The 45267-nt window shown below is 67.1% G+C and carries 40 protein-coding genes, 1 tRNA gene and 2 pseudogenes; 22 read left to right on the top strand and 21 right to left on the bottom strand.

Going from position 1 to position 45267, the window contains the following annotated elements:
* The 3 genes and pseudogenes from A5691_RS13235 to A5691_RS13225 form a co-directional block, all read right to left on the bottom strand.
* Positions 1 to 200 (bottom strand): phosphoribosylformylglycinamidine synthase subunit PurQ (locus tag A5691_RS13235; RefSeq protein WP_197499040.1); only part of this gene is annotated, 200 nt, incomplete at its 3' end.
* On the bottom strand, positions 197 to 436 hold the full coding sequence (gene purS / locus A5691_RS13230) for a phosphoribosylformylglycinamidine synthase subunit PurS (protein WP_067751830.1): 240 nt from the start codon (positions 434 to 436) through the stop codon (positions 197 to 199). The genes A5691_RS13235 and purS, both read right to left, overlap by 4 nt.
* 61 nt (positions 437 to 497) lie before the next feature.
* Positions 498 to 1234 (bottom strand): annotated as a pseudogene (locus A5691_RS13225) (ATPase).
* Between A5691_RS13225 and A5691_RS13220 the strand changes: the two are divergent.
* Positions 1211 to 1849, top strand: a complete 639-nt coding sequence (locus A5691_RS13220; protein WP_067751836.1) for an MBL fold metallo-hydrolase — start codon at positions 1211 to 1213, stop codon at positions 1847 to 1849. The pseudogene A5691_RS13225 and the gene A5691_RS13220 overlap by 24 nt on opposite strands.
* Positions 1850 to 1868: 19 nt before the next feature.
* On the opposite strand, the gene A5691_RS13215 is transcribed toward A5691_RS13220, so the two are convergent.
* Positions 1869 to 3536 (bottom strand): FAD-binding dehydrogenase, encoded by a 1668-nt coding sequence (locus A5691_RS13215; RefSeq protein WP_068015043.1) that lies wholly within the window; start codon positions 3534 to 3536, stop codon positions 1869 to 1871.
* A gap of 48 nt (positions 3537 to 3584) precedes the next feature.
* On the bottom strand, positions 3585 to 4289 hold the full coding sequence (locus tag A5691_RS13210) for a DUF2334 domain-containing protein (RefSeq protein ID WP_067751842.1): 705 nt from the start codon (positions 4287 to 4289) through the stop codon (positions 3585 to 3587).
* 147 nt (positions 4290 to 4436) lie between these two features.
* Here A5691_RS13210 and A5691_RS13205 point away from each other — a divergent pair, with 147 nt between their 5' ends.
* The gene (locus A5691_RS13205; protein WP_068015038.1) at positions 4437 to 6056 is read left to right on the top strand and encodes a DHA2 family efflux MFS transporter permease subunit; all 1620 of its coding nucleotides are present in this window, start codon (positions 4437 to 4439) and stop codon (positions 6054 to 6056) included.
* Positions 6057 to 6370: 314 nt separating this feature from the next.
* A complete protein-coding gene (locus A5691_RS13200; protein WP_369827026.1) occupies positions 6371 to 7996 on the top strand; it encodes a DHA2 family efflux MFS transporter permease subunit in 1626 nt (541 codons plus the stop codon).
* A 203-nt stretch (positions 7997 to 8199) separates the two neighbouring features.
* Here A5691_RS13200 and A5691_RS13195 read toward each other — a convergent pair whose 3' ends face one another.
* Positions 8200 to 10320 carry a S9 family peptidase gene (locus A5691_RS13195; protein ID WP_068015035.1) on the bottom strand — a complete coding sequence of 707 codons (2121 nt, stop codon included), beginning with the start codon at positions 10318 to 10320 and terminating at the stop codon, positions 8200 to 8202.
* On the bottom strand, positions 10317 to 11204 hold the full coding sequence (locus tag A5691_RS13190; protein ID WP_068015032.1) for a phosphoribosylaminoimidazolesuccinocarboxamide synthase: 888 nt from the start codon (positions 11202 to 11204) through the stop codon (positions 10317 to 10319). The genes A5691_RS13195 and A5691_RS13190 overlap by 4 nt, the downstream gene beginning before the upstream one ends.
* Before the next feature lie 64 nt (positions 11205 to 11268).
* Between A5691_RS13190 and A5691_RS13185 the strand changes: the two genes are divergently transcribed.
* A complete protein-coding gene (locus A5691_RS13185) occupies positions 11269 to 11889 on the top strand; it encodes a hypothetical protein (RefSeq protein ID WP_067751857.1) in 621 nt (206 codons plus the stop codon).
* Here the strand turns inward: A5691_RS13185 and A5691_RS13180 are convergent.
* Genes A5691_RS13180 through purB form a run of 3 tightly spaced genes read right to left on the bottom strand, consistent with a single transcriptional unit; the run spans position 11854 to position 15532 of the window.
* Entirely contained in the window at positions 11854 to 12873 is a 1020-nt protein-coding gene (locus tag A5691_RS13180) for a tellurite resistance/C4-dicarboxylate transporter family protein (protein ID WP_068015029.1), read from the bottom strand. The two genes, A5691_RS13185 and A5691_RS13180, sit on opposite strands and share 36 nt — an antisense overlap.
* Complete coding sequence (locus A5691_RS13175; protein ID WP_067751861.1) at positions 12870 to 14117, bottom strand: cytochrome P450; 1248 nt, start codon at positions 14115 to 14117, stop codon at positions 12870 to 12872. The genes A5691_RS13180 and A5691_RS13175 overlap by 4 nt, the downstream gene beginning before the upstream one ends.
* Positions 14114 to 15532: an adenylosuccinate lyase gene (purB, locus tag A5691_RS13170; RefSeq protein WP_068015026.1), complete on the bottom strand. Its 1419-nt coding sequence runs from the start codon at positions 15530 to 15532 to the stop codon at positions 14114 to 14116. Before purB ends, A5691_RS13175 begins: the two co-directional genes overlap by 4 nt.
* Before the next feature lie 229 nt (positions 15533 to 15761).
* Between purB and A5691_RS13165 the strand changes: the two genes are divergently transcribed.
* Positions 15762 to 16508 carry a DUF429 domain-containing protein gene (locus A5691_RS13165; protein WP_067888773.1) on the top strand — a complete coding sequence of 249 codons (747 nt, stop codon included), beginning with the start codon at positions 15762 to 15764 and terminating at the stop codon, positions 16506 to 16508.
* Here the strand turns inward: A5691_RS13165 and A5691_RS13160 are convergent.
* Positions 16442 to 17104, bottom strand: a complete 663-nt coding sequence (locus tag A5691_RS13160; RefSeq protein WP_068015023.1) for a TetR/AcrR family transcriptional regulator — start codon at positions 17102 to 17104, stop codon at positions 16442 to 16444. The two genes, A5691_RS13165 and A5691_RS13160, sit on opposite strands and share 67 nt — an antisense overlap.
* A gap of 73 nt (positions 17105 to 17177) precedes the next feature.
* Between A5691_RS13160 and A5691_RS13155 the strand changes: the two genes are divergently transcribed.
* Both A5691_RS13155 and ggt read left to right on the top strand, forming a co-directional pair.
* Entirely contained in the window at positions 17178 to 18095 is a 918-nt protein-coding gene (locus A5691_RS13155; protein WP_067751873.1) for an alpha/beta hydrolase-fold protein, read from the top strand.
* A 172-nt stretch (positions 18096 to 18267) separates the two neighbouring features.
* Entirely contained in the window at positions 18268 to 19851 is a 1584-nt protein-coding gene (ggt, locus tag A5691_RS13150; RefSeq protein WP_068015054.1) for a gamma-glutamyltransferase, read from the top strand.
* Here ggt and purD read toward each other — a convergent pair.
* Together purD and A5691_RS13140 are read right to left on the bottom strand one after the other, a co-directional pair.
* Positions 19845 to 21116: a phosphoribosylamine--glycine ligase gene (gene purD / locus A5691_RS13145; RefSeq protein WP_067779486.1), complete on the bottom strand. Its 1272-nt coding sequence runs from the start codon at positions 21114 to 21116 to the stop codon at positions 19845 to 19847. The two genes, ggt and purD, sit on opposite strands and share 7 nt — an antisense overlap.
* Before the next feature lie 50 nt (positions 21117 to 21166).
* A complete protein-coding gene (locus tag A5691_RS13140; RefSeq protein ID WP_067779483.1) occupies positions 21167 to 21598 on the bottom strand; it encodes a MarR family winged helix-turn-helix transcriptional regulator in 432 nt (143 codons plus the stop codon).
* Between the two features lie 49 nt (positions 21599 to 21647).
* Here A5691_RS13140 and A5691_RS13135 point away from each other — a divergent pair, with 49 nt between their 5' ends.
* Positions 21648 to 22742 carry an aldo/keto reductase gene (locus A5691_RS13135; protein WP_156675497.1) on the top strand — a complete coding sequence of 365 codons (1095 nt, stop codon included), beginning with the start codon at positions 21648 to 21650 and terminating at the stop codon, positions 22740 to 22742.
* A 7-nt stretch (positions 22743 to 22749) separates the two neighbouring features.
* Here A5691_RS13135 and A5691_RS13130 read toward each other — a convergent pair whose 3' ends face one another.
* A complete protein-coding gene (locus A5691_RS13130; protein ID WP_082950298.1) occupies positions 22750 to 23958 on the bottom strand; it encodes a serine hydrolase domain-containing protein in 1209 nt (402 codons plus the stop codon).
* A gap of 153 nt (positions 23959 to 24111) precedes the next feature.
* On the opposite strand from A5691_RS13130, the gene A5691_RS13125 reads away from it, so the two are divergent.
* A complete protein-coding gene (locus tag A5691_RS13125) occupies positions 24112 to 27423 on the top strand; it encodes a LuxR C-terminal-related transcriptional regulator (protein ID WP_068266632.1) in 3312 nt (1103 codons plus the stop codon).
* On the opposite strand, the gene A5691_RS13120 is transcribed toward A5691_RS13125, so the two are convergent.
* From A5691_RS13120 to A5691_RS13105, 4 genes are read right to left on the bottom strand one after another with little or no spacing between them, the layout of a single operon-like run.
* Positions 27424 to 27858, bottom strand: a complete 435-nt coding sequence (locus tag A5691_RS13120; RefSeq protein WP_068015017.1) for a carboxymuconolactone decarboxylase family protein — start codon at positions 27856 to 27858, stop codon at positions 27424 to 27426.
* The gene (locus A5691_RS13115) at positions 27858 to 28715 is read right to left on the bottom strand and encodes an NAD(P)-dependent oxidoreductase (protein WP_067761465.1); all 858 of its coding nucleotides are present in this window, start codon (positions 28713 to 28715) and stop codon (positions 27858 to 27860) included. The genes A5691_RS13120 and A5691_RS13115 overlap by 1 nt, the downstream gene beginning before the upstream one ends.
* Entirely contained in the window at positions 28712 to 29461 is a 750-nt protein-coding gene (locus A5691_RS13110; RefSeq protein ID WP_067761462.1) for an SDR family oxidoreductase, read from the bottom strand. The genes A5691_RS13115 and A5691_RS13110 overlap by 4 nt, the downstream gene beginning before the upstream one ends.
* Before the next feature lie 18 nt (positions 29462 to 29479).
* Complete coding sequence (locus A5691_RS13105; protein WP_068015013.1) at positions 29480 to 30946, bottom strand: aldehyde dehydrogenase; 1467 nt, start codon at positions 30944 to 30946, stop codon at positions 29480 to 29482.
* A gap of 207 nt (positions 30947 to 31153) precedes the next feature.
* Between A5691_RS13105 and A5691_RS13100 the strand changes: the two genes are divergently transcribed.
* The 9 genes from A5691_RS13100 (at position 31154) to A5691_RS13060 (ending at position 39761) form a co-directional block, all read left to right on the top strand.
* The gene (locus A5691_RS13100; protein ID WP_068015010.1) at positions 31154 to 31792 is read left to right on the top strand and encodes a TetR/AcrR family transcriptional regulator; all 639 of its coding nucleotides are present in this window, start codon (positions 31154 to 31156) and stop codon (positions 31790 to 31792) included.
* Positions 31789 to 33015, top strand: coding sequence for a cytochrome P450 (locus A5691_RS13095; protein ID WP_067761453.1), 1227 nt, complete (start codon positions 31789 to 31791; stop codon positions 33013 to 33015). Before A5691_RS13100 ends, A5691_RS13095 begins: the two co-directional genes overlap by 4 nt.
* Positions 33016 to 33846: an SDR family oxidoreductase gene (locus tag A5691_RS13090; RefSeq protein WP_067785793.1), complete on the top strand. Its 831-nt coding sequence runs from the start codon at positions 33016 to 33018 to the stop codon at positions 33844 to 33846. It begins immediately after the preceding gene.
* Complete coding sequence (locus A5691_RS13085; RefSeq protein ID WP_068015007.1) at positions 33839 to 35209, top strand: cytochrome P450; 1371 nt, start codon at positions 33839 to 33841, stop codon at positions 35207 to 35209. The genes A5691_RS13090 and A5691_RS13085 overlap by 8 nt, the downstream gene beginning before the upstream one ends.
* A gap of 6 nt (positions 35210 to 35215) precedes the next feature.
* A complete protein-coding gene (locus A5691_RS13080; RefSeq protein ID WP_067761444.1) occupies positions 35216 to 35425 on the top strand; it encodes a ferredoxin in 210 nt (69 codons plus the stop codon).
* Between the two features lie 2 nt (positions 35426 to 35427).
* Positions 35428 to 35967, top strand: a complete 540-nt coding sequence (locus tag A5691_RS13075) for a hypothetical protein (protein ID WP_067269381.1) — start codon at positions 35428 to 35430, stop codon at positions 35965 to 35967.
* A gap of 153 nt (positions 35968 to 36120) precedes the next feature.
* On the top strand, positions 36121 to 37248 hold the full coding sequence (locus A5691_RS13070) for an NDMA-dependent alcohol dehydrogenase (protein ID WP_067761441.1): 1128 nt from the start codon (positions 36121 to 36123) through the stop codon (positions 37246 to 37248).
* Between the two features lie 21 nt (positions 37249 to 37269).
* Positions 37270 to 39324 (top strand): FAD-dependent oxidoreductase, encoded by a 2055-nt coding sequence (locus A5691_RS13065; RefSeq protein ID WP_068015004.1) that lies wholly within the window; start codon positions 37270 to 37272, stop codon positions 39322 to 39324.
* Positions 39325 to 39341: 17 nt separating this feature from the next.
* The gene (locus tag A5691_RS13060) at positions 39342 to 39761 is read left to right on the top strand and encodes a ketosteroid isomerase family protein (protein WP_067761479.1); all 420 of its coding nucleotides are present in this window, start codon (positions 39342 to 39344) and stop codon (positions 39759 to 39761) included.
* A gap of 13 nt (positions 39762 to 39774) precedes the next feature.
* Here A5691_RS13060 and A5691_RS13055 read toward each other — a convergent pair whose 3' ends face one another.
* Complete coding sequence (locus A5691_RS13055; protein WP_067785783.1) at positions 39775 to 40431, bottom strand: dihydrofolate reductase family protein; 657 nt, start codon at positions 40429 to 40431, stop codon at positions 39775 to 39777.
* 151 nt (positions 40432 to 40582) lie between these two features.
* Between A5691_RS13055 and A5691_RS13050 the strand changes: the two genes are divergently transcribed.
* The gene (locus A5691_RS13050; RefSeq protein ID WP_067785780.1) at positions 40583 to 40987 is read left to right on the top strand and encodes an HIT family protein; all 405 of its coding nucleotides are present in this window, start codon (positions 40583 to 40585) and stop codon (positions 40985 to 40987) included.
* Here A5691_RS13050 and A5691_RS13045 read toward each other — a convergent pair.
* Positions 40959 to 42417, bottom strand: a pseudogene (locus tag A5691_RS13045) (sensor histidine kinase). The gene A5691_RS13050 and the pseudogene A5691_RS13045 sit on opposite strands and share 29 nt — an antisense overlap.
* A 40-nt stretch (positions 42418 to 42457) precedes the next feature.
* Positions 42458 to 43177: a two-component system response regulator PhoP gene (gene phoP / locus A5691_RS13040; protein ID WP_067761426.1), complete on the bottom strand. Its 720-nt coding sequence runs from the start codon at positions 43175 to 43177 to the stop codon at positions 42458 to 42460.
* Between the two features lie 156 nt (positions 43178 to 43333).
* Here phoP and A5691_RS13035 point away from each other — a divergent pair, with 156 nt between their 5' ends.
* The 3 genes from A5691_RS13035 (at position 43334) to A5691_RS13025 (ending at position 45129) form a co-directional block, all read left to right on the top strand.
* Positions 43334 to 44050 carry a hypothetical protein gene (locus A5691_RS13035; RefSeq protein WP_067891726.1) on the top strand — a complete coding sequence of 239 codons (717 nt, stop codon included), beginning with the start codon at positions 43334 to 43336 and terminating at the stop codon, positions 44048 to 44050.
* A 28-nt stretch (positions 44051 to 44078) separates the two neighbouring features.
* A tRNA-Thr gene (locus A5691_RS13030) sits at positions 44079 to 44150 on the top strand.
* 211 nt (positions 44151 to 44361) lie between these two features.
* Complete coding sequence (locus tag A5691_RS13025) at positions 44362 to 45129, top strand: DUF4383 domain-containing protein (protein WP_197508542.1); 768 nt, start codon at positions 44362 to 44364, stop codon at positions 45127 to 45129.
* The last annotated feature ends 138 nt before the right edge of the window (positions 45130 to 45267 follow it).

Raw genomic sequence — 45267 nt, 5'->3', positions numbered from 1 at the left:
GCGAACCTGGCGATCGCCCCCGCGCGCAGGTAGTCGCCGTAGGAGAAACCGCCGGGCACCACCACGGCGTCGACGCCCTTGAGGTCGGCGTCGGCGTGCCACAGGCTGACGGCCTCGGCACCGACACGCCGCGCCGCCCGGGCGGCGTCGACGTCATCCAGGGTTCCCGGGAACGTGATGATGCCGATCCGCGCGGTCACCGGGTCTCCCGGCTGATCGTCCAGTCCTCGATCACGGTGTTCGCCAAGAGCGTCTCTGCTATGTCGGCGAGGACCGAGTCGTCAACGGTTTCGTCGACTTCGAGTTCGAACCTCTTGCCTTGTCTGACTTCTGAGATCCCCGGATGACCGAGTCGGCCCAGCGCGCCGACGATCGCCTGACCCTGCGGGTCGAGAATCTCCGCTTTGGGCATCACATGAACGACTACCCGGGCCACCGGCGCTCCTCCTCAGATTTGTCCCCGCGCCAACTCTACCGGCGAAAGTGCAGCTCGGCCGTCACGGGCACGACGCAATGTAGGCCTCGCACAGGGGGGCGATCAACGCGTTCAGCACCGGGTCGTCGGCCATGGCGGGCCACGGAACCTGCGGCGGCGCCGACGACCAGAGCGTCAGCTCGGTGATCGTGCTGCTCGACGGGTGGGCGACCAGGTACGTGTGCATGACGATCGGACCGCTGATCACCGCGGCCATCCGGTTCGTTTCGTCGGTGGTGATCGACGGGGATTGCAGCGGCGTTCGCTGCTGGCAGGAGCGCAGCGCGGCGACGGCGGTGCTGAACGCCGAAGACGCGAGGGCACCGCCGCTGGCCGTATCGCCGCGCCAGTGCAGGATCTGCGCCTGCAGCTGCCACTGCCCGTCGGGATGGGCGACGGCGGCGCGCGCCACGACGGCCGAGTCGCGGGGGTCCCGCGGCACCGGGGCTGTGGCGCACAGCTCCTCGAATCGGAATCGAGGCCCGGGCGCCGCGCCGGTAACCTGCGCCGCGAGCCCGGCGAGCGGGGGCCAGCCGTAAACGGAGTCCAGCGGCACGGCCCGGCGCTGGATCCAGGCGGAATCAGGGATCTGGTCGCACACGGGCGGGCAGGCCTGCGGCTCGGCATGTGCGGGCACCGCGACGATGAACGCCACCGCGAGGCCGCCGACCACCGCCATGGCCGCCAGGATCACCCGCATCGGCATCACTCTCCCGTCAGGGCACAATCGTAAACATGCAACTGACGCATTTCGGCCACTCCTGTCTACTTGCAGAATTCGACCACACCCGAGTGCTCTTCGATCCTGGGACTTTCGCGCACGGTTTCGAGGGCATATCGGGTTTATCCGCGATCCTGATCACCCATCAGCACCCCGACCACGTCGACGGCGCCCGACTGCCGGCCCTGCTCGAGGGCAACCCGGGCGCGGCGCTTTATGCCGATCCGCAAACCACCGCCCAGCTCGGGGCGCCGTGCCAGGCGGTGCACGTCGGTGACGAACTGCGGATCGGTGAACTGACGGTGCGCGCCGTCGGCGGCAAACACGCCGTCATTCACCCGGAAATCCCGGTCATAGAGAACATTTCGTTCCTGGTGGGCGACGGCGATCATCGGGCCAGGCTGATGCATCCCGGTGATGCGCTGTTCGTGCCCGACGAGCCGGTGGACGTGTTGGCCACCCCGGCAGCCGCCCCGTGGATGAAGATCTCCGAGGCCGTCGACTACCTGCGCGCCGTCGCACCGGCGCGCGCCGTACCCATCCACCAAGGGATCATCGCCCCCGACGCGCGGGGCATCTATTACGGCCGGCTCACCGAGATGACCACCACAGACTTCCAAGTGCTCCCCGAAGAGGACGCGGTCACCTTCTAGCGCTACCCCGTCCGGCGAGCTAGGCGATATCGTCGCCCACGCCGCGTCCGGCGGCCCGCCCAGAGAAGATGCAGCCGCCCAGGAATGTGCCCTCCAGGGCGCGGTAGCCGTGCACGCCGCCCCCACCGAACCCGGCCACCTCACCCGCGGCGTAGAGGCCGGCCAGCGGCGTTCCGTCGGCCTTCAGCACGCGGCCGGCCAGGTCGGTCTCTATGCCGCCCAACGTCTTTCGGGTCAGGATGTGCAACTTGACCGCGATCATCGGGCCCGCCTTGGGGTCGGTCAGCCGGTGCGGTGCGACCACCCGGCCCAGCCGGTCGCCCAGATAGCCGCGGGCGGCACGGATCGCGGTGATTTGTCCGTCCTTGCTGAATTTGTTGGCCACCTCGCGGTCGCGGGCGGTCACCTCGGCCTCGACGGTAGCGTAGTCCAGCGGCGCGACATCGGGCAGCTTGTTCATCGCGGTTACCAACTCCCGCAACGAGTTCGCGCTGACGAAGTCCACTCCCCGGTCGACGAATGCCTGCACCGGGCCCGGGGGCCCGGAGCGCGCCCGGTTACGTAGCAGCTCACGCAGGCTCTGCCCGGTCAGGTCGGGGTTCTGCTCCTGCCCGGAGAGCGCGAACTCTTTCTCAATGATCTTGGCGTTCAACACGAACCACGTGTAGTCATACCCGGATCTGGTGATGTATTCCAGCGTGCCCAGGGTGTCGAAACCCGGGTACAGCGGTACCGGCAGCCGCTTTCCGGCCGCGTCGAGCCACAGTGACGACGGTCCGGGGATGATGCGAATGCCGTGCAGCGGCCAGATGGCGTCGTAATTGGTGATGCCTTCGGTGTAGTGCCACATGCGGTCCGGGTTGATCACCCGGGCGCCGGCCTGCTGGGAGATGCCGATCATCCTGCCGTCGACGTGGGCAGGCACCCCGCTGAGTAGCTGCTCGGGTATGCGGCCCATGCGCTTGGGCCAATTCTTGCGCACCAGCTCGTGATTGCCGCCGATGCCGCCGCTGGCGACGATCACAGCGAGCGCGCGAAACTCGAATTGCCCCACGGGTGTTCGTGATGACGCCACGCCCCTGGGTGCGGCTGCGGGCTCCAGCACCGTGCCGCGGACCCCGGTCACCGCGCCGCCCTCGACGATCAACTCATCAACCCGGTGGCGGTGCGCGAAGCGCACCGTCGAGCGGTCCCGCAGCTGACGGGCGAAGATTTCGACCAACGCGGGGCCCGTGCCCCAGGTGATGTGGAAGCGGGGCACCGAATTGCCGTGCCCCTGTGCGTCATAGCCGCCACGTTCGGCCCAGCCCACCAGGGGGAAGATCTTCAGTCCCCGGTCGCGCAGCCAACGGCGTTTTTCCCCCGCGGCGAAGTCGACGTAGGCGTGCGCCCATTGGCGTGGCCAGTAGTCCTCGGGCCGATCGAACGCCGCGGTACCGAGCCAGTCTTGTAGGGCGAGTTCGTGGCTGTCGCGAATCCCCAGACGGCGCTGCTCGGGGCTGTCGACGAAGAACAGGCCGCCGAACGACCAGAATGCTTGCCCACCCAGGTTGGCGCTGCTCTCCTGGTCGAGGATCAGCACCCGCAGCCCCCGGTCCACCAGCTCGCAGGCGGCCACCAAGCCCGCGAGTCCCGCCCCGACGATGATGGCGTCGGCGCCGAACCCCCCGGCCGAAGAATCGCTCATGTCCGCCCAGGGTAGTGCCCGCGCCGAGCGGTTTGAGGAAACGCTTCGTCAGGCCGCGTCGAGAATGGCCTTGTCGCGCTGCCAGCGGTACACCGCCGGTGCGCAGCCGTGCATCAGCGACAGGTCGACGGCGTCGACCATGGCCTGCAGGGGCCCGGGCTTGCGCAGGTGGCGGGCGGCCACGGCCACCCGCACGACTCCGCCCCGGCGGGCGATCCGCTCGGCGGACAGCACCACCATCCGGCACCACCACGGTTCGGTGAGAAAGCCTTCCCCGATGCCCAACACGCGGGAGCGCACGGTGGTGTGCCGCACCAGGTCGGTGATCCCGTGCAGATCCGCGAGAAGCCGAAAGCCGTTGTCCGGCAAGGCTTTGACAACGCCCGGGGACACCACCCAGCCGGGCGCCGCGAACAGCCGGGTGCGCAGTCCTAGGTGCTCGAGCACCCGGTCGGCGGCCATCAGCCGCAGGTTGGCCTCATGGGCCCGCAGGATGGCGAATTCACCGCGGCGCTTCTTGGTGGCGGCATCGTCATAGCCGTGCAGCACGATCGCGTCACCACCGGACCTCCGGCCGGTCAGCCATTCGACGGTGCGCGGGTCGCGGTCGAGTCGGTAGTCACCGCTGAGCCGAGGGGCCACCAACAACGACACCGGGACATTGCGGGCATCCATCTGAGCGCAGAACGCCTCAACGTCGTCGAGGGTGCGTTCGCCTATCCCCGAGACCGAGACGATCAATTTTCCAGCCACACCCGCAGTTTGACGATCTCAGGTGTCGGAATGGTGAAGGACACGCAGACGGCAGGCGTATATCGGAACCGCTGGGCCGCTGGTCGCGCGGGATGCGCGCCACCCGAACGGGGTCCCGCGGGCTGACGGCGCTGGAATCGGTTCGATATGCTAAGCAACGCCATGGATCAGGCCCCTTACGTAGCGGCCGACACGCCGCTGCCTTACGACCCCGCCCCGCAGCTGGGCGAGGGCGAGCGGGAGTATCCCGACAAGCTCGACGCCGGCCTGTTGCGGATTTCCGGCGTCTGCATCCTGGCCACGGTCATGGCGATCGTGGACGTCACCGTCGTCAGCGTCGCGCAACGCACCTTCATCGACCAATTCGGGTCTTCCCAGGCCGTCGTCGCGTGGACTATGACCGGCTACACGTTGGCGTTGGCGACGGTCATACCGATCACCGGGTGGGCAGCCGACCGGTTCGGCACCAAACGGCTTTTCCTGGGCTCCGTGCTGGCCTTCACGTTGGGCTCGCTACTATGTGCGTTGGCAGCAAACATGTTGCAGCTCATTGTTTTTCGGGTGGTCCAGGGGATCGGCGGCGGCATGCTGTTGCCCCTGAGTTTCATGATCTTGACCCGCGAAGCGGGCCCGCGGCGGCTGGGTCGGCTGATGTCGATCCTGAGCATCCCGATGCTGCTCGCGCCGATCGGTGGCCCGATCCTGGGCGGCTGGCTCATCGACACTTCGAGCTGGCGGTGGATCTTCTTGATCAACCTGCCGATCGGACTCGTCACCATCGCGCTCGGGGCGATCATTTTCCCCCGGGACCACCCGTCGCGTTCGGAAACCTTCGACGTCGTCGGGGTGCTGCTGCTGTCACCCGGCCTGGCCACGTTCCTGTTCGCGGTGTCGTCGATCCCGCGATGCGGCACCGTCGCCGACCGCCACGTGCTCATACCGGCCACCATCGGCCTGGCCTTGATCGCCGGGTTCGTCGCGCACGCGTGGCGCCGCGCCGATCATCCCCTCATCGATCTGCGGTTGTTTCGTAACCCGGTGCTCACCCACGCCAACGTGACGATGGTGGTATTCGCCGGCGCCTTCTTCGGGGCCGGCCTGCTGCTGCCGAGTTATTTCCAGCAGGTGCTGCATCAGACGCCGATGCAGGCGGGCCTGCGCATGATCCCCCAGGGACTCGGCGCCATGCTGACCATGCGTCTGACCGGGCCATTGGTGGACCGACGGGGGCCCGGCAAGATCGTGCTGGTCGGTATCGGGCTGATCACCGCCGGTCTGGGCACGTTCGCCGTTGGCGTGGCCAGGCAGGCGGACTACTGGCCCACGCTGCTGATCGGCCTCACAATCATGGGCCTCGGGATGGGCTGCACCATGATGCCGTTGTCTGTCGCCGCGGTGCAGGCGCTCACCCTGCACCAGATCGCCCGGGGCACGACGCTGATGAGCGTCAGCCATCAGGTGGGCGGATCGGTGGGCACGGCTTTGATGTCGATGATCCTGACCAATCAGTTCAATCGGAGCGAGAACATCGTCGCCGCGAACAAACTCGCGGCGTTGCAGCAGCAAGCCGCTGTCAGCGGGGTGCCAGTGAACCAGTCCGCGATACCGCCTCAGGCGCTGAATGCCGGCTTTTGGGACAACGTGGTGCACGACCTTTCCCGCGCCTATACGGCGGTATTTGTGATAGCCGTGGTGTTGGTGGCGTTCACGTTCATTCCGGCGTCTTTTCTGCCAAAAAAGCCGGCGAGCCAAACGGTCGCGGAATAACGCAATTCACCCCACTAAAGTCGGGCCAGCCATCGGCGTCCTGGAAGTGCCCCGCCGCCGAACGGCGTTCCCCAGCAAACGCGCATAAGCGACGATCGGCGACGGCTCAGGCACCGCACAACCAGAACGCCATACCGCTTACGCTGCGCGGTCACCCATCGAGTGGCGCCAGGCTCTTCGACCACTTGCCGAACCAGTCGACGAGCGGGCGGTCCATCACCGGCCCGACAGCCGAAACGGCCCCGGCCAGCGGGTTAGTGACCCGGGTGGAGGCAAACGCCTAAAAGCATCTGCTTGCGGGTATCGATATCGCTATGCTCGGCAACACGATGCAGAAGGCCTCTTCCGGCTTGTCCGACTCCCCGGTGTCCACCCCTGACACCGGGGATTTTGACGGCGACGCCGCCCGTACATACCCTGACAAGCTCGACATTCCCCTCCTCCGCATCGCCGGAGTTTGCGGATTGGCCTGCATCATGGCGATCCTCGACAACACCGTCGTCGCAGTCGCGCAACGCACTTTCATTGACCAATTCGGGTCTACCCAAGCCATCGTCTCGTGGACGATGGCGGGATACATGTTGGCGTTCGCCACCGTCATTCCGATAACTGGATGGGCAGCCGATCGGTTCGGCACCAAGCGGCTCTTCATGGGCTCGATAATGTCCTTCACGCTCGGCTCCCTGTTATGCGCGGTCGCGCCGAATATTCTCTTACTGATTATTTTCCGGGTCCTGCAAGGTATTGGCGGCGGCATGCTCTTGCCGCTGAGTTGGATGATCTTGACGCGCGAGGCCGGCCCGAAGCGGGTCGGTCGATTGATGGCGGTTGGGGGCATTCCGATTCTGCTCGGTCCAATCGGCGGACCGATATTGGGTGGCTGGCTAATCGACGCCTACGGCTGGAAGTGGATCTTCCTGATCAACCTGCCGATGGGCCTCGCCACCTTCGTCCTCGCGGCGATCCTGTTCACAAAAGACCGCCCGTCCCCGGCGGAAGCGCTCGACGTCACCGGCCTGCTGCTGTTGTCGCCGGGAGTCGCAATCTTCCTCTGCGGCGTTTCGTCCATTCCGGGACGTCACACGATCGCCGACCCCTATGTGTTGGTACCGGTGATCACGGGCGTCGCCTTGATAATCGCCTTCGTCCTGCACGCCTGGTACCGCTCGGATCACCCGCTCATCGACCTTCGGCTGTTCAAGAACCCGGTGGTCACCGAGGTCAACGTCACACTGCTTGTCTTTGCGGCCGCCTCGGTCGGCGCCACGCTGCTCATACCGAGTTATTTCCAGCTCGTACTGCATCAGACGCCCATGCAGGCGGGGCTCCACTTGGTCCCAGTCGGCCTCGGCGCCCTGGTAACCCTGCCGCTTGCGGGCGCTTACATGGACAGGTACGGACCGGGCAAGATAGTGCTGATCGGCCTCGTGGTGATGGTGGTGGGCCTCGGCCTCTTCACCTGGGGAGTGGCGAAGCAAGTTCACTATTCACCGACGCTGCTCGCCGGGCTGACCATCACAGGTTTGGGGGTGGGTTGCACCACGACACCGCTCTCGGCCGCGCTGATGCAGTCGCTCACCCCTCCACAGGTCGCCCGGGGGACCACACTGGTCAGTGTCAATCAGCAGCTGGGCGGTTCGATAGGAGCCGCCTTGATGGCGGTGGTGTTGACCAACCAGTTCGGCAACGACGAAACCCTGGTCGCCGCGAACAAGGTGGCCGCACTCCAGGATGAAGCCAAGAGTCGTGGGGTGCCGGTTGACCCGTCGGCCCTCCCCCGGCAGGCGTTGTCGCCCGATTTTGCCAGCCATGTGGCGCACAACCTGTCCCAGGTCTACACGTTGGTGTTTGTCCTGGCTGTCGGCTTGGTGGCGTTCACGATCATCCCCGCGGCGTTTCTGCCAAGGAAGCCGGCATTGCCGGACCGCGACGTTTCCTGACGGCCGGACCGTTTCTCGACCAGCCTCTTTGCTGCGCCGCGACTGCGTCCGCTAGGTGCTGCGGTGAGCTGATGGCTTCGCAAGCCACAACCATGCCACCACCTCGGCGTGAGCGCCGGCAAGTCCTGCAGCGTCGCGACCCGTGTCCAGCACACGGTACGCATCGACGGCTCAGCTACCCGTGGGGTTCCGGGACCGCACGACTAGCCTTGGTCGGCGTTGGCGGCGGCCAATAGCCAGGCGTATTGGAAAGCGGTCTCCTGCCACGCCTTGTAACGACCGCTGACTCCGCCGTGTCCGGCGTTCATCTGCGTCTTCAGCAGGATTGGACTGCCGTTGGCGTTGGCGTGCCGCAGTGCCGCCACCCACTTGGCGGGCTCCACGTAGTAGACCCTGGTGTCGTTCAGGGAAGTCATCGCCAGGATGGCGGGATACCGCTTGGCTTCGACGTTTTCATACGGCGAATAAGACTTCATGTATGAGTAGACGTCCTTGTCCTGCAACGGGTTTCCCCATTCGTCCCACTCGGTGACGGTGAGCGGCAAGGAAGGATCGAGGATGGTGGTGAGCGGGTCGACGAACGGGACCTGCGCGAGAATTCCGGCGAAGAGTTCCGGCGCCAGGTTGGCGACCGCCCCCATCACCAGGCCGCCCGCGCTGCCACCCAGGGCCACCAGCTGACGCGGCCGAGTGACACCCGTGTCGACCAAATGCCTTGCCGCCGCTACGAAGTCGGTAAAAGTGTTTTTCTTCTCCAGCAGCTTGCCATGCTCGTACCACGGGCGGCCCATTTCACCGCCCCCGCGGACGTGGGCGATGGCGAACACCATGCCCCGGTCCAGCAGCGACAGCCGAGCAATGGAAAAGCTGGGGTCGGTGCATATCTCGTAGGCACCGTAGCCGTACAGCAAAGCCGGTGCGGGAAATTCGATACCGGCGCGGTGCACGATGGACACGGGGATGCGGGTGCCGTCGTCGGCGATCGCCCAGTCGCGCCGCTCCACATAGTCGGCGGTGCGGTAACCGCCGAGCACGGGTTGTTCGCGCAGCAGCGTGCGTTCACCGGTGGCGAAGTCGATGTCGTATACCCGTGCCGGGACGACCAGCGACCCTGCCCTGATCCGCAGCTTGGGCGCACGCCAGTTAGGGTTGCCGGCAAGACCGGCCGACATCAGCTCGGAGTCGAACGAAATCTCCTCAGGTTCGCCGTATTCCCCGCCGGCGGCGATGTCCCACACCTGGAGCCGGGGCAACGCCTCCCGCCGGTAGCTGACCACCAGATGGCCGGCGAAGGCGTCGACGCCGTCGAGCCGCACGTCGTCGCGGTGCGGGATGAGCGTGCGCTGCTGGGCCGGGTCGCTGACCGGCGCCTCGGTCAGGGTGAAGTTGACCGCGTCCTCGTTGTGCAGAATCAGGAACCGGTCTTGGCCGCCGACCACCGCGTGTTCGACCGCGTACTCGATGCCTTCGCGCCGTGGCAGCACCACGGTGAACGGGGCATGCGGATCCGCGGCGTCCGCGTACCGGTACTCAGAGGTGATCGAGGACCCCGATGCGATGAAGACGTAGGCCTCGCTACGAGTCAGCCCGACGCCGAGCCAAAACCGTTCGTCGGCCTCGTGATACACCAGTTCCGACGGTTCGCCGGAGCCCACGCGGTAGCGCCACACCTTATCGGGGCGGTGGGCCGCATCCAGGGTCAGGTAGTACACCGTGTGGTTGTCTGCCGCCCAGGTCGCGCCCGCCCCGATGTCGGCGATCTCGTCCGGATACAGCTCGCCCGTGCGCAAGTCCTTGAAGCGCAGCGTATAACGTTCGTCGCCGACGGTGTCGACGGAGTACGCCAGGAGGTTCCCGTCCAGGCTGACGGTGGCTGCACCGAGCGCGAAGAATTCGTGGCCCTCCGCCTCGGTGTTCGAGTCGAGCAGGATCTGCTCGCCGGGCACTTCGGTGTTCTCTTCCAGGATCGGCGGATCCCAGTCATCGGGATTGCTTATCGGGCAACGACATTGAACCCGGTATTGCTTTCCCTCAAAGGTACGGGCGTAGTACCACCAGTCGCCCTGCCGAGTCGGGACCGACAGATCGGTCTCCTTGGTACGTGCCTTGATCTCGGCAAAGATCTTCTGCCGCAACGGTTCGAGACCTGCCGTCATCATGTCGACGTACTCGTTTTCCGACTCGAGGTAGGCGATGACTTCGGGGTCGGACTTGTCGCGCAGCCATTCATACGGATCGATGAAGACGTCCCCGTGATGCTCACGCCGGGTCTGCTGCCGCTTTGCGACAGGCGGCACGGGGGCTGCGGCCGAAGTCTCCGTCACGCGCCGATCCAGTCGCCAAAGCTCAAGCCGGAAATCCGTTCATAGGCGTCGATATAACGGCCGCGGGTGGCGTCGATGATTTCGTCGGGCAGCGGTGGTGGCGGTTGCGAGCCGTGGCGGTCCCAGCCCGACTCGGGGCTGGTGAGCCAGTTGCGGACGAACTGCTTGTCGAAGCTCGTCTGCACCACCCCAACCCGGTAGTCCTCGGCCGGCCAGTAGCGTGAAGAGTCCGGCGTGAAGATCTCGTCGGCCAGCAGCAGGTTACCGTCGTGGTCGGTGCCGAATTCAAACTTGGTGTCGGCGATGATGATTCCCTTCGTCAGGGCGTGATCGGCAGCCTGCACATAGGTTTGCAGCGTGCGGTCGCGCAACTGGTTGGCGCGGACCCCGCCCACCAAATCGATCACCCTGTCGAACGAGATGTTCTCGTCGTGGTCGCCCAGCGCGGCCTTTGTGGCCGGGGTGTACAGCGGCTCGGAGAACTTGCTGGCCTCGACCAGGCCGGGTGGCAGCGTGATGCCGCAGACCTTCCCGGTCGCCTGATAGTCCAGCAGTCCGGACCCGGTGAGGTAGCCACGCGCCACGCACTCCACCGGCAGCATCTCCAGCCGCCGCACCACCAGCGCGCGGCCCAGGACGTCCTCGGGGATGCGTGGGTCATCCGGTGGACCGGCCAGGTGGTTGGGCGCGTCGACCAGACCGAAGAAGAAGACGCTCATCGCGGTCAGGATCCGGCCTTTGTCCGGGATCGTGCTGTCGAGGACGTAGTCGTACGCCGAGATCCGGTCGGTCGCGACGAGCAACAGATGTTCCTCGTCGACGGAAAAGATCTCGCGGACCTTTCCGCTGGCCAGGTGCTGGTACTCGGACAGTGCGGGGCGCATCGGGTCAGCCTAACGGGCACCCGAAGGGGGGTCGCGTGTCGGGAGCTGTGCTGGGATCGAGAGTATGACCCCGCGGTTCTTGCCCTACTCCACCCGACCGGGCCGGCTGATGGCCCAACTGCTCAGCGACTTCGCCGTCGTTATGTGGACCGCTATCTGGCTGTTCGTCGGCCTGGCGGTTTACGACGCCGTATCCACCATCGCCGAGGCCGGCCGGCAGGTCGAGAGTGGCGCGCATGGCATCGCCGGAAACCTGGCGTCGGCCGGCCATGGTGCTCAGCACATCCCCTTGGTGGGTGACGCGGTCAGCCAGCCGCTGAACTCCGCCAGCCAGGCCGCGCTTGATCTGGCCGGCGCGGGCCATGACCTGGACTCGACGGCCAGCTGGCTTGCGGTCCTGCTGGCCATGGCCATCGCGGCTGTCCCGATCCTCGTCGCGGACGTGCCGTGGCTTCTCCTGCGGCTGCGGTTCTTTCGACGGAAATTGACGGTCACGGCCCTGGCCGCCACCCCGGCCGGCGAGCAACTCCTTGCCCTGCGGGCGTTGACGAACCGGCCGCCGGGCAAGCTCGCCGCTGTCAGCGCGGATCCGGTCGGTGGGTGGCGACGGGAGGATCCGCTCACCATCCGCGCCCTGGCCGCACTCGAATTACGGGCGGCCGGCATCTCGATTGGCGGCCGATAGCAGCGCGTGGCCGAGCAGCAGCAGCCCGGCCACGACCACAACGAGCCACGCCGCCAGGGCATCCCAGAAGAAGACCAGCGACACCGTCAGCAGCGATCGCTGCCCGATTTCGGCCGCCATGGCGTAGCTGGCCGCGGAATACATGCCCAGCGGGAACACGAATGCCCACCAGACGCCGGCGAACCGCAGCATGTTGGGCCGCCGGCTGATCCGGTGCAGACCGAAGTAGATCAGCGGCGGTATCCATAGGGTGGCCATCGCCCAGGTCACGACGGTCACGATACGCACGGGTGCGGCCAGCCAGGTGGGCGCCAGGGAGTGGATGTTGTCGCCGGCCAGGGTCGCAATCGCCATGCCGCCCATCAAGATCCAGGTGTCCGGCTCGAATCCGTCCCGGTCCTGTCGCTCATTGACGACCCGCCACAGGATCAGCCAGGTCATCAGTGCGTAGATGACGATGGCGGCCGCCCAGACAGCCACCGCCACCGCCAGCCACCAGCGCTCACCGGTCTGATAGGCCGCGCGGGCGATCACGATCGCCAACCCTGAGGTCCCCACGCTGCCCAGTTCCCACGCCCCATGGGCATCGTCTCGCAGCGCAACCCACCGGCGCGCGAACATGTTCCGCGCGCTCACGACGAGCAGCACCAGCCAGGAGCACAGCCCCACCGCGCCGAGCACCCGCAGCACCCACACGTTGGCCGACAAGCGGGTGTCGATCACCGCGCAAGCGGCGACGAAGGTGAAGAGCCGAAGGGTGACATCGGGGTCACTGAGGTCCCAGCGCAACGTCCGCCGCCTGCCGACAGCCGTTGTGCCCACCAGGGCGATCAGAAACACCAGCCCCAGCGAGGCAATGACGCCCAGTGCGTCGCTGATCCAGTTGTAGTTGTGGTTGCGCGCGGCGATCGACAGGATTCCGGTCGCCATCACCGCGGCGAAGACGTCCGGTGTCGGCTCGACACCGGCGCCTCGGACCCTCACCGCTCCTCGAGGAGTTCCACGATCAGGTGCCGGATGCCGGTGTGCCGATTGCTGCGAGCCCATTCGACCGGCCGGACGACCCGCACTGCGCCGAACCGGGAGAACAGCTCCTCGTAGAGCACGCGCAGTTCCAGCCGGGCCAGATTGGCGCCCAGGCAGTAGTGCACGCCTTGACCGAACCCCAAGTGCGGATTGGGCTTTCGGGTGATGTCGAATTCATCGGCGCGATCGAATGCGCCGGGGTCGCGGTTCGCCGAGCCCTCCCAGACCTGGACCTTTTGGCCGGCTTGGATCGACTGGCCGCCGAGCGTGACATCGCGCGTGGCGGTGCGTCGTTTGGACGGCGACGGCGACGTCCACCGCACGATCTCCTCGACGGCGGTCGGCAGCGCGTCGAGATCCGCACGCAGGGCGCGCAATTGCTCCGGGTGACTGGCCAGCGCCAGCAGGCCGCCGGCGACCGCGTTGCGCGTCGTCTCCGCCCCGGCGCTGAACAACAGGCTGAAGAACAGGTAGAGCTCGAGGTCCGAGAGCGACGGCGCGTCCAGGTCGTCGACCGTCGCGTTCGCGACGACCGACAGCATGTCGTCGGTCGGCTCCGCCCGCTTCGCGGCGATCAGCTGCTGACCGTAGTCGTACATCCGCGACCCGGCCTCCTCGACCGACAGCTGAGAAAGGGACGCCTTGCGCGAACCGCCGAAATCGAACTGCGGCTCGATGGCCTCGAACAGCCAATGCCGTTCGGACTCGGGCACTCCCAGCAGAATGCAGATCATCTGCATCGGCAATTCGGCGGCGATGTCGACCAGGAAGTCGAACGGTTCGCCGGGCACCACAGCATCGAGCAAGCGGCGCGCCCGCGCCCGCAGATCGTCCTCGACCAGCCGGATCATTCGCGGCGTCAGCCCGGAGCTGACGAGTCTCCGAATCTGTGAGTGGCGCGGGTCGTCCATCATGTTGAGCACCTGGCCGGCGATCGCCAGATCCTGCAGGAGCGTGCCGCCGTACGGGCGCCCGCCGCCGGTGACCGAGGAGTATGTCGTCGGTTCCTTCAGCACCTCAAGGGTTTCCGCGTACGTGGCGACGGACCAGAAGCCCTCGCCGTCGGGCGTGTTGTCGGTCGGCTCGTGCCAATACACCGGCGCCTCGCGGCGGTGGATGGCGAACAGGTCGTGCGGAAATCCGTCGGCGAAGTTGTCCAGATCGGTGAAGTCGATCCCCGCGAGCGCGCCGGCGAGGGTCACAGGATCGCGCCCGGAGCGTATTTGGCGGCGTCCGGGTAGCGGCTCACCAACGCGTCCACCAGCGCGGCGACCTCGTCCACCTGATCGCCGGCGGCGCCGATGAACGCCTTCTTGTCAGCCAGCGCGGCGTCCAGCGCGGCCCGGTCCAGCGGCAGCCGCTCGTCGGCGGCCAACCGATCCAGCAGATCGGGCTCCGCGCCGCGTTCCCGCATCGCCAGCGCCGTCGCGACCGCATGTTCGCGGATCACGTGATGCGCGGCCTCGCGGCCCATGCCGGCGCGGACCGCGGCGATGAGCACCTTGGTGGTGGCCAAGAACGGCAGGTAGCGGTCCAGCTCGCGGGCAATCACCGCCGGGTAGGCGCCGAACTCGTCGAGCACCGTCAGGAAGGTCTCGATCTGTCCGTCAATGGCAAAGAAGCTGTCCGGCAACGCAACCCGGCGCACCACCGAGCAGAACACGTCACCTTCGTTCCACTGGGCGCCCGCCAGCTCGGCGGCCATCGAGGCGTAGCCGCGCAACACGACCTGCAGCCCGTTGACCCGCTCACAACTTCGGGTGTTCATCTTGTGCGGCATCGCCGACGACCCCACCTGTCCCGGCGCGAACCCCTCGGTGACGAGCTCGTGCCCGGCCATCAGCCGGATGGTGTGGGCCATCGACGACGGCCCGGCGCCCAGCTGCACCAGACACGAGAGCACGTCGTGGTCCAGCGAACGCGGATAGACCTGGCCCACGCTGGTCAAAACGCTTGCGAAGCCGAGGAATTCGGCCACCCGTCGCTCCAGTTCGGCCAGCTTGGCAGCGTCGCCGTCCAGCAGGTCCAGCATGTCCTGGGCAGTGCCCATCGGACCCTTGATGCCGCGCAGCGGGTACCGGTCGATCAACTCGCGCAGTCGGGTCAGCGCGATCAGCGTCTCTTGCGCGGCAGAGGCGAACCGCTTGCCCAGCGTGGTGGCCTGCGCGGCGACGTTGTGGCTGCGTCCGGTCATCACCAGATCGCGGTAGGCCACCGCCCGCTCGGCGAGTCGCGCCGCCACCGCGACGCCGTGGGAGAACACCAGCTCCAGCGACCGCCGGATCTGGAGCTGCTCCACGTTCTCGGTCAGGTCGCGGCTGGTCATCCCCTTGTGCACGTGCTCGTGGCCGGCCAGCGCGTTGAATTCCTCGATCCGGGCCTTGACGTCGTGGCGCAGCGCCCGCTCGCGGTCGGCGATCGAGGCCAGATCGACGTCCTCGAGCACCCGCTCGTAGTCGGCGATCGCGTCCTGCGGGACGTCGACACCCAGCTCCGCCTGCGCCCGCAGCACCGCCAGCCACAGCCGGCGTTCCGCGACGACCTTGGCCTCCGGCGACCAGATCGCGACCATTTCCGCGCTGGCGTACCGGGTGGCCAGGACATTCGGAATGCTCACAGACATAGAGCTTACGATCGGCCCGACCCGCCAGCCGGGTTGCGGTCACATTGGCCACACCAGCCTCCGTCGCGGCCCGGCCCACCGAGTGCCCGCCTCCGAGCGACAACAAGCGGCGATCGCCCACCGCCGGCCGAATTGTCGCTGCGAGGCGGGCACCTCGACCGATCCTCCCGAGGCGGTGACCCCTGTGGCCCGTGTGACGGGCTGCGGCCCCATACTGGGCGGGATGTACTTCGCCGGTGTCGATCTGGCCTGGGCCGGGCGCAACCCGACGGGGGTGGCGGTCGTCGACGCCGGAGGCCACCTCGTGCACATCGGCGCCGCAGGCGACGACGTCACCGTGCTCGCCGCGTTGTCGCCATACGTGCGTGGACATTGCGTCGTCGCCTTCGACGCGCCGCTGGTGGTGACGAACCCGACCGGCCAGCGTCCCGCCGAAGCGGCGCTCAACCGCGACTTCCGCAGGTTCGAAGCCGGCGCCCATCCGGCCAACACCGCGAAACCGGAGTTCGCCGACGGACCGCGCGCGGCCCGATTGGCCAACGCACTCGGACTGGACATGGACCCGCGCTCGTCGGCGCCGCGCCGCGCCATCGAGGTCTATCCGCATCCGGCGACGGTGGTGCTGTTCCGGTTGGCGCGAACGCTCAAGTACAAGGCCAAGCCCGGCCGCGACGTCGACCAGCTCAGATCCGAGCTGCTCCTGCTGATGGACGGCATCGAGAGGCTTGCGCACGCCGCGGTGCCGTTAGAGGTGATGGGCCACGACGATTGGGGCCGGCTGCGCAGGGGCGTAACCACCGCCCGGCGCAAAGCCGAGCTGCGCCGGGCCGAGGATCCGATCGACGCCGTCGTGTGCGCCTACGTGGCCTTGTACGCACAACGCCGCCCGGCGGATGTGACGATCTACGGCGACTTCGCCACCGGGTACATCGTGACGCCATCGCTGCCCGCCGACCGCACGGGCCGCTGATCGATCGGCGCCAGCACGTCGATGAGGTCGACCACCGTAGCCAGCGCCGCCGCGCGAGGATCGCGACCTTCGACCAAGGCTGAGACCACGGAACCGTCGACCGCACAGATCAGCGTGCACACCAGCTCGATGTGCACCGTCCGGCCCGATCGCTCGATGGCCTCGGCCACGGCCTCGGCGCGCTGCCGCAGACTGCGACGCATGGTCTCGCGCAACGCGGGCAGGCGGGTGCAGGCGATGTGCCGCTCGTAGCGCGAGATCAATTGGTCGCTGAGTCCCGGGCTGGACACGTCGCCGACGAGCAGGTCGACCAACACCTCGGCGATGGTTTCGGGACCGCGACGCCGACGGGAAAGTGCGGTAACCCGCGACCGCAGCTGCGCCACCTCGATCATCGCGATGTGTTCGACGGCGCGCGCAATCAAATCGTCAAGGGACGAGAAGTAATACGTCGTCGACGCCAACGGGAGTCCGGCGCGCCGAGCGACAGCGCGGTGCCGCACGGCCTCGAAACCGCCCTCGGCAAGCAGCTCGGCGGCGGCGCTGACGAGCGCATACCGTCGACGTTCTCCCTTGGGAGTAACTGCTGCCGTCACGAGTAGCCATCGTGCCAGTCAAAGTGGTACTGCATTGCCATTTCCGCCAAACGGCCCGCTAAACGAACATGGCATGATGGCCCGCATGTCCGACCTGAGCCGCCGCGCCCTGCTGGGCCTCGGAGCCAGCGCGGCCGCGGGCGCAGCCGGCACTTATGCCCTCGACATCCTGTTCAAGCCCCGACCGTCCCAGGCCATGCCGCTGTCGCCCGCGGGCACCCAGGCGCCGCTGGCGCCGCCACCTCCTCCGCCTCTCGAACCGGCGCCGCCGGGTCAGGCCGCGCCCACCATGGTGACCGGTTCCTTCGTTTCGGCGGCACGCGGCGGAATCAACACCAACTGGGCCATCGCGCGTCCGCCCGGCCAGACCAAGGCCCTGCGACCAGTGATCGCGCTGCACGGCAAAGGCAGTGATGCGTCGACCGTGATGGCCGGCGGCGTCGAACAAGGTCTGGCGCAGGCCGTCAACGCGGGGCTGCCGCCCTTTGCGGTGGTTGCCGTGGACGGCGGGGGCAGCTATTGGCACAAGCGGGCCTCCGGCGAGGACAGCGGGGCCATGGTGCTCGACGAGCTCATACCCATGCTGGGCACCCAGGGCCTGGACACCTCCCGGGTGGCGTTCCTGGGCTGGTCGATGGGCGGCTACGGCGCGTTGCTGCTCGGCGGCCGGCTGGGTCCCGCGCGCACAGCGGCCATTTGCGCGGTCAGTCCCGCACTTTGGCTGTCCTCCGGCGCGGCTGCCCCCGGCGCGTTCGACGGGTCCGACGACTTCGCGGCGAACTCGGTGTTCGGAATGCCGGCGCTGGCGTCGATTCCCATTCGGGTCGATTGCGGTGACAGCGATCCGTTCTACGGTGCCACCAAGCAGTTCATCGCTCAACTGCCCCATCCGCCGGCGGGCGGCTTCTCACCCGGCGGGCACAACGCGGAGTTCTGGAGTTCGCAACTGCCGGCCGAGCTCACCTGGATGGCGCCGCTGTTGACGGCCTGAGGCCGGTTGTCGTGGGCCCGCGTCACGTCAGTCACTGCCGCACCAGCAGACGGGCCGTCGGCGAATCGCGAATGAAATATCGCATGCGCTATCAAATTCGGGACGAGCGCAATGCCTTTCGCAGGCGGGACTTCCGTTGGGTCCGCTCGATACCTCGTGCGACGATCGCAAGGTGACCGCACCATTCGACTGGGATCTCCCTTACGCCTGGCCGCGAAAGCCCATCCTGGCGGAGAACGTTGTGTGCACGTCACAACCGCTGGCCGCCCAAGCGGGCCTTCGGATGCTGGCCGAGGGCGGAAGCGCGGTGGACGCGGCCGTCGCCACCGCCATCGCCCTGACGATCGTGGAGCCGGTATCCAACGGCATCGGCTCGGACGCCTTCGCCATCGTCTGGGACGGCCGGCGATTGCACGGGCTGAACGCGTCGGGCCGCTCGCCCGCGGCCTGGACCCCGGAATACTTCGGCGGCAAGGCCGTTCCGGCGCTCGGCTGGAACGCGGTGACCGTGCCCGGCGCGGTGTCGGCGTGGACGGAACTACATGACCGGTTCGGCAGGCTTCCGTTCGAAAGGCTCTTTGAGCCCGCAATCGACTACGCGCGCAAGGGTTTCCTGGTCTCGCCCACGGTTGCCGACCAGTGGGCGGCCCAAGTGCCACTCTTCGAAAAGCAGCCCGGTTTCGCCGAGGCGTTCATGCCAGCCGGGCGGGCACCGAAACCCGGCGAGGTGTTCAGGTTTCCCGAGCAGGCCGCCACGCTGGAGAAGATCGCCGCGACCAACGGTGAGGCGTTCTACCGCGGGGAGCTGGCCGAGCGACTCGAGGCGCACGCGCTTGCCAACGGCGGCGTGATGCGGACCAGCGACCTGACGGCTCACCGAGCCGACTGGGTGGGCACCATCAGCGGAACCTACCGCGGGTACACCGTTCACGAGATCCCGCCCAATGGGCAGGGCATCGTGGCGCTGATCGCGCTCGGGATCCTCCAGCACTTCGACATGTCTTCGCTGCCAGTCGATTCGGCCGAGAGTTTGCACCTGCAAATCGAAGCGCTCAAGCTGGCGTTTGCGGACGCGCAGGCATACGTCTGCGACATCGACCACATGCGGGTCCCGCCAGAGCACCTGTTGGACGCGGAGTATCTGAGGCAGCGGGCCGGCCTGATCGACCGCCGTCAGGCGAAGCCGGCGTCGGCGGGCACTCCCCGCGGCGGCACCGTGTACCTCACCGCCGCCGATGCTGCGGGGATGATGGTGTCGATGATCCAGTCGAACTACATGGGATTCGGGTCTGGGGTGGTGGTGCCGGGAACCGGCGTCTCGTTGCAGAACCGCGGAGCGGGTTTCGTTGCGGATCAAGGTCATCCGAATCAGGTCGGGCCGAATAAGCGACCCTTCCAGACGATCATCCCGGGCTTCGTCACCAAGGACGGCGCGCCGATGATGAGCTTCGGAGTGATGGGCGGGCCGATGCAGCCCCAGGGGCAGGTGCAGGTCGTGGTCCGCATCGCCGACTATGGCCAAAATCCGCAGGCGGCTTGCGACGGTCCCCGGTTTCGCTGGGTGCAGGGCATGCAGATCAGCTGCGAACCGGGATTTCCCACGTCGACCCTCGACGGATTGCGTCGCCGCGGGCACGACCTGCTCGGGGTCGACGACTACAACCAGTTCGGCAGCTGCCAGGCGATCTGGCGGCTCAACGGCGGATATCTCGCCGTCAGCGATCCCCGCCGAGACGGCCAAGCCGCGGGTTACTGAACGCTGATCTTGCCTTCAGCGGCCAGCAGCGCGATATCACCACGAAAGTGGCTGCCGGGCAGTCGAATCGACCCCATCAGCTCATACGCCTGCGCACGCGCGGCGGCAAGGTCGGGGCCGGTGCCCACCACCGACAGCACCCGACCGCCCGAGGAGACGACCTCTCCGTCGTCGCGGCGCGCCGTACCCGCGTGCAGCACTCCCTCGGTTTCCGAGCCCGCGACCACGTCGCCGACGCGGGGACGGCCGGGATAGTTCTCGGCCGCCAATACCACCGTGACGGCCGCACCCTGCTCCCAGCGCAACTCACCGAAGTCGGCGAGCTTGCCGGTACCCGCGGCGTACAGCAGCTGGCCGAGCGGTGAACCCAACAATGCCAGCACAGCCTGGGTCTCGGGATCACCGAAACGGCAGTTGAATTCGACCACCGCCGGTCCCTTGCCGGTGATCGCCAGCCCGACGTACAGCAAACCGCAGAATGGGCAGCCCCGCCGAACCATCTCAGCCGCAACGGGTTCGACGATGTTGGTGACGATGTCGCGGTACAGGTCGTCGGGAAGCCACGGCACCGGCGCATAGGCACCCATGCCGCCGGTGTTGGGGCCGGTGTCGCCGTCGCCGACACGCTTGAAGTCCTGCGCGGGCAGCAGCGGCACCACGGTTTCACCGTCGACGACGCAGAACAGCGACACCTCGGGCCCGTCCAGGAACGACTCGAGCAGCACCGGGTGCCCCGCCTCGAGCAGCCCGGCGGCGTGCGCGCGCGCGACACCGCGATCCGCGGTCACCACGACGCCCTTGCCGGCGGCCAGCCGGTCGTCCTTGACCACCCAGGCCGGGTCGCCCGCAGGAGGCCCGAACCGGTCCAGTGCGGCATCCAAATGGGCGGGGCTGTCAACGGTTTCGCTGGTCGCGGTGCGCACGCCGGCAGCGGCCATGACCTCCTTGGCGAACGCCTTGGACCCTTCGATGCGCGCGGCGTCCTTACTGGGCCCGAAGCAGACGATGCCGGCCGTTCGCAGGGCGTCGGCCACGCCCAACACCAGCGGGACCTCCGGGCCGATGACCACCAGGTCGGCCCGGACCTCCCGCGCCAGGGCGACGACGTCGGAACCCGACGTGATGTCCACGTCGTGCTGCTCGGCGACCCGGGCGGTGCCGGCGTTGCCGGGGGCGACAAACAGCTCCGTGACCTGCGGGTCTTTCCGAAGCGCCAGCAGCAGCGCATGCTCACGGGCACCCGAACCGATCACCAGGACTCGCACGACACGTCAGACTAGCCGGGGCAAACGCCAAACGCCTACGGCACCCGCGTTCACAGAATCTTTTCGAGCAGATTTTTGAGGTCTTTCCGCTGCGCGACGGTGAGGCGTCCGAGACGCTTGTCGAACTCCGCGGACAGCAGCGCCAGCCCGTCCGTGGCGGCTTTGCGCCCGGCCGGGGTGAGTAAGAGCCGATGGCGCCGCAGGTCGCTGGCGTCGATCTGGCGCCGCACGAAGCCCGCGGCCTCAAGCCGTTTGAGGTAAACCGTGATCGTCGCCTTGGGCATGCTCAACGCCGCAGCGAGTTCGGCCGGATAGGGGTGCTCGTCGATCTCCGCAAGCAGGAAGAGCTCCTTGGATTCGAGCCCCAGCGCGCAGATGTCGGCCTCGGCGCACGAGATGACCGACAGCAGCACCCGATAGTTCAACGACCAGATCTTGGCCGCGTCGACCGCTGGCACCGACTTGCCAGATCGTTCAGACATAAACTAGTTTAGGAATGAACAAACACATAATCGAACAATTTACCAGAAAGTGGCCACCATGCCTCTGGATCAGTACGTGACACTCGGACGCTCCGGCCTGCGCGTCAGCCCCCTGTGTCTGGGCGCCATGACATTCGGCGAGGACCTCGGCTGGGGCACCAGTGTCGAGGAGTCTCAACAGATCATCGATCGATACACCGACCTCGGTGGCAACTTCATCGACACGGCCAACTTCTACACCCGAAGCCACTCCGAGAAGATCATCGGTGACCACATCGGGCGCGACGCCTGTCGCCGCGATCGCCTGGTGATCGCGACCAAGTTCAGCGGCAACCTGTATCCGGGAGATCCCAACGGCGGCGGCTCGGGCCGCAAGTCGCTGATCAACGCCTGCGAAAACTCGCTGCGGCGTCTGCAAACCGACTACATCGACCTGTACTGGCTGCACATCTGGGATGCCAACACACCCATCGACGAGACGATGGCGGCACTCGACGATCTCGTCCGCGCCGGCAAGGTCCGCTACATCGGCGTCTCGGACACCCCGGCGTGGAAGATCGCCCAGGCCAACCTCATCGCCCGGTTCCGCGGCTGGTCGAGCTTCGTCGGCCTGCAGGTCGAGTACTCACTGCTGGAGCGCTCCATCGAACAGGAACTGGTTCCGATGGCGTCCGAATTCGGCCTCGGCATCACACCGTGGTCGCCGCTCAAGGGCGGCGCGCTGAGCGGCAAGTACACCCGGGCCAGCGCCGGCCGGCAGGACTCCGGCCGCGGCGCGATGGTCGACGCCTTCCTCGACGACAAGACCTACGCCGTTGTCGACGAACTCGAGCTCATCGCCAAGGCCCACCAGACGAGCGTCGCCAGCGTGGCGCTGGCCTGGGTGCGCGCGCAGCCTGGCGTCTCGTCCGTCATCATCGGGGCGCGCAGGCTCTCGCAGCTCAACGACAACGTCCTCGCCGTCGACGTGGGCCTCGGCGCCGACGAACTGGCGCGGCTCGACGAGCTGACCAAGCCGAAGTTCGGGTTTCCGAACAACATGCTGGAGATGGCGCCGGGCATTCTCAACGGCGGGACGTCGGTCAACGGCGTCTCCGGACCGATTTCCGAGTACGTGATGCCCGAAGGCGGGCGGCCATACTGATTGACCGTCAGCCGAGTGCCTCATAGATCAGCCGGGTGTATTTCCGCGTCCGATCGGTTCCGCCCGATGTGACTTGTCCCATCTTGTTCATCACATAGGCGAACGTGGTGCGGCGGTCGACGTTCATCACCACCATGGAGCCGCCCCAACCGCCCCAGTAGCAGGTCCTCTCGTCGGGGATGTCGGGCACCGCCTCCGGATGGGGGAGGGCAAACCCGATGCCCCACCGTGCCGGCATGGCCAGCACCAGATCGGTGCGGTTGGCCTGCTCCTCGAAGATCAGGTCGATGGTGTCGGATCGCAGGAACCGTACGCCATTGATCGTGCCGCCCAACGAAATCGGGGACAGGGCGCGGACCAGCGAACGCGCGTTGGCGTGTCCGTTGGCCGATCCGATCTCCGCTCGGCGCCACGCCGTCGTCTCGGCTGCCAGCGCGGTCTCCGCGGCGGGCGGGATCGCGGCGAACGTCTTATACATCGGATGGTCATGGGGGACCGCGTCGAGCGGCACGTCCAGCGGAGGCGGCGGGACCAGTTCGGCGATTCTGTGGTCGTCTTCGGGCCGGGCGCCGATCTGCAGGTCAGCGCCGAGCGGCTCGGCGATCTCCTGTCGCACAAAGTGTTTCAGAGTCATGCCGGTGGTTCGGCGGACCAGTTCGCCGACGAGGTGCCCAATGGTCACCGCGTGGTATCCCGACGCGGTGCCGGGTGGCCACCACGGCGCCTGGCCGGCAAGCTGAGAAGTGGCTTTTCCCCAGTCGTAGACGTCCTCCAGGGCGAAGGGGGGCTCCCAGCCGGACATCCCGGAGGTGTGGCTGAGGATGTGGCGCACCTCGATGTCCTGCTTGCCGTTCGCGGCGAACTCGGGCCAGTACTTTGCGACCGGGGCGAACGGGTCGAGCAGGCCGCGGTCGATCAGCATCAGCGCCGCCAGCGCGGTCACGTTCTTGGTGCTGGAAAAAACGTTGACGATGGTGTTTTCCGACCATTCGCGGGTTCTGGCCCTGTCGGCATGCCCGCCCCAGATGTCCACGACGACGTCGCCGCCGACATCGATGGCGATCGCGGCGCCGAGTTCGCCGCCGGTGCTGACTTCGTCGGCCAGCGCGGCGACGAGATCCTCGAAACGGCTGTCGTAGTGGCCGTGCAGCACGCCCGTCGTGAAGTTGGCGTCGATCGAGTCGCGGTTGCCGGCAAGACCGGTCTGGCTGTTCATCTGTACCTCCTTGAGTCCGAGGAACCAAGTGTGCGATGACGGCCGGCGAAGAACATTGGTCAAGGCGCGTAGATCCTCCGCGGACGCGGCCGAGCGGACGTATAGGCCATTCTGCTGATGTTTGCCGCGTCTGATCGACGCACGCTGGCTAACATGACTGAGACCGAGCGGTGCGCGGACACGCTGCGTTTGAACTGGAGCGATTTGGGGTTGAGCGAGCTCCCGACGGGAACCGTGACGTTGCTGCTGGCCGACGTCGAGGGCTCGACGCGGTTATGGCAGACCCAGCCCGATGAAATGCGCGCCGCCGTCACGCGGCTGGACCAGGCGGTGTCGGACCTGGTGACCGAGCACAACGGGGTCCGCCCGGTCGAACAGGGTGAGGGCGACAGCTTCGTGGTCGCCTTCGCCCGGGCGAGCGACGCGGCCGGGTTTGCGCTCGGTCTGCAACTGACGGCACTTGCGCCGATCCATCTGCGAATCGGACTGCATACCGGCGAGGTCCAACTGCGCGACGAGGCAAATTACATCGGACCGACGATAAACCGCGCCGCGCGGCTGCGCGACCTGGCTCACGGCGGCCAGACGGTCCTATCGGCCACGACAAGCGACCTGCTCGCCGACGGGCTGCCTCCCGACGCGTGGATGCTTGAGCTGGGCACCCACCCGCTGCGGGATCTGCCGCGGCCCGAACGGGTGACGCAGCTTTGTCACGCCGACCTCCGCAACGACTTTCCGCCGCTCCGCTCGACGAAACACACAGGGCGCTTGAATCTTCCGCCGCAATTCACCAGTTTCGTCGGCCGCGGCGCCGAGGTCGAGGCCGTGCGACGGATCATCACCGACGGAAGGTTGGTGACGCTCACGGGCGCCGGCGGCGTGGGAAAGACCCGGCTGGCGGTGCAGATTGCGGACCGGCTCGATGACGATTTCGAAGACGGGGTGTGGTACGTCGACCTGGCGCCCATCGCCGATTCCGGCGTTGTCCCGGTCACGGTGACGCGAGCGTTGGGGCTGCCCGACCAGGCGGGGCGTTCGACAATCGACACGCTCACACGTTTCGTAGCCGGCCGGCGCATGCTCGTCCTCCTCGACAATTGCGAGCACCTGATCGACGCCTGCGCCTCGCTCTCGGTCGCGCTGTTGGCGGCTTGCCCGGGCGTGACCATCCTCGCGACAAGCCGTGAACCGCTGCGGGTGGCCGGCGAGGTCGCGTGGGCGGTGCCCTCACTGACCCTGGCTGACGAGGCGGTGACCCTCTTTTCCGACCGCGCCCGCCACGTCCGGCCCGATTTTACTGTGACCAAGGATAATTCGGAAACGGTCATCGAGATCTGCCGGCGTCTCGATGGAATCCCGCTGGCGATAGAGCTGGCCGCCGCGCGGGTTCGGGCACTGTCGTTGGAGCAGATTCTCGACAGCTTGCGCAACCGCTTTCGGCTCCTGACCGGCGGTTCGCGAACAGCCGTACGCCGCCAGCAGACGTTGCGGGCCTCGGTCGACTGGTCGCACGCGCTACTGACCGAACCCGAACGAGTCCTGTTCCGCCGCGTCGCAGTGTTCATGGGCGGTTTCGATCTCGATGCGGCCCAGGAGGTTTGCGGCGAAAGTGACGTCGAGCGGTATCAGACACTCGACCAGCTCACACTGTTGATCGAAAAGTCCCTCGTGGTGGCCGAGGATACGCACTGCGGCGCGCGTTACCGAATGCTGGAGACGATTCGCCAGTACGCCCTGGAGAAGCTCGGCGAGTCCGGTGAGGCCGACGCCGTGCGCGGTCGCCACCGCGACCACTACGTTGCGCTGGCAGCAGAGCTCGACGTGCCGGGGCGCACCGCTCATCAGAGCCGCATCGAGCAGGCCGCCATCGAGATGGACAACCTGCGCGCGGCATTCGCGTGGTGCCGGGAAAACGCCGAGATCTCGCAGGCGTTGCGGCTAGCCTCGGTCTTACAACCGCTTTGGACCACTCGCGGCCGTTTGCGGGAGGGCACAGCCTGGTTCGACGTGGCGCTGGCGGACGCGACCGCGCACGACGTGGAGGTGCCGCTCCCCGTCCGCGCCCGGGCGCTCGCGGACAAAGCGATACTCGAGGGCGCGCAGACCATCCACGACAACATGGACATGGCGTTGGAAGCTCTGGCGCTCGCCCGTGAGATCGACGACCCGGCGTTGGTGGTTCGCGCGCTTGCAGGTTGCGGAATCATCGCCGCCTACGATGCGGCCGTTGCCGGCTCGTACTTCGACGAAGCGCTCGGCCTCGCTCGCACCGTGGGAGATGACTGGAGTTTGAACCAGATCCTCGCGTTCCAGGCCTTCGCGGCCGTCACGGGCAAGGGGGATCCGGTCGCGGCACGCGCGGCCGGTGAAGAAGGCCGTGACATCGCTGACGCGATCGGCGACGGCTACGCCTCTCGCGGGTGCCGGTGGTGTATCGGTTTGGCGCAGTGGTGGGAGGGAGATCTGGTGGGCGCCATTGCACAATTCCGGGCGCTGGTTGCCGAGTCGGACACGGCCCACGACGAAACGTGGAAGATGGCCAGCCTCGTCAGCCTGGGCCACATGCTCGCCTACACCGGTGACACGAGCGCGGCGCGGGTGGCCGCGAATGCAGCCGTTGAAGCCGCCACAGACCTCGGACCCTTCAACCAGGGCTACGCGTACGCCGCGCTGGCCGTCGCGATGGTCGCCGCGGGGGATGTGGACGCATCGGCCCGCGCCGGCGAGGCGGCATGGCAGCGGCTGAAGGTCCAGCCTGAACTCGCTGTCGTCAACGTCATTCCGCTGGCGGAAATCTCGCTCGCACAGGGGGATCTGACATCGGCGCGCCGCTGCGCCGTCGACGCCGTTGCCGTCGCCCCGGGGGTTCATCGGGTGCTCGCCCTGGTGAAGCGTGCGCGGGTCGCGATCGCCCAACGAGACTGGGAGCAAGCGGAACGCGACGCCCACGGCGCGCTTGCCGGAGCGGTCGACCACAAGGCGTACTTCGTCCTTCCTGACGTCATGGAATGCCTGGCCACCCTCGCGGTGGGCGCAGGCGCGAACCGAGAAGCCGCGCGGCTGTTGGGAGCGGCAACCTCAGAACGAGAACGAACCGGGCATGTGCGATTCAAGATTCACGACGCCGCACATGACGCCGCCGTCGCGGCCCTGCGCGACGCGTTGGGAGACGACGAATTCCACCGGGCTCGGGCCGAAGGAGAGGCCCTGTCCACGGAGGAAGCGATCGCCTATGCGCGGCGCGGCCGCGGTGAACGCAAGCGACCCGCAACGGGCTGGGCGTCACTGACCCCCGCGGAGATCAACGTGGTCAGGCTGGTCAGCGAGGGACTGCAGAACAAGGACATCGCCGCACGCCTTTTCGTCTCGGCGCGCACCGTGCAGGCACATCTCAGCCACGTCTATTCGAAGCTCGGCATCAGCTCGAGAGTCCAGCTGGCACAGGAGGCTTCGCGGCACGCCTAGTCAGTCCTTGTCGCCGGAGTGCATCTTCAACGCGGCGTCCACGTTGGCCTTCTTGTCCTCCCCCGCCCCTTTGGCCGCGGCCTTCCTGCGCTTGGCGACGACGGCGTCGACGGCGCCGTTGAGCGCGGAACCCAGCGGGAACCCGAGATAGTGGGTGAGGAAGACGGCCATCTCCTTCAACTCGGCTTCGGTGAGCTCCCCGTTGAGCAGCGCGGCGTTGATCTGAATCTCGGCCAGGTCGCGGTTTCCGACAGCGGTCACGGCGGTCAATGTCATGATGCGCTTGTCGCGCATCGACAATCCCGGTCGCGTCCAGATGCTGCCGAACAGGTGGTCGACGGTCAGGTCAAAATACGCGTCGCCCTCGATGTTGGGCATTTCCCAGCCGTAAACCTCGTTCATCTTCTCGAGGCCCTTGCGGCGAAGTTCGTCCATCACGCCTCTTTCTCTGTGTGTGGCAGCCCGAGGCCAGCCGCCAGCCCCTCGTACGCCAGCCTGGCCAGGGGCAGGTCGACCGACACCGCCTCGCCCAACGCCAACGCCAGGCTCAGGTCCTTTTCCCCCAGACCACGGGTGTGCATGAACGGCTGATACAGAAAGTGTTCCGGCCGAAGGTCATTCATGTCGTCGCGGACCATGATCGCGCCCGGCCCGCCGGTGAGGGCATCGGTGTGCCGCACCACCCGGCCCAGCGCCTGCAGATCCAGGCCCGCGGCCTCGGCCAGGTTCATGGCCTCACACGCCGCGACGTACGACGTGAACGTCAACATGTTGCGGGCCAGCTTCATTCGCGTCCCCGCGCCCGGCTCGCCGGCGTGGATGACGACCGTCGCCCAGTGCTTGAACGCCGGCTTGATCCGCTCGTACACCTCGCGATCGGCCCCGACCATCGTCGCCAGCTCGCCTTTCGCGGCGGCGGCCGTACCGCCGCTGACGGGTGCGTCCACGACGTGAATGCCCTGCGGTCTGAGTTCGGCCGCCAGTTCCGCGGCCGTGGTGTCGCAGATGGTCGAGTGGATCGCGATTACCGTGCCAGCCTTGGCGTGGGCCGCCAGCTCGGCGACGACCTCACGTACCTGGTCGTCGTTGAGCACGGTGACGTGGACGATGTCGGCGGACGCGACGTCGGCGACACTGTCGGCCAGGCCGGCGCCCTTCTCCGCCAGCGGTGTCATCGCATCCGTCCGGATGTCGTAAACCGTCACCCCGCCCGGCCACTCGGTCATCTTTGTGGCCATCGGGGTGCCCATGTTGCCCAGACCGATGTAACCCAGCTTGTAGTGATCACTCATGACCGGATGATCTGCCCGCCGTCGACGTTGAAGATCTGCCCCGTGATCCACGATGCCTCGTCGGACAGCAGGAAGAGGCACATCCCGACCAGATCCTCGGGAGTTCCCATGCGTGACAGGGGAAGACCCTTGACGATGTCGGCGACCATCTCCTGCGGGGTGGTCGTCCGATTCGCCTCGGTGTCGATGGGGCCGGGCGCAATCGCGTTGATCCGGATGTTCTGGCCGCCCAGCTCGCGGGAGAGCTGTTGCGTCAGACCGTTCACCCCGGCCTTGGCCAGGCCGTAGTAGTTCGAGTACAACCACGCCGCCGTGGACGACTGGTTCACGATCGCCCCACCGCCGCGCTTGGCCATCTTCTTGTAGACGGCGCGCGTGCACCACAACGCGCCGTCGAGGTTGACGCTCATGAACTTCTTGTAGTACTCGGGGTCGATGGTGAGCAGGAAGTCCAGCTTCATGCCGCCGAAGATCGCCGCGTTGTTGACCAGGTAGTCGATGCCCCCGAATTCCGCCAGCGTGCGATCCGCCATCGCCTTGGCCGACGCCGGGTCGGACACGTCGACCGGGATGCTGATCGCCGTGCCGCCGTCGGCGGAGATCTGCTTGGCCACCCCCTCGGCCGCCTCCGCATTGATGTCGGCGACTACCACCGCCGCGCCCTCGCGCGCGAGCGCCTCGGCGTAGGCCTGGCCGATGCCGCCGCCGGACCCGGTGACGATGCCGACCTTGTTCTCAAACCGCATGCTGTCTAGCTCCTCTGGTCAGATCGCCGTCGCGATGGTCTTCAGTTCCAGGTATTCCTCGAAACCGGCCAGACCCATCTCGCGACCGTTTCCGGACTGCTTGTAGCCGCCGAAGGGCGCGTCGGCCGAGTACCACACCCCGCCATTGACATTGATGGTGCCCGCGCGGACCCGCGCGGCGACCCGCGCCGCCCTATCCGGGTCGGCGCCGAATACGGTGCCCGACAACCCATATGGCGAATCGTTGGCAATGCGGACGGCGTCGTCGTCGCCGTCGTGTGGAATCACCGTCAGGACGGGCCCGAAGATCTCCTCGCGTGCGCAGCGCGCGTCGTTGCCCAGTCCCGCGATCACCGTGGGCTCAATGAAGAAGCCGACTTCGAGGTCGGCCGGCCGGCCGCCACCGCAGGCGAACGTCCCGCCCTCGGCGATGGCCGAGTCGAGGTAGCCCTGGATCCGGTCCCGCTGGCGCGCCGAAATCACTGGACCGCAGATGGTTCCGGGATCGGTGGGGTCACCCGCCTTGATGCCACCCATTGTGGCGGCCGCGATGGCGACGGCCTCGTCATACTTCGCGCGCGGCACCACCAACCGGGTGGTGATCGCGCACCCCTGCCCGGCGTGCATGCACACCGAGAATCCGGCCATCCCCACCGCGCCACTCAAGTCGGCGTCGTCGAGGACGATGAACGCCGACTTGCCGCCCAGCTCGAGGAACACCTTCTTGATGGTCGCGGCGCCGTCGGCCATCACGCTGCGGCCCGTGGCGGTCGACCCGGTGAACGAAACCATGTCCACCCGAGGGTCTTTGGCCAGCAGCGCACCAACGCCGTGGTCGCTGGACGTCACGATGTTGATCACACCGGGTGGAAAGTCGGTGTGGTCGGCGATGAGTTCCCCGAGCACGGCGGCACACCAAGGGGTGTCGGGCGCCGGCTTCAGGACGACGGTATTACCGGCGGCCAGCGCGGGCCCGATCTTGGCGAGGTTGATCTGATGGGGGAAATTCCACGGGGTGATGGCTCCGACGACGCCGACGGCCTCACGGGCGATGGTGCGGCGAGTGGGGATACCCATCGGCGACGCATCGCCGAGATCCTGGTTGTACTCGTAGGATTCGGCGGTGTCGGCCGCGAACGCGAGATCGTTGACCGGACCCTCCAGCTGGGCGATGCTCGTGAGCATTCGCGGCGCGCCGACCTCGGCAATGGTCAGGTCGCGCAGCTCTTCGAGGTGCTGCTGCATCGCCGCGCGCAGCTGCCGCACGCACCGCACCCTCAGTTCGGTGTCGCGCGACCAGTCCGTCTCGTCAAAGGCGCGCCGAGCGGCGTCGATGGCACGGGCCATGTCGTCGGCGTCGGCGTCGGCCGCCGCCCCCAGGACTTCCTCGGTCGCCGGATTGATCGTCGGGAAAGTGCCGGCGCTGCCGGGCGACATCTTGCCGTCGATGAAAAGTGTGCTCACGCCGTCGGCCAGCAAGGCCATCTCCCGCTCCCGTCTGTGCGGCAATCGCGCATGCGAACCAAGTGGACAGTTGTCCGATATCGTCCGATCGAACCATAGCTGCCGCGCCATCCACGGTGCAAGGGCCGATCTCGATGCCGGCGGTTGCCGGGCGAAAAATGCCACATTAACGGGCATCTTTGCCGATCAGGCTTGCTTCCGGTCTCGTCCGTCCGATAGCTTGGACATGTGTCCAGCGATGCACTGGTGACGATCACGTCTCAGGCCGAACACCAGAGCGGTCCGCCGGCGCGCAACCGCCGCCAAGAGGAGACGTTCCGCAAGGTGCTGGCGGCCGGCATCGAGACGCTGCGGGAGAAGTCGTACGCGGACCTCACGGTCCGCGCGGTCGCGGCTCGCGCCAAGGTCGCCCCCGCCACCGCCTACACGTACTTCTCTTCGAAGAACCACCTGATCGCCGAGGTCTACCTCGACCTGGTGCGGCAGGTCCCCTATTTCACCGACGTCAACGAACCGATGCCCAACCGGGTCGAGCAGGTGTTGCGCCACCTGGCCCTGGTGGTCGCCGACGAACCCGAGGTCAGCGCCGCATGCACGACTGCGTTGCTCAGCGGCGGCGCAGAGCCCGCGGTGGCCGCCGCGCGCGACCGGATCGGCGCGGAGATCCACCGCAGAATCACGTCCGCCATGGGCCCCGACGCCGATCCCACCGCCGTTTCCGCGCTGGAGATGTCGTTCTTCGGGGCGCTGGTGCAGGCCGGCAGCGGCGAATTCACCTACCGCGAGATCGCCGACCGGCTGGCCTACGTGGTGCGGCTGATTCTCACCGGCGCCGGAGAGACGAGCCAGGAGACGAGCACCGAATGACCGTTCATGTTGGCGACCACGAGCTGGTCCTCGATCCCTACGACTACGACTTCCACGAAGATCCGTATCCGTACTACAAGCGGCTGCGCGACGAGGCGCCGCTGTATCGCAACGACGAGCTGAAGTTCTGGGCGCTGTCGCGGCACCAAGATGTGCTGCAGGGGTTCCGCAACAGCACCACGCTGTCCAACAAGTACGGCGTCTCGCTGGATCCGGCGTCGCGCGGCCCGCACGCGTCCAAGACGATGTCCTTTCTGGCGATGGACGACCCCGCGCATCTGCGGCTGCGGACGCTCGTTTCGAAAGGGTTCACCCCCAGGCGGATTCGGGAGCTGGAGCCGAGTGTCACCGAGATCGCGACCCGACACCTGGACACCATGCTGGAAAAGGCCAGGTCTTCAGCGGACGGCACGGTCGACTACGTCGACGAGTTCGCCGGAAAGCTGCCCATGGACGTCATCTCCGAGTTGATGGGCGTTCCCGAGCCGGATCGAGTTCAGGTCCGGGCCTGGGCCGACGGCGTGATGCACCGCGACGAGGGTGTCACCGACGTGCCGCCGGAGGCGGTCGAGGCCTCCATCAACCTGATCGTCTACTACCAGGGCATGGTGGCCGAGCGGCGCAAGAAATTGACGAACGACCTGACCTCGGCGCTGCTGGAGGCCGAGATCGACGGCGACCGCCTCACCGACGACGAAGTGCTCGGCTTCATGTTCTTGATGGTGATCGCCGGAAATGAGACCACCACCAAACTGCTTGCGAATGCGGCCTTTTGGGGGCACAAGAACCCGGATCAACTGACTCCGGTCTATGCCGACCCTGCACTGGTGCCGCAGTGGGTCGAGGAGACCCTGCGCTACGACACCTCCAGCCAGATCCTGGCCCGCACCGTGTCCGGGGAGCTCACCCTCTACGACACCACCATCCCCGAGGGCGACGTCCTGCTGCTGTTGCCCGGTTCGGGCCACCGCGACGAGCGGGTCTTCGACAACCCCGACGACTATCTGATCGGGCGCGAAATCGGGCCCAAACTCTTGAGTTTCGGCAGTGGCGCACATTTCTGCCTGGGCGCGCATCTGGCGCGGATGGAAGCCCGGGTCGCGCTCACCGAGTTGTTCAAGCGAATCCGCGGATATGAGGTGGACGAGGCCAACGCCGTCCGCGTCCACTCCAGCAACGTCCGCGGATTCGCTCACCTACCGATGACCGTGGAGGTCCGCTGAATGCCCCGCTTCGACCCCCTGCCCGAACGACGGCCGGCGATCGTGGCCGGCGCCTCGTCCGGTATCGGAGAGGCCACCGCCATCGAGCTCGCGGCGCATGGCTTTCCGGTCGCCCTCGGTGCCCGGCGCGTAGAGAAACTCAACGACATCGTCGGCAAGATAAACGCCGAAGGCGGCGAGGCGGTCGGATTCCATCTGGACGTCACGGACCCCAACTCAGTGAAATCCTTTGTCGCACAGTCTGTCGACGCGCTCGGGCCCATCGAAGTGCTGGTGGCCGGCGCGGGCGACACCTACTTCGGCAAGCTCGCCGAGATCGCAGGCGACGAATTCGAGTCACAGCTGCAGATCCATCTGGTCGGCGCGTTCCGGTTGGCCTCCACCGTCCTTCCGGGCATGTTGGAGCGGCAGCGCGGCGACTTGATCTTCGTCGGCTCCGACGTCGCCCTGCGCCAGCGGCCGCACATGGGCGCCTATGGGGCCGCCAAGGCCGCGCTCGTCGCCATGGTCACCAACTTCCAGATGGAGCTCGAGGGCACCGGCGTGCGGGCTTCGATCGTGCACCCCGGACCGACGAAGACGTCGATGGGCTGGAGCCTGCCGGCCGAGAAGATCGGCCCCGCCCTGGAGGACTGGGCCAAGTGGGGCCAGGCCCGTCACGACTACTTCCTGCGGGCGGCGGACCTGGCGCGCGCCATCACGTTTGTCGCCGAGACCCCGCGCGGTGGCTTCATCGCCAACATGGAGCTTCAGCCCGAAGCCCCGTTGGCCGACAAGAAGGATCGCCAGAAGCTCGCACTGGGCGAAGAAGGGATGCCAGGACATGGCTGATGCAACTACGGCGAACACCGCTATCGTGCCCCGCGTTTCCGGCGGCGAGGAAGAGCACGGTCACCTCGAGGAATTCCGCACGGACCCAATCGGTTTGATGAAGCGGGTGCGGGAAGAGTGCGGCGATGTGGGCTGGTTCCAGCTGGTCGACAAGCACGTGATCCTGCTTTCCGGTGCCGGCGCCAACGAGTTCTTCTTCCGCTCGGCCGACGAGGATCTGGACCAGGCGGCGGCGTACCCGTTCATGGCGCCGATCTTCGGCAAGGGCGTGGTGTTCGACGCCAGCCCGGAGCGGCGCAAGGAGATGCTGCACAACTCGGCGCTGCGCGGCGAGCAGATGAAGGGCCACGCCGCCACCATCGAGGCGCAGGTCAAGGGGATGATCGCCGATTGGGGCGACGAGGGTGAGATCGAGCTGCTCGACTTCTTCTCCGAGCTGACCATCTACACCTCGACGGCCTGCCTGATCGGCGTCAAGTTCCGCAACCAGCTTGACCACCGCTTCGCGGAGTACTACCACGAGCTGGAACGCGGCACCGACCCGTTGTGTTACGTCGACCCCTACCTGCCGATCGAAAGCTTCAAGCGGCGTGACGAAGCCCGCGTCAAACTCGTTGCGCTGGTGCAGGAGATCATGAACCAGCGACTGGCCAACCCGCCGAAGGACAAGGCCGACCGCGACATGCTCGACGTGCTGGTGTCGATCAAGGACGAGGAGGGCAAACCGCGCTTCTCGGCCGACGAGGTGACCGGGATGTTCATCTCGCTGATGTTCGCGGGGCACCACACCAGTTCCGGAACTTCCGCGTGGACGCTGATCGAGCTGATCCGCCACCCCGAGGTCTACGCCGAGGTGCTGGCCGAGCTCGAGGAGCTGTACGCCGACGGGCAAGAGGTGAGTTTCCATGCACTGCGGTCGATTCCGAAACTGGACAACGTGGTCAAGGAGACCCTGCGGCTGCACCCGCCACTGATCATCCTGATGCGCGTGGCGCAGGGCGAGTTCGAGGTGCAGGGCTTCCCGATTCACAAGGGGGACTTCGTCGCGGCGTCCCCCGCGATTTCGAACCGGATTCCCGAGGACTTCCCCGACCCGGACGCGTTCAACCCCGACCGCTACAACAAGCCCGAGCAGGCCGACATCGTCAACCGTTGGACCTGGATTCCGTTCGGCGCCGGCCGGCATCGCTGTGTGGGCGCCGCTTTCGCCCAGATGCAGATCAAAGCGATCTTCTCGGTTCTCCTTCGCGAGTACGAGTTCGAAATGGCACAGCCGGCCGACAGCTATCACAACGACCACTCCAAGATGGTCGTCCAGCTCGCCCGCCCGGCGAAGGTGCGCTACCGCAAGCGGAAAGCCTGACCACTCATGGGTTTTCGAATCGAAGCGGATCTGGATCTCTGCCAGGGGCATGCCATGTGCGAACTGGAGGCACCGGACTACTTCCGGGTGCCCAAACGGGGCAAGGTCGAGATCCTTGATCCCGAACCGCCCGAGGACGCCCGCGACGAAGTCGAACGCGCGGTCGAGATGTGCCCAACGCATGCACTGTTCATCAAAGAAGACAAGGGAGACTGACGATGGCGTCACGTGAGGAACTCGAGACATGGGTCGATCGCTGGCTGCAGGCCAACAAGGACTGCGAGAAGGCCGGTGACTGGCGGCCGTTGGCCGACTTCTACGCCCAGGACGCCACGTACGGCTGGAACATCGGCCCCAAGGAAGACGTGATGTGCGTCGGCGTCGACGAGATCCGCGACATCGCCCTCGGTCTCGAGATGGAAGGCCTGGAGAACTGGGTGTACGAGTACCAGAAGGTCCTCATCGACGAGAAGCAGGGCGAGATCGTCGGCTTCTGGAAGCAGATCGTCAACAAGTCGGACGGCACCCAGGACGAGATCTACGGCATCGGCGGCAGCTGGTTTCGCCTCAACGCCGACAATCTCATCGAGTGGCAGCGAGACTTCTTCGACTTCGGCCACGTCGCGAAGATGTTCGCGACCCTGATCGAGTCGGGCGACCTCAGCACCGGCATGCAGAAGCGGATCGAGCGCAGCATCGCCGGCGAGAAGCTGCCCGGCTACTACCCGCTCGGCCAGGCGCCGGTTCCGATCTGGTGACCGCGGACCGAGGACGGACCAACCAAGCATTTGATTTGTTGCACGCGCTATGCTGACGCGACAAGGGTGCTGTGGCGCCCGTCACCAAGCTGTCCGGCACAACGGGCCGGACAGCGCTGATCGATTCAAAGGCGAAATGGGGTCAGGACCATCGTGAAGACAAAAGGCGCACTGATCTGGGAGTTCAACCAGCCCTGGTCCATCGAGGAAATCGAGATCGGCGACCCGCAAGCGCACGAGGTCAAGATCCAGATGGAAGCGGCCGGCATGTGCCACTCCGATCACCACCTCGTCACCGGCGGAATCCCGATGGCCGGCTTCCCGGTGCTGGGCGGGCATGAGGGTGCCGGCATCGTCACCGAGGTCGGCCCAGGCGTCGAAGACATCGCCCCGGGTGACCACGTGGTGCTGTCGTTCATCCCGTCCTGCGGGCAATGCGCGACCTGCCAGGCCGGCATGCGCAACCTGTGCGACCTGGGAGCCGGCCTGCTCGGCGGTGCCGCGGTCTCCGACGGCACGTTCCGCATCCAAGCGCGTGGCCAGAACGTCTTCCCCATGACGCTGCTGGGCACCTTCTCGCCGTACATGGTGGTGCACCGCAGCTCCGTGGTGAAGATCGACCCGTCCGTACCGTTCGAGGTGGCCGCGCTGGTCGGCTGCGGCGTCACCACCGGTTACGGCTCGGCGGTCCGCACCGCCGACATCCGGCCGGGCCAGGACGTCGCCATCGTGGGCGTCGGCGGGGTCGGCATGGCCGCGCTGCAGGGCGCCGTGAACGCCGGTGCGCGCTACATCTTCGCGATCGACCCGGTCGAATGGAAGCGCGATCAGGCGCTGAAATTCGGCGCCACGCACGTCTATCCCGACATCAACGCCGCGCTGATGGGCATCATGGAGGTCACTTACGGCCTGATGGCCCACAAGGTCGTTGTCACGGTCGGCGAACTGCACGGTGCCGACATCGACAACTACCTCAACATCACCCAGAAGGGCGGCACCTGCGTGCTGACCGCCATCGGCAGCCTGCTGGACACCAACGTCAACCTGAACCTGGCCATGCTCACCCTGATGCAGAAGAACCTGCAGGGCACCATCTTCGGTGGCGGCAACCCGCAGTACGACATCCCGCAGCTGCTGTCGATGTACCAGGCCGGCAAGCTGAACCTGGACGACATGGTGACCACCCAGTACCGCCTCGAGCAGATCAACGAGGGCTACCAGGACATGCTGGACGGCAAGAACATTCGCGGCGTCATCCGGTACACGGACGCCGACCGGTAACTCCCAGCCGCTGAGTCGCAAGTGACCGGGTTCGGTCACCTGATGGCGCCGGGCCGAATCGGCGCCATGACGGTGCGCAACCGCGTCGTCATGTCTCCGATGGAGACCATGTACGGCACTCCCGATGGGCTGCCGTCGGAGCGTACCCGCGACTACTTCGCCGCCCGCGCCAAGGGCGGCGTCGGCCTGATCACGCTGGGCGCCACCGGGATCGACCACCACCACCCCGAGACGCCCGGCGGACTGCACCTGGCCACCGACGAGGCCGTCGACGCACACCGGGCCCTGGTGGAGGTCGTGCACCAACACGGCGCCATGATCCAGCCCCAGATCGTGCACGCCGGTCCCGACGGCCTGGGACCCGAGATCTTCGGGGTCACGTCGTTGGGACCGTCGGTGATTCCGTCCTACCTCACCGGGCGCCCGTCGGCCGAGATCAGCAAGCAACAGCTGTGCGCCGTACTCGATCTGTTCAAGGCCGCGGCTCGGCGGGCCGTCGAGGCCGGCTACGACGGCATCGAGCTGCACGCCGCGCACGGCTACATGCTGCTGGGCTCCTTCCTTGCCCCGCAACGCAATCGGCGCACCGACGACTATCGTGGCGATTCGGCGCGCGGTCGGGCGCGGGTTGTGCTGGAGGCGCTGGCCGCGATCCGCTCCGAGATCGGTACCGCCCTGCCGATCACGTTGCGCGTCTCCGGCTACGAACGGGTCGCGGGTGGGCGGCCCATCTTCGAGACGGCGCAATTGGCACCGGAGTTCGTGACGGCCGGTGTGGACGCGTTCCACGTGAGCGGCGGTGTCATCGATCGTTTGGTGACCGGAATGGTCAACGGCGCCGACGACGGGGACGAGCTGAACGTCGGGGCCGCGGCCGCCGTCAAGCAGGTGGTCGACGTGCCGGTGATCGCCGTCGGCCGCATCCACGACCCGGCCCGCGCCGAACGGATCCTGGCCGACGGGCGCGCCGATTTCATCGCCATGGGGCGTCCCCTGTTGGCCGATCCCGACCTGCCGCGCAAGGTGCGCGACGGGCAGGCACACCGGGTCCGCAGGTGCATCTCGTGCGAAAACTGCATCGACGCAATGGAACAGCGTTTCTCGGTCGACTGTGCCGTCAATCCGCGTACCGGCAAAGAACGTGAATTGGCCGCGGCTCCGGTGGCGCGCGCCAAGCGCGTGGTGGTGGTCGGCGGCGGGCCGGCCGGGCTGGAGGCCGCGCGGGTCGCCGCCCAACGCGGTCACCGCGTCACGCTTTTCGAACGCGGCGCCGCGCTGGGCGGGGCGCTGCGCTGGGCGTCGGTCCTGCATCCGGAGAACCAGCCGTTCCTGCGCTACCTGCGCGACGAGATCGACCTCAGCGGCGCGGAAGTCCGCTTGGGCCGGGCGGTTTCGACTCAGGACGTCGTCGACACCGACCCGGACGCGGTGGTCGTGGCCACCGGGGGCCGGGTGGCCGTGCCGGCGATCCCGGGGTCCGACCTGCCGCACGTGTATAGCGGACCCGGATTGCGCGAATTGCTCGGCGGCCAAGCCCGATCGGGCGCACCGACCTGGCAGCGGCTGGGGGCTGCCGCGCTCGGCGGCTGGCGGCAACGGCTCCTGCGGCCCGGCGCGGTTCGGCTGGCCAGTCGCGCCTGGATGCCGTTCGGGCGCCGGGTCGTCATCGTCGGCGGTGACCTGGTCGCCCTGGAGCTGGCCGAATTCCTGGCGAGCCGGGGCCGGTTGGTGTCGATGCTCGAATCCGGCAGGAACATCGCCCCGGAAGTGGGCAACAAACGCAGGACTGAGCACATGGATCGCCTCGACCGGCTCGGCGTCACCGTGCATGTCCGGGCGACCGTGGAACGGATCGCCGGCGACGCGGTGCTGTTCACGCCCGCGGGGGGCACCAGCCGGCGGTTGCAGGCCGACAGCGTCGTGCTGGCCGGAACGGTCGAACCCGACACCACTTTGTTCGACGCGCTGGTCGCCGCCCTGCCCGGCGCCCAGGTGCAGGCTGCCGGTGACTGCACCGGGCTGGGACTGATCCGCAAGGCAACCGAGGAAGGCGCACGCGCGGCGTGCGCAATCTAGTGATAGGAGAGATGATCATGACCCAAACCGCTCAATCCCCCGCGCTAGCCGCGTCGCAGTCGTCGTGGCGCTGCGCGCAAGGCAAAGACCGGGACGGCTGGCTAGCGCTGATGACCGACGACGTCGTCATCGAGGATCCGATCGGCAAGTCCGTCACCAACCCCGATGGCACCGGCGTGCGCGGCAAGGCCGCCGTCGGCGAGTTCTTCGACAACAACATCGCCAAGAATCAGCTGACCATCACGTGCGAAGAGACTTTCCCGTCCAGCTCTCCCGATGAGATCGCTCATATCCTGGTGCTACAGAGCAAGTTTGAGGGCGGTCTCACCAGCAGGGTCCGCGGCGTGTTCACCTATAAGGTCAACGAGGCGGGGCTGATCACCAACATGCGCGGGTACTGGAACCTCGATGTCATGGAGTTCGGCCAGGAGGGATGATGCCACCGCGTGGTCAGCGGCGCCTGAAGATCAGGTGCGTGACGCCGCTGGGACTGCTCACCGACTCCACCGTGAATCGCTGCTGGAAGTCCTCAAGCCCCTCCCACAACGACTCCCCCCGCCCCAAGATGATGGGCACCAGCACAACGTGAAGGTGGTCGACGAGGTCCGCGGCGATGAATTCGCGGACGGTCGAAGGTCCCCCACCGAGGCGGATATCCAGATCCCCCGCCGCGTTACGGGCCAGCTGGATAGCTTGCTCCGGACCGGCGTCGACGAAGTGAAAGGTGGTGCCGCCGTCCATCTCGATCGGCGGCCGGGGATGGTGGGTGAGCACGAACACCGGGGTGTGAAATGGCGGCTCGGCGCCCCACCAGCCTTTCCACTCCTCACCGCCCGGCTGGCCCGTCCACGGGCCCCGCTGCGGCCCGAACTTGTTGCGCCCCATGATTTCCGCACCGATGCCCGGCCACCATTGGCCGGCCAGCGCGTCGTCGACACCGGTAGTGCCACCCGATTCGCCGTGCATCGCCCGAAAGGTGCGCGTCCGGAAGAACCACTCGTGTAAGCGGCCGCCGGCATGCCCGAAAGGCGCATCGAGGCTTTGGCCACTGCCAGTGGCATAGCCGTCGAGGGAAACCGAGAAGTTGTGCACGCGCACCTGTGACATGGTCGAACTCCTTGGGGATTGGCGGGTCGATGGTCCTTTCCTGGACTGACCGTCAGCGCGCGTCCAACTCATCGCCCGGATTGCCTTCACAGTCGTGCCGTGAGGCCGACCACGGCCATGGCGAAAACTTCGGCGCCCCTATGCTGGGGCCATGGCGTCGATCTTCACCAAGATCATCAACCGTGAACTTCCCGGCCGCTTTGTCTACGAGGACGACGACGTGGTCGCGTTCCTGACGATCGAGCCCATGACCCAGGGCCACACGCTGGTGGTACCGCGGGCCGAAATCGATCAGTGGCAAGACGTCGACGGCGCGACCTTCGGCCGGATCATGGCCGTGAGTCAGCTCATCGGCAAGGCCGTGTGCAAGGCCTTCCGGACCGAGCGCGCGGGGGTGATCATCGCCGGGCTCGAGGTGCCCCATCTGCACGTCCACGTCTTTCCCACCCGCCGCCTGAGCGACTTCGGGTTCGCCAACGTCGACCGCAATCCGTCACCGGAGTCCATGGACGAGGCCCAAGCCAAGATCAAGGCGGCGCTGGCTCAATTGGCGTGAACCGGCTCCTGGGCCGGCACCTCGCTGACGCGGGGCAGAGTGACGCGGAAACAGCAGCCCTCCCCTGGCGAGGTCGTCACCTTGACGTGGCCACCGTGCGCACGCACGAGTGAGTCGACGATCGACAGCCCCAACCCGGTACCACCGCTGGCGCGTGCCCGCGACGAATCGGTGCGATAGAACCGCTCGAAGACCCGTGATGCGTCCTGCTCGGTCATGCCGGGTCCCTTGTCGGCCACTTCCAGCACCGCGTCGGCGCCCTTGGTGCCGACCCGGACGGTGACGTCGGCGTTCTCCGGAGTGTGCTGCAAGGCGTTGGCGACCAGGTTGCTGAGCACCTGCCGGATCCGCGGTTCGTCGCCGAGCACCTCCGGGGTGCCGGGGCCGTCGAGCACCTCCATGGTGATGGCGCGTTTCGGGTCCATCGCCTGCGCGTCGTGGACCGCGTCGCTGGCCAGCGCGAGCAAGTCGACCCGGTTGTGCTCGAGCGGCCGCTGCACATCGAGGCGGGCCAGCAGCAGCAGGTCGTCGACCAGCAGACCCATTCGGCTGGCTTCACTTTCGATCCGGGACAGCAACATGGCGACATCGCGTGCGGCGCCCTGGCGATACAGCTCGGCGAAGCCCCGGATGGTCGTCAGCGGGGTCCGCAGCTCGTGACTGGCGTCGGTGATGAACCGTCGCATCCGCTCCTCGGATCCGCGGGCCTTTTCGGCCGACGACTCCGACGACGCGAGCGCCTGCTGGATCTGCGCGAGCATCCCGTTCAGGGCGAGCGACAGCCGGCCCACCTCGGTGCGCGGATCACGTTCGGGCACACGGCGATCCAGCTGGCCGGCGGCGATCGCCGCGGCCGTCCGCTCGACTTCGGACAGCGGCCGCAGGCTGCGCTGCACCACCGCGAAGCCGGCGATGCCGACCACGACCAGCACCGCGACCCCGATTCCGATCTGCAGCCAGACGAGGGAGCTGACCGTGTTTTGGACGTCGGACAGGTCGATCGCGACGGTCGTCAGGCCGTGCGGGCCGCGCACCGAGACCGCGCGCCACTGGATGTCGGACCCATTGACCGACGGCAGCGTCGTCGGGTTGGGGCCCACGTCGTTGTTGGCCGGCAGCGCCGGTTCGGCGTTGCGGTCGTTGATGGCGGTGTACGGCGTGCCGTCGGTGCCGATGCCGCGCACATAGAACTTCGACGGCGGCCGGGCGGGGTCCGGGCCCTCGTAGGGCGGCGGCGATTGCCGCCGCGGGGCCTGCGCCCAGCCCCGGGACGCGTCGAGCAGGGTCTGATCGATCCGGCTGACCAGGCTGTGCCGCAGGATCGACGTGACCGCGATGCCCGAGACCGCCAGGCCGCAGGCCACCAGGACCAGGGTGGCGGCGACCAGCCCTACCCGGAGCGGCAACTCACGTCGATGCTGTGTGGCCATGTGCGTGATTCCTCGCTAGCGCCGGGGACCGAGCCCGGGCTCAGCGCGGTTCCCGCAGCACATAACCGACTCCGCGCAACGTGTGCAGGAGCCGCTTCTCGCCGGTGTCGATCTTGCGCCGCAGGTAAGACACGTAGGACTCGACGACATTGACGTCACCTCCGAAGTCGTATCGCCAGACGTGATCGAGGATCTTGGGCTTGCTCAGGACGGTGCCCGCGTTGATGACAAAGTAACGCAGCAGCGTGAATTCGGTCGGCGAGAGCGAGACCGGTTCGCCGGCCTTCCACACTTCGTGGGTTTCTTCGTCGAGTTCGATGTCGGCGAACGTCAGGCGGGCGCTGCGGGGCTCTGCGCCGCCCTTGCCGGCCCGCCGGAGGATGACCCGCAGCCGGGCGACCACCTCTTCCAGGCTGAACGGCTTGGTCACGTAGTCGTCGCCGCCGAGGGTGAGGCCGGCGATCTTGTCCTGCAACGAATCCCGGGCCGTGAGGAACAATGCCGGGGCGTCGATCCCGTCGGCGCGCAGACGCCGCAGGACCCCGAACCCGTCCATGCCGGGCATCATCACGTCGAGGATCACCGCGTCGGGACGGGCTTCGCGCGCCCGATCCAGCGCCTGGGCTCCGTTGGTCGCGGTGTGGACCTCGAAACCCTGGAACTTGAGGCTGACCGAGAGCAACTCGACGATGTTGGCCTCGTCGTCGACCACGAGGACGCGAGCCTCCGGTTTCGTTTCGTTTGGGGATGCCGCGGTCATCAGGTTCTTCGCCCCTTAGTTGAACGTTTCCTACGTAAATGTTGTGTGATTGCTGGGAGCTCAGTGCCAACACTCTGATAATAGTCTGCCAGGAATCGGCGCATCGGCTTGGACCTGCGCCGGATGACGCCGCCGCGTCGCGAATAGACTCGTGGAATGAACTTCGCCGCACGGATCGTCGCGACCGCGACCGCCCCGGCACGCGTCGGACTCGCCGCCGCCGACGCCAGCCTGACCGTCGCGAGCGCGGCGGTGGGTGTGGCGAAGCGGGCGTTGGGCGACGGCGGCACCGCCGGATCGGCCGCCATGACATCGATGTGGGGGCTCGACGACGCGATCGTCCGCGCCAACCGGCTCGCCCGGCTGCTGGACGACGACGCGCCCCTTGGGCGGGCGGTGGCGCCGGACGGGCCGATCGACCGGTTGCTGCGCCCTGGCGGGGTGGTCGACATGCTGACGTCGGAGGGCGGTCTGCTCGACCGCCTGACCGCGGAGGGCGGCGGGTTGCACCGCACGCTGCAGCCCGGCGGGCTGGCCGACCAGCTCGTCGCCGAGGGCGGGTTGATCGAGCGGCTGCTGGCCGAGGATGGCCTGGCCGATCGGCTGCTCAGCGAGGGCGGCCTGGTCGACAAACTGACGGCGAAGAATGGACCGCTGGACCAGCTCACGGACGTCGCCGACACCCTGGCGAGGTTGACGCCCGGGATGGAAGCGCTGGAGCCCGCGATCGCCACGCTGCAGGACGCCGTCGTCGCGCTGACCATGGTGGTCAATCCGCTGAGCAACATCGCGGACCGCATTCCACTGCCGGGCCGCCGGCGTCCCGCGTCCCGGTCGGTGCGCTCCACGCGTGTGATCGACAGCGGCGAGTGACCGTTTAGGCTTGGACCGGTTTGATCCCGCCTCCTTAGCTCAGTGGTAGAGCACTCGCCTTGTAAGCGAGCGGTCGTCAGTTCAATCCTGACAGGGGGCTCCGCGCGCCGCCTCGCGCGTCGGTTATCTGGCCACCTCGCGGCCAATGGCCCCTTGAGTAGAACCGGGCGCAATGGGTAGCCGATGTCGTAGCGATTGTTGTTCAGGCTGGAGGTCGCGCGATGCCGGTTACGGCGGGGCCAGTCCCGGGGGCGACGTCGGGGTTGCGCAGGGTCCCGATGGACCCGGGGCGTTTCCACAGCGGGCGCTGGATGCTGCTCGCCGAGGGCGTGCTGGTGTCCGCGTTCGGCATCGCCGGGTTGGTGTCGGCTGCGCTGCATCCGCACGCCGGCCCGACCGGTGCCCCGGTTCTCGGCCTGGCATCGACGCCCGCGCAAAGCGGCATACTGCTGGCGCTCGGGGTGGCGGGCATTCTGGCCGTCGGCAGTCGCCGCACCGCGGTAACCGTCACCGCGGGGAGCGCGGTGGCCTACACGCTATTGCTGTTTTTCAGCAGCGTCGCAACCGCGCGCGCGATTCCGACGCCCCTGGGGTTCCACGCCGCTGACATTGTCCTGCACGGTGTCCTGGCGGCGGTGAACTTCGCCCTGCTGATGTGGCTGATTCCCGACGAGCTGGGAGACGAGGTATGGGCGCCGCGGCGGCGCCGTGACCGCGATGGGGGCCACGCCGACCAGGCGGATCGCAAGCCCGAGGCCGCATCGCCCTCGGTGCGGGCGAACGCTTCGAGGATAAGAGCCCGGCAAGGAGCGTCCCAACGTTCGTCGCCGCGGACGGAAGCAACCCGCCCACCGTCGACCGTCCCGCCGGCCGACGTTCCGGTGACACGTCGCGATCCGCCCCAGCAATCAGGGAGCCAAGCAACGACTAAGTCCGTGGCCCCTCATGTCGAAAACTCCACCCGGTCGAACCAGTTCGTTGCTCGGGCGACGGGTCCAGCCCCATCCCGCGGCGTTGTGCCGGTGGTGGTGGCCTTGGCTGCCGCCGTCGGCGTCATCGTGTGGTTACGCCGCCGCTGAAGCTGCCTGGGTGAGACCGGGAGCTGTCAGATTCCCGCGCAGATGTGGACGAACGGGATCGGCGCGCAAATGCTGGCCGAGATGTATGGCCTGGGGCCGTAATAACCACCCCAAGAGGGGGGGGGCGGGGGGGGTGGC

It is taken from the genome of Mycobacterium sp. E183 (assembly GCF_001667735.1).
Taxonomy (GTDB): domain Bacteria; phylum Actinomycetota; class Actinomycetes; order Mycobacteriales; family Mycobacteriaceae; genus Mycobacterium.
This window is presented reverse-complemented; position numbering and strand designations above follow the sequence as displayed.

What these genes read in the sequence shown, in the direction of transcription:
- A5691_RS13220 (WP_067751836.1), top strand. Translation starts at nt 1,211, where the DNA reads ATGCAACTGACGCATTTCGGCCACTCCTGTCTACTTGCAGAATTCGAC.
- A5691_RS13215 (WP_068015043.1), bottom strand. Translation starts at nt 3,536, where the DNA reads ATGAGCGATTCTTCGGCCGGGGGGTTCGGCGCCGACGCCATCATCGTC.
- A5691_RS13205 (WP_068015038.1), top strand. Translation starts at nt 4,437, where the DNA reads ATGCTAAGCAACGCCATGGATCAGGCCCCTTACGTAGCGGCCGACACG.
- A5691_RS13200 (WP_369827026.1), top strand. Translation starts at nt 6,371, where the DNA reads ATGCTCGGCAACACGATGCAGAAGGCCTCTTCCGGCTTGTCCGACTCC.
- A5691_RS13190 (WP_068015032.1), bottom strand. Translation starts at nt 11,204, where the DNA reads ATGCGCCCCGCACTGTCCGAGTACCAGCACCTGGCCAGCGGAAAGGTC.
- A5691_RS13185 (WP_067751857.1), top strand. Translation starts at nt 11,269, where the DNA reads ATGACCCCGCGGTTCTTGCCCTACTCCACCCGACCGGGCCGGCTGATG.
- A5691_RS13165 (WP_067888773.1), top strand. Translation starts at nt 15,762, where the DNA reads ATGTACTTCGCCGGTGTCGATCTGGCCTGGGCCGGGCGCAACCCGACG.
- A5691_RS13155 (WP_067751873.1), top strand. Translation starts at nt 17,178, where the DNA reads ATGATGGCCCGCATGTCCGACCTGAGCCGCCGCGCCCTGCTGGGCCTC.
- A5691_RS13140 (WP_067779483.1), bottom strand. Translation starts at nt 21,598, where the DNA reads ATGTCTGAACGATCTGGCAAGTCGGTGCCAGCGGTCGACGCGGCCAAG.
- A5691_RS13130 (WP_082950298.1), bottom strand. Translation starts at nt 23,958, where the DNA reads ATGAACAGCCAGACCGGTCTTGCCGGCAACCGCGACTCGATCGACGCC.
- A5691_RS13125 (WP_068266632.1), top strand. Translation starts at nt 24,112, where the DNA reads ATGACTGAGACCGAGCGGTGCGCGGACACGCTGCGTTTGAACTGGAGC.
- A5691_RS13120 (WP_068015017.1), bottom strand. Translation starts at nt 27,858, where the DNA reads ATGGACGAACTTCGCCGCAAGGGCCTCGAGAAGATGAACGAGGTTTAC.
- A5691_RS13115 (WP_067761465.1), bottom strand. Translation starts at nt 28,715, where the DNA reads ATGAGTGATCACTACAAGCTGGGTTACATCGGTCTGGGCAACATGGGC.
- A5691_RS13110 (WP_067761462.1), bottom strand. Translation starts at nt 29,461, where the DNA reads ATGCGGTTTGAGAACAAGGTCGGCATCGTCACCGGGTCCGGCGGCGGC.
- A5691_RS13105 (WP_068015013.1), bottom strand. Translation starts at nt 30,946, where the DNA reads ATGGCCTTGCTGGCCGACGGCGTGAGCACACTTTTCATCGACGGCAAG.
- A5691_RS13095 (WP_067761453.1), top strand. Translation starts at nt 31,789, where the DNA reads ATGACCGTTCATGTTGGCGACCACGAGCTGGTCCTCGATCCCTACGAC.
- A5691_RS13090 (WP_067785793.1), top strand. Translation starts at nt 33,016, where the DNA reads ATGCCCCGCTTCGACCCCCTGCCCGAACGACGGCCGGCGATCGTGGCC.
- A5691_RS13085 (WP_068015007.1), top strand. Translation starts at nt 33,839, where the DNA reads ATGGCTGATGCAACTACGGCGAACACCGCTATCGTGCCCCGCGTTTCC.
- A5691_RS13080 (WP_067761444.1), top strand. Translation starts at nt 35,216, where the DNA reads ATGGGTTTTCGAATCGAAGCGGATCTGGATCTCTGCCAGGGGCATGCC.
- A5691_RS13075 (WP_067269381.1), top strand. Translation starts at nt 35,428, where the DNA reads ATGGCGTCACGTGAGGAACTCGAGACATGGGTCGATCGCTGGCTGCAG.
- A5691_RS13060 (WP_067761479.1), top strand. Translation starts at nt 39,342, where the DNA reads ATGACCCAAACCGCTCAATCCCCCGCGCTAGCCGCGTCGCAGTCGTCG.
- A5691_RS13055 (WP_067785783.1), bottom strand. Translation starts at nt 40,431, where the DNA reads ATGTCACAGGTGCGCGTGCACAACTTCTCGGTTTCCCTCGACGGCTAT.
- A5691_RS13050 (WP_067785780.1), top strand. Translation starts at nt 40,583, where the DNA reads ATGGCGTCGATCTTCACCAAGATCATCAACCGTGAACTTCCCGGCCGC.
- phoP (WP_067761426.1), bottom strand. Translation starts at nt 43,177, where the DNA reads ATGACCGCGGCATCCCCAAACGAAACGAAACCGGAGGCTCGCGTCCTC.
- A5691_RS13035 (WP_067891726.1), top strand. Translation starts at nt 43,334, where the DNA reads ATGAACTTCGCCGCACGGATCGTCGCGACCGCGACCGCCCCGGCACGC.
- A5691_RS13025 (WP_197508542.1), top strand. Translation starts at nt 44,362, where the DNA reads ATGCTGCTCGCCGAGGGCGTGCTGGTGTCCGCGTTCGGCATCGCCGGG.